At 40.7% G+C, this 57,671-nt stretch carries 41 protein-coding genes and 1 riboswitch; of the genes, 5 read left to right on the forward strand and 36 right to left on the reverse strand.

The window, feature by feature from the left end:
- The 6 genes from N8L33_RS02855 to N8L33_RS02880 all read right to left on the reverse strand — a co-directional run.
- Window positions 1-8,027, reverse strand: an 8,027-nt coding sequence (locus N8L33_RS02855; RefSeq protein WP_261058338.1) for a DUF1542 domain-containing protein, incomplete at its 3' end; no start/stop codon positions are given.
- Window positions 8,028-8,447: 420 nt separating this feature from the next.
- Complete coding sequence (locus tag N8L33_RS02860; RefSeq protein ID WP_261058339.1) at window positions 8,448-9,395, reverse strand: Rpn family recombination-promoting nuclease/putative transposase; 948 nt, start codon at window positions 9,393-9,395, stop codon at window positions 8,448-8,450.
- A 100-nt stretch (window positions 9,396-9,495) separates the two neighbouring features.
- Entirely contained in the window at window positions 9,496-11,184 is a 1,689-nt protein-coding gene (locus N8L33_RS02865) for an alpha-L-fucosidase (protein ID WP_261058340.1), read from the reverse strand.
- Window position 11,185: 1 nt separating this feature from the next.
- Complete coding sequence (locus tag N8L33_RS02870) at window positions 11,186-14,974, reverse strand: DUF4982 domain-containing protein (protein ID WP_261058341.1); 3,789 nt, start codon at window positions 14,972-14,974, stop codon at window positions 11,186-11,188.
- Window positions 14,975-15,210: 236 nt separating this feature from the next.
- Window positions 15,211-19,881, reverse strand: a complete 4,671-nt coding sequence (locus tag N8L33_RS02875; RefSeq protein ID WP_261058343.1) for a ZmpA/ZmpB/ZmpC family metallo-endopeptidase — start codon at window positions 19,879-19,881, stop codon at window positions 15,211-15,213.
- A gap of 308 nt (window positions 19,882-20,189) precedes the next feature.
- Entirely contained in the window at window positions 20,190-21,074 is an 885-nt protein-coding gene (locus N8L33_RS02880; RefSeq protein WP_004235732.1) for an SPFH domain-containing protein, read from the reverse strand.
- A gap of 258 nt (window positions 21,075-21,332) precedes the next feature.
- On the opposite strand from N8L33_RS02880, the gene N8L33_RS02885 reads away from it, so the two are divergent.
- Window positions 21,333-22,190, forward strand: a complete 858-nt coding sequence (locus tag N8L33_RS02885; protein ID WP_261058346.1) for a 5'-nucleotidase, lipoprotein e(P4) family — start codon at window positions 21,333-21,335, stop codon at window positions 22,188-22,190.
- A 428-nt stretch (window positions 22,191-22,618) separates the two neighbouring features.
- Here N8L33_RS02885 and adcA read toward each other — a convergent pair whose 3' ends face one another.
- The 15 genes from adcA to N8L33_RS02960 form a co-directional block, all read right to left on the reverse strand.
- Window positions 22,619-24,124 (reverse strand): zinc ABC transporter substrate-binding lipoprotein AdcA, encoded by a 1,506-nt coding sequence (gene adcA, locus N8L33_RS02890; RefSeq protein ID WP_261058351.1) that lies wholly within the window; start codon window positions 24,122-24,124, stop codon window positions 22,619-22,621.
- 9 nt (window positions 24,125-24,133) lie between these two features.
- A complete protein-coding gene (locus N8L33_RS02895) occupies window positions 24,134-24,940 on the reverse strand; it encodes a metal ABC transporter permease (RefSeq protein ID WP_261058352.1) in 807 nt (268 codons plus the stop codon).
- Window positions 24,933-25,637 (reverse strand): metal ABC transporter ATP-binding protein, encoded by a 705-nt coding sequence (locus N8L33_RS02900; protein ID WP_001269496.1) that lies wholly within the window; start codon window positions 25,635-25,637, stop codon window positions 24,933-24,935. Before N8L33_RS02900 ends, N8L33_RS02895 begins: the two co-directional genes overlap by 8 nt.
- A complete protein-coding gene (gene adcR / locus N8L33_RS02905) occupies window positions 25,637-26,077 on the reverse strand; it encodes a zinc-dependent transcriptional regulator AdcR (protein WP_001249312.1) in 441 nt (146 codons plus the stop codon). Before adcR ends, N8L33_RS02900 begins: the two co-directional genes overlap by 1 nt.
- Before the next feature lie 160 nt (window positions 26,078-26,237).
- On the reverse strand, window positions 26,238-27,506 hold the full coding sequence (gene dltD / locus N8L33_RS02910; RefSeq protein WP_261058358.1) for a D-alanyl-lipoteichoic acid biosynthesis protein DltD: 1,269 nt from the start codon (window positions 27,504-27,506) through the stop codon (window positions 26,238-26,240).
- Window positions 27,499-27,738 (reverse strand): D-alanine--poly(phosphoribitol) ligase subunit DltC, encoded by a 240-nt coding sequence (gene dltC, locus N8L33_RS02915; RefSeq protein WP_000351967.1) that lies wholly within the window; start codon window positions 27,736-27,738, stop codon window positions 27,499-27,501. The genes dltD (N8L33_RS02910) and dltC overlap by 8 nt, the downstream gene beginning before the upstream one ends.
- Window positions 27,739-27,751: 13 nt before the next feature.
- Window positions 27,752-28,996 (reverse strand): D-alanyl-lipoteichoic acid biosynthesis protein DltB, encoded by a 1,245-nt coding sequence (dltB, locus tag N8L33_RS02920; RefSeq protein WP_261058359.1) that lies wholly within the window; start codon window positions 28,994-28,996, stop codon window positions 27,752-27,754.
- Window positions 28,993-30,543 carry a D-alanine--poly(phosphoribitol) ligase subunit DltA gene (gene dltA, locus N8L33_RS02925; RefSeq protein WP_261058361.1) on the reverse strand — a complete coding sequence of 517 codons (1,551 nt, stop codon included), beginning with the start codon at window positions 30,541-30,543 and terminating at the stop codon, window positions 28,993-28,995. The genes dltB (N8L33_RS02920) and dltA overlap by 4 nt, the downstream gene beginning before the upstream one ends.
- A gap of 20 nt (window positions 30,544-30,563) precedes the next feature.
- Window positions 30,564-30,695: a teichoic acid D-Ala incorporation-associated protein DltX gene (locus N8L33_RS02930; protein WP_000813664.1), complete on the reverse strand. Its 132-nt coding sequence runs from the start codon at window positions 30,693-30,695 to the stop codon at window positions 30,564-30,566.
- Window positions 30,696-31,144: 449 nt separating this feature from the next.
- Window positions 31,145-32,317: a D-alanyl-lipoteichoic acid biosynthesis protein DltD gene (dltD, locus tag N8L33_RS02935; protein ID WP_261058363.1), complete on the reverse strand. Its 1,173-nt coding sequence runs from the start codon at window positions 32,315-32,317 to the stop codon at window positions 31,145-31,147.
- Between the two features lie 47 nt (window positions 32,318-32,364).
- Window positions 32,365-33,519 carry a D-alanyl-lipoteichoic acid biosynthesis protein DltB gene (gene dltB, locus N8L33_RS02940; RefSeq protein ID WP_050090174.1) on the reverse strand — a complete coding sequence of 385 codons (1,155 nt, stop codon included), beginning with the start codon at window positions 33,517-33,519 and terminating at the stop codon, window positions 32,365-32,367.
- 402 nt (window positions 33,520-33,921) lie between these two features.
- Window positions 33,922-34,626 (reverse strand): MIP/aquaporin family protein, encoded by a 705-nt coding sequence (locus tag N8L33_RS02945; protein WP_000980822.1) that lies wholly within the window; start codon window positions 34,624-34,626, stop codon window positions 33,922-33,924.
- A 69-nt stretch (window positions 34,627-34,695) separates the two neighbouring features.
- Window positions 34,696-36,522: a type 1 glycerol-3-phosphate oxidase gene (gene glpO / locus N8L33_RS02950; RefSeq protein WP_261058365.1), complete on the reverse strand. Its 1,827-nt coding sequence runs from the start codon at window positions 36,520-36,522 to the stop codon at window positions 34,696-34,698.
- A 41-nt stretch (window positions 36,523-36,563) separates the two neighbouring features.
- Window positions 36,564-38,072 carry a glycerol kinase GlpK gene (gene glpK / locus N8L33_RS02955; protein WP_000076785.1) on the reverse strand — a complete coding sequence of 503 codons (1,509 nt, stop codon included), beginning with the start codon at window positions 38,070-38,072 and terminating at the stop codon, window positions 36,564-36,566.
- 158 nt (window positions 38,073-38,230) lie between these two features.
- Window positions 38,231-39,658, reverse strand: coding sequence for a helix-turn-helix domain-containing protein (locus N8L33_RS02960; RefSeq protein ID WP_261058366.1), 1,428 nt, complete (start codon window positions 39,656-39,658; stop codon window positions 38,231-38,233).
- A gap of 164 nt (window positions 39,659-39,822) precedes the next feature.
- Here N8L33_RS02960 and hslO point away from each other — a divergent pair, with 164 nt between their 5' ends.
- Genes hslO through N8L33_RS02975 form a run of 3 tightly spaced genes read left to right on the forward strand, consistent with a single transcriptional unit; the run spans window position 39,823 to window position 42,215 of the window.
- Window positions 39,823-40,695: an Hsp33 family molecular chaperone HslO gene (hslO, locus tag N8L33_RS02965; RefSeq protein ID WP_000357854.1), complete on the forward strand. Its 873-nt coding sequence runs from the start codon at window positions 39,823-39,825 to the stop codon at window positions 40,693-40,695.
- Window positions 40,682-41,662 carry a tRNA dihydrouridine synthase DusB gene (dusB, locus tag N8L33_RS02970; RefSeq protein ID WP_000183308.1) on the forward strand — a complete coding sequence of 327 codons (981 nt, stop codon included), beginning with the start codon at window positions 40,682-40,684 and terminating at the stop codon, window positions 41,660-41,662. Before hslO ends, dusB begins: the two co-directional genes overlap by 14 nt.
- Window position 41,663: 1 nt before the next feature.
- Window positions 41,664-42,215, forward strand: a complete 552-nt coding sequence (locus N8L33_RS02975) for a cysteine hydrolase family protein (protein WP_261058368.1) — start codon at window positions 41,664-41,666, stop codon at window positions 42,213-42,215.
- A 69-nt stretch (window positions 42,216-42,284) separates the two neighbouring features.
- Here the strand turns inward: N8L33_RS02975 and N8L33_RS02980 are convergent, their stop codons facing one another.
- Window positions 42,285-42,983, reverse strand: coding sequence for a hypothetical protein (locus tag N8L33_RS02980; RefSeq protein ID WP_261058370.1), 699 nt, complete (start codon window positions 42,981-42,983; stop codon window positions 42,285-42,287).
- A gap of 278 nt (window positions 42,984-43,261) precedes the next feature.
- Here N8L33_RS02980 and N8L33_RS02985 point away from each other — a divergent pair, with 278 nt between their 5' ends.
- On the forward strand, window positions 43,262-43,492 hold the full coding sequence (locus tag N8L33_RS02985) for a hypothetical protein (RefSeq protein ID WP_153193814.1): 231 nt from the start codon (window positions 43,262-43,264) through the stop codon (window positions 43,490-43,492).
- Between the two features lie 53 nt (window positions 43,493-43,545).
- Here the strand turns inward: N8L33_RS02985 and N8L33_RS02990 are convergent, their stop codons facing one another.
- The 14 genes from N8L33_RS02990 to N8L33_RS03055 form a co-directional block, all read right to left on the reverse strand.
- Window positions 43,546-44,319: an NUDIX domain-containing protein gene (locus N8L33_RS02990; protein ID WP_153193813.1), complete on the reverse strand. Its 774-nt coding sequence runs from the start codon at window positions 44,317-44,319 to the stop codon at window positions 43,546-43,548.
- A gap of 1 nt (window position 44,320) precedes the next feature.
- Entirely contained in the window at window positions 44,321-45,100 is a 780-nt protein-coding gene (gene pnuC / locus N8L33_RS02995; protein WP_203175226.1) for a nicotinamide riboside transporter PnuC, read from the reverse strand.
- 9 nt (window positions 45,101-45,109) lie between these two features.
- The gene (locus tag N8L33_RS03000) at window positions 45,110-46,168 is read right to left on the reverse strand and encodes an AAA family ATPase (protein WP_153193811.1); all 1,059 of its coding nucleotides are present in this window, start codon (window positions 46,166-46,168) and stop codon (window positions 45,110-45,112) included.
- Between the two features lie 147 nt (window positions 46,169-46,315).
- Entirely contained in the window at window positions 46,316-48,748 is a 2,433-nt protein-coding gene (locus N8L33_RS03005; protein ID WP_261058372.1) for an ATP-dependent Clp protease ATP-binding subunit, read from the reverse strand.
- Window position 48,749: 1 nt separating this feature from the next.
- A complete protein-coding gene (locus tag N8L33_RS03010) occupies window positions 48,750-49,208 on the reverse strand; it encodes a CtsR family transcriptional regulator (protein WP_001211277.1) in 459 nt (152 codons plus the stop codon).
- 117 nt (window positions 49,209-49,325) lie between these two features.
- Window positions 49,326-50,054, reverse strand: coding sequence for an ABC transporter ATP-binding protein (locus N8L33_RS03015; RefSeq protein ID WP_261058373.1), 729 nt, complete (start codon window positions 50,052-50,054; stop codon window positions 49,326-49,328).
- Window positions 50,054-51,061, reverse strand: coding sequence for an ABC transporter substrate-binding protein (locus N8L33_RS03020; protein ID WP_000754559.1), 1,008 nt, complete (start codon window positions 51,059-51,061; stop codon window positions 50,054-50,056). Before N8L33_RS03020 ends, N8L33_RS03015 begins: the two co-directional genes overlap by 1 nt.
- Window positions 51,062-51,099: 38 nt before the next feature.
- Entirely contained in the window at window positions 51,100-51,858 is a 759-nt protein-coding gene (locus tag N8L33_RS03025) for an ABC transporter permease (protein ID WP_192851475.1), read from the reverse strand.
- Complete coding sequence (locus N8L33_RS03030; RefSeq protein WP_000647659.1) at window positions 51,821-52,111, reverse strand: thiamine-binding protein; 291 nt, start codon at window positions 52,109-52,111, stop codon at window positions 51,821-51,823. Before N8L33_RS03030 ends, N8L33_RS03025 begins: the two co-directional genes overlap by 38 nt.
- A gap of 68 nt (window positions 52,112-52,179) precedes the next feature.
- Window positions 52,180-52,282, reverse strand: a riboswitch (TPP riboswitch).
- Between the two features lie 81 nt (window positions 52,283-52,363).
- Window positions 52,364-53,476, reverse strand: coding sequence for a choline binding-anchored murein hydrolase CbpD (gene cbpD, locus N8L33_RS03035; RefSeq protein WP_261058374.1), 1,113 nt, complete (start codon window positions 53,474-53,476; stop codon window positions 52,364-52,366).
- Window positions 53,477-53,564: 88 nt separating this feature from the next.
- Window positions 53,565-53,831 (reverse strand): Veg family protein, encoded by a 267-nt coding sequence (locus N8L33_RS03040; protein ID WP_000128619.1) that lies wholly within the window; start codon window positions 53,829-53,831, stop codon window positions 53,565-53,567.
- On the reverse strand, window positions 53,828-55,186 hold the full coding sequence (dnaB, locus tag N8L33_RS03045) for a replicative DNA helicase (protein WP_173228946.1): 1,359 nt from the start codon (window positions 55,184-55,186) through the stop codon (window positions 53,828-53,830). The genes N8L33_RS03040 and dnaB overlap by 4 nt, the downstream gene beginning before the upstream one ends.
- 43 nt (window positions 55,187-55,229) lie before the next feature.
- Entirely contained in the window at window positions 55,230-55,682 is a 453-nt protein-coding gene (gene rplI, locus N8L33_RS03050) for a 50S ribosomal protein L9 (protein ID WP_000864214.1), read from the reverse strand.
- Window positions 55,679-57,652: a DHH family phosphoesterase gene (locus tag N8L33_RS03055; protein WP_261058375.1), complete on the reverse strand. Its 1,974-nt coding sequence runs from the start codon at window positions 57,650-57,652 to the stop codon at window positions 55,679-55,681. Before N8L33_RS03055 ends, rplI begins: the two co-directional genes overlap by 4 nt.
- Between the last annotated feature and the right edge of the window lie 19 nt (window positions 57,653-57,671).

Here is a 57,671-nt window from a genome sequence, read left to right on the forward strand (position 1 = left end):
TCGATCGCTTTCTTCTCAGCATCTGTAAGTTTTTCTGGATTTGCTACTACAGTCTTATCTGCTGGTTTAACGATGTCGTTACCTGCATTTGGTTTAGTTGCAGCTTCTGGATCTTTTGTCAAGTCTGCTGCTGGAATTACAGCTGTCTTACCTTCTGGGGTTGTGACTGTTGCGTTTCCTTTATCATCTACAACTACTGTTGCATCTGGGTTTACAGCTTTAACTTTATCTTCGATCGCTTTCTTCTCAGCATCTGTAAGTTTTTCTGGATTTGCTACTACAGTCTTATCTGCTGGTTTAACGATGTCATTACCTGCATTTGGTTTAGCTGCTTCTTCTGGTGATTTAGTTAAGTCTGTTGCTGGAATTACAGCTGTCTTACCTTCTGGGGTTGTGACTGTTGCATTTCCTTTGTCATCTACAACTACTGTTGCATCTGGATTTACAGCTTTAACTTTATCTTCGATTGCTTTCTTCTCAGCATCTGTAAGTTTTTCTGGATTTGCTACTACAGTCTTATCTGCTGGTTTAACGATGTCGTTTCCTGCGTTTGGTTTAGTTGCAGCTTCTGGATCTTTCGTCAAGTCTGCTGCTGGAATTACGGCTGTCTTACCTGCTGGGGTTGTAACTGTCGCATTTCCTTTATCATCTACAACTACTGTTGCATCTGGATTTACAGCTTTAACTTTATCTTCGATTGCTTTCTTCTCAGCGTCTGTAAGTTTTTCTGGATTTGCTACCACAGTCTTATCTGCTGGTTTAACGATGTCGTTACCTGCATTTGGTTTAGTTGCAGCTTCTGGATCTTTCGTCAAGTCTGCTGCTGGAATTACAGCTGTCTTACCTTCTGGTGTTGTGACTGTCGCATTTCCTTTATCATCTACAACTACTGTTGCATCTGGATTTACAGCTTTAACTTTATCTTCGATCGCTTTCTTCTCAGCGTCTGTAAGTTTTTCTGGATTTGCTACCACAGTCTTATCTGCTGGTTTAACGATGTCGTTACCTGCATTTGGTTTAGTTGCAGCTTCTGGATCTTTCGTCAAGTCTGCTGCTGGAATTACAGCTGTCTTACCTTCTGGTGTTGTGACTGTCGCATTTCCTTTATCATCTACAACTACTGTTGCATCTGGATTTACAGCTTTAACTTTATCTTCGATCGCTTTCTTCTCAGCGTCTGTAAGTTTTTCTGGATTTGCTACTACTGTCTTATCTGCTGGTTTAACGATGTCGTTTCCTGCATTTGGTTTAGTTACATCTACTTCTGATTTGAATAAATCTTCTGATGGGATTGTCGCAGTAGTTCCATCTTTCAGTGTAACTGTCGCATTACCATCTTCATCAAATTTAACAGATTTAGTTTCTGGGTTTAATTCTCTTAATTTTTCTTCTACTTTAGCTTGATCATCCGGATCATTTGCTTCACCGGCTACTTTGTCTGCTGGTTTAACAATTTTACTATTTCCTGCATCTGGGTTAGAAGTATCTTCTTTAGTTCTTACTAATTCTGCTGCTGGAATTGCTGCAGTTTTACCTTCTGGAGTAGAAACAGAAACAGTTCCATCTTCATCGATTGTTACGATAGCATCTGGATTTACCTCTTCAACTTTAGCAACAATCTTAGCTTTCTCTTCGTCAGTTAAGTTCGATGGATCTTTTACGATAACTTTATCAAGTGGTTTGTTAATATCATTTCCACCTTTACCGTTATCTAACTGGTCCTCAGTTTTCACTAATTTTGTCGGATTGATAATTCCTTTATCGCCAGCTTCTGTTGTTACTTCGATGTTTCCATTTTCATCATATTTAACTTCTTTAGCTGTTGGGTTAACTTTCTTAACTTCTTCTAAGATTTTAGCTTTTTCTTCATCTGTTAATGCACTTGGATCTTTTACTAATACTTTATCAATTGGTCTGTTTACTTCTCCAATTGCTTTAATAGCCGCCTTATCAGCTTCTTCTATTGTATTAACATCGTCTACACTACTTACTGCATCAATTGCTGCTTTAGATTTTTCCGCAAGTTTATCTACTTTAGCTTTTAATTTAGCTTTAGCTTCAGGAGTTAGATCGTTACGCGCATCGATTTCTGCTTTCTTAGCTGTTGCTTCTTCATCAATTGCTTTACGAGCATTTGGTTTATCTTCTACAACTGGTACAGATTTTTCAATTTCACCTTCAGCTTTTTCTTGAAGTTGCTTAACTTCTGCATCTGTTCCAGCTTTATCGATTTCTTCCTTAGCTTCTTCTGCTAGAGCTTTAGCTGCATCTGCTGCAACTTTCTTCTCTTCATCAGTAGCATCTGGAGTGTTAGCAATGTCTTCCAATTGTTTTGCTAATTTATCTTCGATTGCTTTCTTGGCTGCTGGTTTAGTTACTGCTTCTGGATTTACAGCTTTAACATCTGCTACACCTTTATCTTTTGCACCATCTACTGCTTTTTGAGCTTCTGCGGCTTTTTCTGGTGTCTCTGCATTAGCTGGTTGAGCATCGATCGCATCTGTTGCTTCTTTCGCTTTAGCTTGAGCTTCTTCCTTAGCTGCTGCTTTTTCTTCGTCAGTTAAGTCTTTACGCTCGTCGATTGCTTCTTCTTTCTTAGCTAACTCTTTTGCAATTTCTTCTTTAGCTTTTTCTTTCGCTACTGGATTTACTTTCGCAACTTCTCCAGTACCAGCATTTTTCGCTGCATCTACTGCTACATCTGTTGTTGCTGCATCGATTGCTTTCTTAGCATCATCTGCTGCTTTCTCTGCTGCTTTCTTAGCTTCATCTTTTTCTGCTGGAGTTAAGTCTTCACGTGCGTTAATTGCGTCTACTTTAGCTTTAAGTGCATCGTCAATGGCTTTCTTAGCTGCTGGTTTCTTAACTGCTTCTGGATTTACAGCTTTAACATCTGCTACACCTTTATCTTTTGCACCATCTACTGCTTTTTTAGCTTCTGCTGCTTTTTCTGGTGTTTCTGCGATAGATGGTTGAGCGTCGATTGCATCTGTTGCTGCTTTAGCTTTTGCTTGCGCATCTTTCTTAGCTGCTGCTTTTTCTTCGTCAGTTAAGTCAGGACGTGCATCGATTGCTGCTTCTTTCTTAGCTAACTCTTTTGCGATTTCTTCTTTAGCTTTTTCTTTCGCTACTGGATTTACAGCTTTAACATCTGCTACACCTTTATCTTTTGCACCATCTACTGCTGTTTGTGCTTCTGCTGCTTTTTCTGGTGTTTCTGCGTTATCTGGCTGTGCGTTAATAGCATCTGTCGCTTTTTTAGCTTTTGCTTGAGCATCTTTCTTAGCTGCATCTTTTTCTTTGTCAGTTAAGTCAGGACGTGCATCGATTTCTCCAACTTTCTTAGCCAATTCATCTGCGATTGCTTGCTTAGCTGCTTCTTTCGCTACTGGGTTTACAGCTTTAACATCTGCTACACCTTTAGCTTTAGCTGCATCTACTGCATCTTGTGCTGTTTTAGCTGCTGTTGGTGTAGTTGCTACATCTGGTTGCTTGTTAATAGCGTCTGTTGCTTCTTTTGCTTTCGCTTGTGCTTCTTCCTTAGCTTTTGCTTTCTCTGCATCTGTTAAGTCTTTACGTGCATCGATTGCTTTTTCTTTTTCTGCTAATTCATCTGCGATTGCTTTTTTAGCCGCTTCTTTAACTACTGGAGTTACATTTGCAACTGCTGTAGTTCCATCTGCTTTAGCTTTATCAACTGCTGCATTTGTAGTTGCTGCATCAACAGCACCTTTAGCTACGTCTGCTTGCGCTTTTGCTACTTCTTTAGCTTTAGTTTTCTCTTCTGGAGTTAAATCTGTGCGAGCATCGATTTCTTGGTTTTTAGCTTCTAACGCTTCATCGATTGCTTTCTTAGCTTCTGGTTTAGCTTTAGCTACTGGATTTACAGCTTTAACATCTGCTACACCTTTATCTTTTGCACCATCTACTGCTGTTTGTGCCGTTTGTGCTGCTTCTGGCGTAGCTGCTGCATCAGGTTGTTCATTAATTTTCGCTAATTGTGCATCAGCTTTATCTTTTGCTTCTTTCTTAGCTGCTGTTTTTTCTTCATCAGTTAAGTCTGTACGCTTATCAATTTCGCTATTTTTATCTTCTAATGCTTTTGCAATTGCTTTCTTAGCTTCCGCTTTGGCTACTGGAGTTACATCTGCAACTGCTGTAGTTCCATCTGCTTTAGCTTTATCAACTGCTGCATTTGTAGTTGCATTATCAACTGCAGCTTTTGCTGCATCTGCTTGCGCTTTTGCTACTTCTTTCGCTTTAGTTTTCTCTTCTGGAGTTAAATCTGGACTAGCATCGATTTCTTTGTTTTTAGCTGTCAATGCATCGTCGATTGCTTTCTTAGCTTCATCTTTTTTAGCTACTACTGGGTTATCTTTTGCGATTGCATCAGTTCCTGCTGTTTGAGCTTTATCAAGAGCATCTTTTGTTGTAACTTCAGGTTTTGCTATTTCAGCAAGAGCATTGTCTTTATCAGCATTTACTTTTGCAATTGCTGCTGCTTTTTCTTCATCAGTAGCATTTGGAGTTTTATTAATAGCCTCAATTTGCTTCTCAGCTGCTTTATTAACCTCATCGATAGCTGGTTGTTTGTCTAAGGTTACAAACTCTGATAATGGTCTTGGATCTTTTGAACCATCTGCGTATGTTACTACAAGATTTCCTTGGTCATCTTTTGTTACTGACTTGATTTTAGCATCTTTATCTGTAACTGGAGCATCTTTTGAGATGTTTGCATCATCATTATTCTTATTGTGCTCAAGTTGTAATTTTTCTTTGATTTTAGCTAATTCTGCTTCTGTAACGTTAGCTGGATCTGTTACAGCTACTTTTTCAGTTGGCGCCTTGATATCGTACTTGTCTGTTTGAGATTTAACGATGAACTGAACATATCCTGGTTTTTGTTGACGTACTGCATCATCAGTTGAAGCATCATAAGTTTGATCTGCTGGGAATGACTTTGCATTATCGTTGTCATTGGCAACAACAAAACTTGTCCATTGGTTTGGAGCTGTAAGTGTTGTAACACCAGTCATCTTGATAGTTGCTGTTCTCTTATCGTCAGATACTGTTCCTTCGCCATTTGTAACTACATCGTTATCAATCTTACCTGTTGTAAATCCATAATTTGCAGTGTTATCAGTTCCAACACCACCTGGTCCACGTAGGTACAAATCTTTAACTTCTGCATCATCTGAAGCTTTGAATGTTAAGTCAGTATTCTCACCAGTGTAAACATAGATTTGACGTTTGTCAGCATTTGAGTATGGAAGTTCAACTGTTGGTGCTGGGTTTGTACGTGCAAAGTCAGTTAATGGTTTTTTATCGATAGAACCATCTTTATAAGTTACTACAACATTGTTTCCATCTTTAGTGATGCTTTCAATACGATCATCTTGATTATCTACCTCTTTACCTTTTTTGTCGGCTAGATTTTTATCTGGGTTTTCAGTAGAGTATTGAATTTTAATATTTTTCTTAATCTCATTAAACTCAGCTTCTGTGACATTATTAGCATCCACTACAGGAACTTTTGTCTCTGGAACTTTAATGTCATATTTTGCTGTTTGAGCTTTTAGTTTAATAGTAAATGAACCTGGGTCAGTTGCATATGACTTAGAAGTTGCATTATTATCGATATATGCACCATCAGTATCTGTAGCTGTTGCATAACGAGTTACAATTGTAAGTTCTTGAGCTGGTTCTTTAGGGAATTTACTCTCAGGAATTCCAGAGTTATCTTTTGAAATGTTACCTTTAATTTTTACAATAGCTGGATTTTCTGCTGTCGCTACTGTTTCAGTAGAAATTTTTTCAACTGTTGTATTGTACTCATTATCTAAAACATCAGGATTAGATTCATCTTTAGCTGGTGAATCCTGATTCCCACCACGTTTAATTGTAGCAGATGCTACTTTTCCTGAATCATCTGTAAATTTAACAGGAATTTCAAAATCTTCGTTCGCATACACGTAAACGTCTTTTTTACCATCTACTGAGTACGGAATTTCTACTGTTGGAGCTGGGTTTGTACGCGCAAAGTCAGTTAATGGTAATGTATCTGTAGATCCATCTTTATACGTTACCACCATATTGTTATCTACTTTTGTAACAGATTTAATCTTGGCTTCTTTATCGTCAACATTTTGACCTTGTTTCGCAACTAAGTTAGCGTCTGCATTCTTTTTAGAATAGTGAAGTTTGATATTGGCATTGTTTTCACCAACTAGTTTCTTAAACTCTGCATCTGTTACGTGATTAGCGTCAACTACTGGTACTTTAGCAGCTTCGTTTTCAGGTTTTGTAACATCATATTTTTGAGTTTGAGGTTTAAGTACAACAACGAAGGAACCTGGATCATCTGCACCTGTTGCTCTCCCTGTAATTTCTCCTCCATCAGCGTCTGTAACTCGTAAGAAACGCCATCCTAAAACTACACCTGGAGGAGTTTCTCCTCTAGTCGCTGCATCTAGTTTGTCTTGTGTAAAATTCCCTTCTGGTGCTGGTGTACCTGAGTAAGTAATAACTGCTGGTGATGCTTCTGTTGCTGGTGTCTCAGCAGTAATAGTATTCGCTGTATATCCATATTGAGTACTAATTTTATTTGTTGCACCTGGAACTTCAGCAAAAGCTCTGTTACCACCTTGGTTTAAAGTAGCACTTACAATTTTCTTACTATCATCTTTGATTTTAATATCAAATGAGTTTTCTTCTGCACCGTAAACATAAATTTCTTTAGCTGCTGCATTAGAGAAAGGAAATTCTGCTGTTGGTGCTGTGTTTACACGTGCAAAATCAGTTACTGGTCGTTCAGCTGTTGTTCCATCGTTATAAGTAATAACAACTTTATCACCTTTTTGAGTAACTGTATCAATCTTACTGTTAAGGTTGTTTCCGTCACCTTCCTGTAATTTAGCTTTGATTTTATCTAATTCTGCTTGTTGAAGTTGTGCTGGATCAGCTACCGCAACTTTATCAAAGTTTGCAGCTTTATTCGCTAAATCTTCTGTGTATTTTACGTTTTGTGAACGAACTTTGAAGAATACTTGATAATCTGGATCAGATGCACCTTCGTTGTCGATTTCATTGTTACTTGCATCTTTAGCACGAACTTTACGTGATACTATTGTTGACCCATTAGGCCATGGTTTCCCATTAGGGTGAAGTTTTTGTAATGTTCCTGTAACAGAAAGTGTTGCTGGTTGGTCAGCTGTTGCTGTTGTTTCACCATCAATATTAGAGTTGTTTAATCCATACCCTATATTAGTATCGGTTCCACCACCCATTTTTTGCATCCAACCTTTAACAATCTTACCACTGTTATCTGTAATCTTGATACGTCCAGTGATATTTGTTTCTTCTGTTGGAGTTATCCAGAATGTTTTAGATGCTGGATCATCATAATCGATTGATACTTTTGGTTTTTCTGTATCAGTTTCCGCACGGAAAGCATTGTTTTTGTCTAATGCTTGGCCATTACGAGCATCATTAGATCCTGTGTTTTCGATTGAGTTAGATTCTGATTTTTTCTCAGTGTTTTCTGCTTTTTTACCTACAGTTTCTTTGCCTTCAGTTGTATCTACTGCTGGAGTTTCTTTTTTCTCTACAGGTTTGTTTTTTAATTTAGAGTTAACTGTAGTGACAAGTTTGCTGTAAGCTGTTTTTAGTTCAGCTTGAGTAGTTGCGTTCGCTAATGTAGTTTTTGCAGATTCTAGTTCAGCTTTTAATACTGCAACACTTTCTTCTGTTTTGTTATCGTAAGAACCGTTAGAAAGTTTTGTTTCAATTTCTGAAATGTAGCTTTCAAGTTGGGTCTTATCCAAAGTTGGAGTTGCTGGCTGAGCAGCAGCTGTATCTCCAGGTTGGATTTGATCCGCTTGAACAGATACAGCTCCATTACCTAAGAACATGAAAAGAGCAGCGACCGCTACACTAGCCGCCCCAAAACTATATTTACGGATCGAGTAACGAGTGACCTTCTCACGGTGCAGACGTTCAACACGACTCATAGATGGTTTGTTTTCCATTATTTTCTTTTCTCCTTTTGTAAGGTTAATTAATTTGATTTCCACATGACACCTGTATGTAGAGATCTACAATTTACATTTTATCTTATTTTCAATATATATGCAAATGATTTGATTTAAAATTTTCCAAAAAAATTTTAAAAAGTTTTTGCAAAATTAGGGAATTCTCAGATAAATTAATCCGGTATGTTTTTTCGTTTTTTATAAATAAATAATTCACATATTTTTATAACAAATTTATTTTTATTTTAATTCCATTCATAAAGATAGCGCATTCATATAGGATTAGTGTAAAAGTAAATAAGTTTGAAGGGTGAAATAAACTATTCTTACACTGCATAAGAAAAAATTATCCGTAAAACACATGAACCAAAAATAAAACATGCTACCTCATTTCGGTAACATGTCATCGTTTTCTACTTACAACAAGGCCTCAAACTCAGCGACGGTCATACCTAATTGCTCACTCGCAAATTCGGAAGTTAAAGCATGTTGGCGAACCATGTCTAAGAAGGCAAAGAGTTTCCCCTCTTCCCTTCCTTCAACTTTCCCGCGCTCTAAACCTTGTTCAATACCTTCTGCACGACCACGTTCAAGACCACGTTCTAAGCCTTTTTCTTCAGCTTGTTCCAAGGCATAGTCATGCGCTAATAAGGCTTGTTCTTCGCGCATACGTAGTTGACTAAACATTTTCCTGTCCTCCTCGGACCAGCTCTTGTAGTCCAGCAGTTGATCTGCCTGGCTGATGGCTCGCTCGGGTTGCTGGGTAAAAGGTTTGTTCCCGAAAAACTCCAACCACGGCTTGCGAACCTCATCTTTGCTGGTTTCTCTGTATTTTTTTAATTCCAAGAATGCCATCTTAACCAGATGGTTTTCTTGTCCATTGTTTGTGATGGTTAAGACCTCACCTGTCGTATCCTCTCGCATACTAAAACTGTGAAAGGCTAAATCATCTTGAAAGTAGTTGCTATCCACGATTGCGATAGCGTATACTGGTGCGATATGTTTATAACTCTGGTGAGTATTGCCTTCTTGTTGGCGAACTTTTTCAAGGTTTTGATTGACCTGACTGCAAAGGTAAGCCCACAGGCGATTGATGAAAAAATTCTGATGATGCACCTGAATCTCAATAATTACTTGTGTCCCATTGTCCAACTCCGCCAAAACATCTATACTGGTATAGAAATCCTGCGCCGAGTAAGGTATGGAAGGTAAGACATGAATATTGCTTCCCTCCAAAATGGTCACATTTTTGGCTGGTAATTCCAGCATATCGCGGATAAATTGACAAGTGATTTCTGGATTGCTAAAGATTTTCTTAGCTACCAAGTCATTGGTTGGGCTGATGCCCGGATGTCTTAAAGTCATCCATTTCCTCCTCTTATTATACCACAGTTTTAAATCTAATTTTACTAGATTCGATGGTTCTATCTATTTATTCGAAAAGGAAATGAATTGTGAAGATATTTTATCTCGTTTCAACTAAAATATGAGCTTGATCAATCAGTTGTCCATCAACAGTCAGATTCAGATAGAAATCCAAGGTCTTATCAGCAGCAAAATACAGGGTTGGTAGATGTAAATCTTTTTTGCATTCCCCAGCTTGGAATTGAAGGACTTGAATTTCGTCCTGATAGGCGACACCATGGACACCTGTCCCCGGTTGAATCGAAATCTTAGCCTCTAAAGGAGTATTACTTTCGCTACGTTCAATCCTAAAATGAAGAGTCTCTCCCTTTGTCACAGCTAGACTTTTTTCTGCAAATGCTAGCCCCTGAACAACTTCTGTTTTTGATAAGCTAGGAGTTTTATAGAGTGAAATCTTGGTCAGTACAGGTAAATCCTGTGCCTCTGTAATCATTACGCGCACCTTCTGTGCCTCTACTAGCGAACCTCGCAAGAGACGCTTATGACCAACTGTGAAGCCCGTACCAAATTCTTGCCAGACGCCGTCCACCTCTACTTGCACATGAAAAGCAGCGATTCGTTGCCCCAGCTTCAAATCTTCTCTTAACTCAAGAACATCGAAAGTTTTAGGCGCCCCTAAGTCTAGTTCTAGTTGGATGGGCAAGTCTGCATCGCTTGCCCATGAACTAGTCTCAAGACCGTCTGTCAAATGGCGACAATCAAAGTCTGCGGAAAGTGCTGGACCAGATACCTTAGCTCCCAGAGTCAAATCTTCTTTATAGAGCTCATTGCGATAGGCCGCAAATTCATAGAGGCGTTCAATATCCTTTGCATCAAAGAGCCCATCTTTATTCGGCGGAATATTGAGTAAGAGAGGTGTGCCTCTCCCCACTGAGTGAAAATAGATTTCGACCAACTCCTCAAGTGACTTAGGATCCTGCTCTTCATGGTAGAACCAGCCCGGCCGAATGGAAACATCTGCCTCACCGATTGAGAAAATCGTGCCTGAAGGATCCCCATGCTGAAGATAGCCCAACTCTGCTTCTGTCCCTAATTTTTCAGGATTCACCTTTTGCCACAGGGGATTACCTGCGTACCCTCGTTCATTGCCAATCCAACGGATACTAGTGCCTTCTGTTGAAAAAATCAAGCAATCGCCCTGAAGCTCACGAATGGTTTCAAACCATTTTTCAAATTCATAATTAACCTTTTGAGCGCCCTCTCCTCTGGCACCATCCATCCAGATCTCAGCAAATTTCCCTCCATTGCCATAGGCAGGATTTGATAAGATTTCCTTCAGCTGAGCCAGATAATAGGCATTATAGTCCGCTTCTCGGTCCACATGATAGAGGGGACTATGGGCATCCCACGGTGATAGGTAGACCCCCATATCCATATCAAACTCTGTGGCAGCTTGGGACACCTCAAGGAGCAAGTCTCCCTCTCCATTCCTCCAAGGACTGGCCTTGACCGAATAATCTGTGTGAGCTGTCGGATAGAGGACAAAGCCGTCGTGGTGCTTGATCACCAAAATCAACTTTTTAAAGCCCGTTTCCTTGAGCACGCGAACCCACTCACGCGCATCTAACCTGGTCGGATTAAAGCGTTCAGGTTCCTCCTGACCTGTCCCCCATTCCTGATCATAAAAGGTATTTGGCCCAAAATGGATAAATGCTGCTAGTTCATCCTCTAAATAAGCTAGCTGGGCCTGACTAGGCAAGGGCCCATGCGGTTTTATTTCTCTTACCATACTACTTCCTATCTACACTTTTCTTTACTTTTTTGGCATATACTTGCAATTCGGTTAAGGCTAGGGGACTAGTCAAACTTTCAAATCGAAGACGAAGGGCGTAAGTCTTCACCTTATCAAATTCAAAACGAAGCTCTTCATCCTTGTCACTTGACACTTTTCGGATGCCTGATACAGGGCGCCAATTCTCCTCTTGTTTGAGTAGAGAATCCTTGTCCAAATGGTTGGGAGTCCGAGGCAAGGCAGGCTCATTCCCTACATAATAATCGATAAAGGTCGGCTCAACGGCCACATATTCTTGATTTTCAACATAATACAAGGTCAGGTTATCCACAAATCGCGGTTTTAAAATCCCTGCATCTCCAAACAGAATACCCACGCTGGCTTGCTCTGACTTGGCAATCCAAGTATTGGCTGTCGATTTCTTCCGAGCAATAACCTTGTCATTGAGATATGAGGCTGGGTGATTCGGCTCTGAATGGGAAGCAAAGACCAGAGGCAGGTTGGATCCTGTCCACTGATCGGAAATAACTTCCCCATCTACACTGACATCTGTCACATGAATGGTGACTGTTGCTGGCAACTCACAGCCCGCTACTTGTCCTGTGAGCACACTTTCTCCTACCTGAGCATAGACTTGAGGTTCGAGTTCATCCCAAGTCACCTTGGCCGTATCTCTTCTGCCATCTGATAAGACTAGCTTGACTCGATCTGGTAAATGTGGGACTTCCTTGACAAGCGTCCAAACCTTTTCAGGCTCAATAGCGCAAATCCCTTGGACACAAACCTGAGCAGAAGCCTTTATATCCAGCCCCTCAAGATGACCAGATACCGTAAATTTATGAAAGCTTGCTATATCTTCTTCGGAGATTGCCTCCCAAACAACCTTGACTCGTTTTGCACCACCGAACTCATAGTCCACCAAAACTGAAGATGGCAGCTGTGGATAAGTTCCCTTAGCTGTATACAAGCGAAGTGATCGTACAGAAACTGCCTGCCCTAGTGAGGTATTTTCTGCCACCTGAAAATGAGTTTGATAGGCCTTCCCTTGATAAAAGGCGCGAATAGCCAAGTCCCCTGCAGACAAGCAATAAAGCACTCCCTGCTTGATAATGGCGTGGGCACTACCACTCGTCTCCCAAATCACTTCACTATTCCCCACCTTGTTCACAGGGTTATCCACAGTTTGTGGATAAAATCCAATAGCTGGGGAATCTCCTTCTTGTAATCCGGCCTGCTTGTCCACTCGAATCTCAAATAAGCGCTTATTTCTCACTGGTTGGGTAGCCAAAGCCTCTCCCACTAAGATATCAAAACTTGCTGGCTCTAGCCCTCTGGCACTGGCTTTTACTCTTACGTGACCTGCCTGATCTAAACTCTGAATCAAAAGGACACCTCTGCCATGAAAGGCTTGCCGCTTAAACCGACCATTTTTCTGAGCCTGGTAACGTTCACGACTAGCCTGCCTACCATTATCCACACCTACAATACGAGCAGGGCCTTCAATTTTAAAATGAAGCTGATTGGAAGCACTCGGTACCCAATTTCCATCCTTGTCCAATACATCAAAATAGAGATAAAGGAGGTCTTGCCCATCTGGCTCCAGTTTTGTTTTCTCGGCATGTAACCCGATTTTGGCTGGCTTACCTGCAGTCACCACCCTATCTTCTGCCACAATCTGACCTTGATAATCATAGGCTACAGCATGCAATTCTCCTGGTTGATAAGCCAAACGCCATTCGAGATAAAGTTGTTCAGAACTTGCTCCCTCTTGGTATTTTCTACCATCTGAAGTCCATTTTTCCTGAAAATTCTTTCTGCCTTGGGATTTTCCATTGAGAAATAGCTCTACTGAACCAGCATTTGAATACACTCGAACAGGGATATCCCCACACTTATCCACAACTTGTTGATAACTCTTGTGGATTTCCCAATTCCAGTGGGGTAAGATATGAACCATGGGATGCTGATCTAGGTCCAACCACTGACTTTGATAGAGATAATAGTCATTTTTAGGAATCCCTGCCGTATCCACGATCCCAAAATAGGAACTCTTTACAGGCGTATCATTTTGATTGTGCCAAGGAGTCGGCTCACCGATATAGTCCACTCCTGTCCAGATAAACTGACCTGCATAGTCCAGCCGATTCCTATCTGCTATCCAAGAAGTTGTCGCTGTCTTCCCCCAAGGAACCCGATCATTGCCATAGTCCGACTGTTCAAAATTCCGCACTCGACGATTATCCCCAACCCATTCCTTATCTGGGCGAAAATAGCTGTCACGCGTCCGTGTAGCCGATGAGGTTTCAGACCCATAAAGACGCCACTTGGGATGTCTTTTGCGAATCCCGTCAATATTGTCTTCTGAGTAATTCAAACCCACCACATCCAGCAAATCAGCAATCTTTTCATGACCTCCAGAACCATTGCCAAAGCGGAATTGATCCATTCCCATAGTCACAAAACGACTATCATCCACCTCCTTTACCCTTCCTAGCAAGCGTTTGATAGTCTTCAATGAATGAGCATCGCCATTTGCTTCGCTGACTTCATTTCCCAAGGACCACATAAAAATCGCTGGATTGTTGTTGCCACGCTCAATCATAGTGCGCAAATCGTAATCTGACCAGAAATCGCCTGCTTTCGCTTCTGGGTGAGTCGCTTCTTCCTCAAAAAAGCGACCATAATCATATTCTTTCTTGCCTCCATACCAGGTATCAAAGGCTTCTTCTTGGATAAGTAAGCCCATTTTGGCAGCCACATCCAGCAAGATACTACTGGCTGGATTATGCGTGATTCGAATCGCATTGACCCCCATTTCTTTCATCTGGCGCAAGCGTCTCTCAGCAGCTGACCTGTTTTCCACAGCTCCCAGCGCTCCATAGTCATGGTGCAGACAAACTCCATAAATCTTCAAACAGCGACCATTGAGAAAGAAGCCCTTATCCGCTTGCCAATCCATATAGCGGTAACCAAAGGTCTCCTCTTCTTCATCAACCAAAATGCCATTTTTATAAAGGCGAGTCTTCAATTGGTAAAGGTAGGGATGGTCAATATACCAAAGCAAGGGTTGAAAAATTGATATGGCTTGTTGGAAAGAATATTTGTCCTCAGACTCAATCATTACAGAATCAGTCGCCTGCCAGTCTGACAGCTGTTGGCCATCATACCAGATACTCTGCTCCAAATACACCGACACGGACTGAGGCCCATCATTTGAAACCTTGCTTGTAAGCTGGGTTTCCACCCAAGATTGCCTTTGTTCCTTTAGCTTGGGACTTTCTATCTTAATTCCATATAAATCCAGATGCACCGAATCTGTAATCAATAATTTTACTTCTCGGTAAATACCGCTACCAGAGTACCAACGACTGCTAGGTTGCTTATTTTCCACAAAAACCGCAAGCTGGTTGGCCGTCCCATCATTTCTTAGATAAGGCGTGATATCATAAGAAAAAGGTGTGTAGCCATTGGGATAATAGCCCAGTACTTGCCCGTTAATATAGACTTGGGCATTCATGTAAACTCCATCAAACAACAAACGCACCGATACAAGACTGGCATCTTCTTCCAAGTAAAACTGCGTACGGTACCAGGCTTGACCCCCGTTTAACTGCCCACCCTCATTTTGCGCTGGCGAATACTGGTCAAAATCATTGTAAATACTCCAGTCGTGTGGCACTTGAATAGCCTGCCAATTTCCCCTCTGAAAATCCGACGCCAAGGCCTCTTCCTTCCCCACCTCTTGGCTAAAAAACCAGTGATTTCGTAAAACTTCTTCTCTTCTCATACAAGCATTCCTCTTTAAACGAATCGATATACTTGACTATAGCACAAAACAAAAGCGCTTTCAAGACTTCCTCCATCACTCCCTAAATACTCAGAAAAGATTCTATAATTTGTGGAAAAGTCTGAAAATCACTCCATGTTCATACAAACTATCATTTGCAATAAACAATACAAACCTCAAAAAAGACCAAAAAACACCCCTCTGAATGTTCATTCCAGAGAGATGTTCCTTTTGTCTTAGCTATTGTAAATCGATTGTCTAAAGTCATCTGAATCTTTGAGATAAGCTTTATAAATCGCTTTTTTCAGTTTTTGCACTGGTGTTTCTATAAACTCAAACTTTTTAGCCGTGGTATTTCCTGCTTTTATCTGGGCTAGTTCAGCTAAAACAGCTTCGTTCATTAGTGATTGTAGTTTTTCTTTACTTGCAATTACTTCTGATTTTCCGTTGTAATTTATCGTAATAGATTTCAGGCTATCTAATTTTGCAACACGTTCATTAATTTGATCTTTTTTGAACTCCGCATATGTTTTTCCTAGAATTTTTTCAAAAATATACTTATCAGATAATGGTTTTCCTGCCGCTTCAGCTTGGTTTTTATATTGATTTGACGCATAAGGTACAAATCCTTCATAATAGCCCAAAGCTCCCATAAGTTCAAAGGCTTGTTTTCTAAAGGTGATGTCCCCACTCATACCAGAGTCATTTTGACTAACACCATAAATAGTATCAAACATATCAACGGTGTAATAACCATTTGCTGCAATTTTACCTTTATCTGAAAAACCAGCAATGATATAACGATTGACCAGGATATGATTGTCAATCAAACTATCAATATCTGTCAATTTTTTGGCATCTTCTAAGGTCAGAGCTTGAATCTCCTCACTCTTATGAGTCGGTTTAACTGCTGTATTACGGTAATCTACCCAAGTTCTAGGACCTGTTGAAGGAATCGGCATTATTTTTTTGAAATAACTCATCTTGTCTTCTGCAGATAAGCCTTTACTTACCTCTGCTTCTAGATAATCTAGAGTATAAAGGACATCAAAACTTCCCTTCATATAAGATTTCAAATCTTCTGCTGTTTTAAATCGATCAGGTGTTTTGTTGTAAAATCCATTCTTATCACTCTCATCATATACAAAGTTGAGATTGAAATAAGTATCCTTTTCTGGATTATAGGAGTTTTCAAAAATACCACGCGCATAAAACTCTGCTCCTGTACCATCTCGACGACCGTGATTATTAAACAAGACCGTTCTATCTAGTAAGTGCGTCATTTCATGAGAATAAGTCGCTGAACCTCTATCATCCAGAACTCTATCTATAAAGTAACGGACACCTAATCCATTTGCCTCAGCTCCCACCTTACTTACTGGAGAATAGTAATTCATAGGAGTCATAAATTGGTCGACTCCCTTATCAGCTCCATTACCAGTAGCTGGTGACCAAGTGCTATCAATCTGGGCATTCGGATTACTTGTATATTTCTTCATCGTATCAATAATCAAGCGATTTGTCAGTAACTTATCACGATTTTCTGGTTTTGTTATACGATAAAGAGTATCAACATAGTTGGCTTGTTGTACAGCCGCCTTTTCAATTAAAGACTTGACTCTAGCAAGCTCAGCCTGATACTTAGTTGGATTAGACTGAGTAAGAGAAGTATCTATATAGGAACCAATATTACCATAAGTAATTGTCGCCATATTACTAATCACGTAAACATTTGGTTCTTTCACATTCAAAAGTCCCAAAATAGCAGCCATATTAGCCTCTTGTTTACGAGGATCCTTTTCCCCAGCTGTCAACTTGCTATACAACCCGACATGCGCTGAAGGATTTTCCTTAGATGGTTTTTCAACAATCATAGCTTGGCTAGATTTTTTAAGCCAGGTATCCGCATCATCTGACGTAAAGAGTTGGCGATTGCTGTCTAAAAATTCCTTCAAACTAGCCTTACCTGTAATAGTAGATAAATACTTTGTAAATGTTTGAGGACTATTGGTCAATTTCATCTCTTCATAAGACATGGATCCTAATTTTTTCAAACTATCCAAGGCGGTCATTGTCTTATTGCCAAATGAGCTTGGATTAAAGGCCAGAATATCACGAATATTCGTGTCCCCAAATTGAATATTATAAAAACGATTGATATAAGACAGTCCCAACAAAATCTGCTCTTTGTATTGCTCAAGCTCTTGTTTGACCTTGCTGCGATTTTCAGGGGTATCTCCTATAATTCCCAATGTATGCGAGGCTATCTTTTTGAAACTTGACTCAGCTTGCGTCTTCGTCTGATCAAAGCTTTCTTGAATTGATAGTTTTTGAAGATACTCTGTGCGCAACATATCTTTGACTTCTTGGTCAGTGATATTTGGGTGTGTTTTTCTGAGCGCAATTCTCTTTGTTATAATATCTCGAGGATCATAGACAGGCTCCAACTGTTCTTTTAGTTTACTGTCATTTAAGAAATCTACTGATCTCACGCTTGTAGTAAGAGCAGACACATCTACAGCATCTTCTCTCTCACTATTAGCTGGAAGTAAGTGTGGTTTATCCTCCTGACTACCAACTAAAACAACTCTCGGTTTCATTGGTTTTGTTATTTGACTCTCTTCTTGAGGATTAACCAATTCACCAGTTTGTTCATTGATAGCGTATGTTCTGGTAAGTGTATTCTCACCAACTTCTCCTTCAGATGCTACCTTTTCTATATTTTTAGCAAGTGAAGAATCCTCTCTTCGCTCCTCAGTAACAGCAATCGGTTGTATTATTTTTTCCACATTACCAACTTGAATCACTTTATCAACTGCTGGATTTACTTGTCTAGTAGTGTCAGATACCGTCACCTGACCTGTTGCCTTATCTAATTGATAACTCGTCCTAGTTTCCACCGAACCATCATGCCCTGCAACCGCTACTTCCTGTCGTCTGAACTCCAAAGCAGGATTCACTTGGTAAATCGTTTTATGAGATAGGACAGTAGTTTCAACACTCGGTTTAGTTCCAACTTCTACAACTTGATCAACTTTGTTAGCTACTATTTTGACAGTTTTATTCTCAGAAATATTTCCACTTGCTTGATCTTTAGTATAGGTAGTAGTAACTTGTTCTTGTCCCTCAACACCCGGAATTTTTACTCTTGTAACGCCGTGGTCTAGTTCCTCATTCTTTTCATAAACGGTTTCATAAGGAACAGCTTTGGTCTCCACTTTAGTCTGAGGAAGTTGAGTGTCTTCTTTATACTCTGGGAGAGCCTCCTGTATCTCAGGCTCACCGGAAACACCACCTTCATAAGAAGGAAGGGACGGTTCCACCAAGGATTCACCAGAAACACCGCCTTCATAAGACGGAAGAGATGGCTCTACCGAAGGATCGCCGGAAACACTACCATCATAAGAAGGAAGGGACGGTTCCACCAAGGACTCACCGGAAACACCGCTTTCATAAGAGGGAAGAGACGGCTCTACTGAAGACTCACCGGAAACACCACCTTCATAAGAGGGAAGGGACGGTTCCACCAAGGATGCACCGGAAACACCGCCCTCATAAGATGGAAGAGGTGGTTCTACCGAAGAATCGCCGGAAACACCACCTTCATAAGATGGAAGGGACGGCTCCACCAAGGATTCACCGGAAACACCGCCCTCATAAGATGGAAGAGACGGCTCTACCGAAGGCTCACCGGAAACACCGTCTTCATAAGATGGAAGCGCTGGTTCTACCAAGGACTCACCGGAAATACCGCCTTCATAAGATGGAAGGGACGGCTCCACCAAGGATTCACCGGAAACACCGCCCTCATAAGACGGAAGAGGTGGTTGGACTTCCGGGGCTAGGCTTATACCATTTTCTTGAAGTTCCTTCTCTTTTGCCCCGACCAAAATCACCTGAGCAACTGGTTCACGAAGCACTTCTCTCCCTACTTCATTTCGCGTAACAATACCATCGACAACCCTTACTTCTGTTAAGATTCGTTCTTGTCCCTTGGCACCTTCTATAGAAATTCTTTTTTCTCCCTTAGCCATAGTTGGGTCAGACTGAAATTGAGTTTCAAATTCTATCTCCCCTATCCTCACTTCCAGTTCTGGCTTGTCTTCAATAACAGTTTTCATTCCTTCATCTGGTACTTTTTTAGACTCAATACTCATACTTTTTTCAGAAGTTGGATTTAAAACAGACTCAACTGCGTAAGATGGTTGAGGAGATTGCACAAGATCTTTAGTCGAGCTAAAATGAGATGCAGTCTGTGGTACAATCTTCTTAGATTGAGGTTCTAAACTTTCCTCCTTTTGAGATAATGCTGGCGACTCTACCTTATCAACAGAAAGTTCCTTGCTAACACTATCTCTTACCAAATAATATCCCGTAAATTCATATCCTTGGACTGTTTCAGGACTTGGTAAAAACTGACCTTCTACTCTCTTAACAAGGGCTGGTTGCAATTCTACCAGATTTTCTAAAGCAGAGATGGATGCTACCCAACCACCAACAGCAAAGACGCTCACAAGGAAGTAAGACGCTCCCCTTTTTCTCTTGATTAAAGTGAAGGAAAGCAATAATAATCCTGCTCCCAAGATAAACATCCCATCATTAGAAAACAGACCTGTTTCTGGTAATCTTGTAGCCAATTTTCGATAGACAAAATAGTATTCTTTTCCCTCTTTTACCTCAATCTTATTTTCTTCAAACCATTGCAACTCAGATTTCAGCTTTTCAGGTAAATCCTGCTCATCCAAATAATGACTTGAAATTAATGTTGAAGTCGTTTCTGTAGCCTGTACGGGTTGAGCCCCCATACCAGCAAAAAATAAACTCGTTCCTAGCAAGACCGAACAAGCTCCTATTGTATATTTTCTCAAAGAAAAACGCTGCTTTCTCTCAAATTGAAATTCTTTCATCCCATATCCTATCATTCATTATTACTGTATATTTAGTATATCAGAAATAGTTTGTATTCACAAATCTTTCTAGTTATTCTCTTATCACTCCAAATTAAGGGGGACAACATACAATAATTTTTATTTAATACTCTTCAAAAATCAAATTCAAACCACGTCAGCTTCGCCTTACCGTACTCAAGTACAGCCTGCGGCTAGCTTCCTAGTTTGCTCTTTGATTTTCATTGAGTATAAATGTATATCAATGTTCTTTGCTTTTCTTAACAAATGCAATGCAAAAAGAGCCTGTTGCCAAGCTCTTTAGTCTATTATTTCTTCTCAGCACGGAGGGCTGACAAGATTTGTGTACGGATATCATCAACACCATTTGGCGTATTTGGTAAAAAGATAGTCTGGTTTCCTTTAGAGGCAAAGGTATTCAAGGTATCCAAATACTGGTTGGTCAAAAGAATGGACATGATTTGCTCTTCTGTCATGCCAACATTGGCTTCCTTGAGTTCGGTGATAGACTCTGCCAATCCATCCACAATCGCCTTACGTTGTTGGGCAATCCCCACACCATGGAGGCGGTCTTTTTCTGCTTCGGCTTCAGCTGCAGTGACAATTTTAATCTTGTCAGCTTCCGCCAATTCTTGCGCTGCGACCCGCTTACGTTGCGCCGCATTGATTTCATTCATGGATTGCTTAACTTCTGCATCTGGTTCGACCTTAGTAATCAAGGTTTTCACGATAATATAACCGTAAGTAGTCATTTCTTCTGCTACTTGGTGTTGAACTTCAAGTGCAATCTCATCTTTTTTCTCAAACAATTCATCCAAGGTTAATTTTGGAACAGAAGAGCGAAGGGCATCTTCGATATAAGATTTAATCTGAGATTCTGGACGCATGAGTTTATAGTAGGCATCTGTCACGCTCTGCTCGTTGACACGGTACTGAGTCGCCACATTCATCATAACAAACACATTGTCCTTGGTCTTAGTCTCAACCACAATATCACTTTGCAGCAAGCGCAACTGAATCCGAGCTGCAATCGAGTCAATCCCAAAAGGCAATCGAATATGAATACCGCTATTGGCAACCTTTTGGTATTTCCCAAAGCGTTCAATAATCGCCACCGACTGCTGACGAACCACATAAACTGTACTCAGTGTGACTATCACCAATAGGAGCACACAAACCACCACAAAAATCATCAAAAATGTTGCCATTATCGTGACCTCCATTATTATTTTTTCCTGTATTATAGCACATTTAAAGAAGGCTGTGCTATTTTTACTGCGATTTTTCCTAAAATGTCAATAATTAGAGGTGAAACTACATTTCAAGTTAGTAATCGCTTTTTTCATTACATTAACTTCTATAGAATCTACATCAATGGTCAGGGAATAACTTGCCTTAACTTTTCTCTCGTGCTATACTATTTATTGAAATGAATAAATAGGAGATATTTCATGAAAACAGCAAAAACTACTGTTACAATCCTTTCTGCACTTGCTTCTGTCTTCTTATTGGCTAGTTGTGCAACAAAGTCCACAGAAACACAGGCAAACAATAATAGCTCATCTGATAATCAGATTACATTGACATATGACCAACTACGGTCAAGAGAAAACACTATGTCAACCCTTTGGTACCAAAAATCAGCTGAAACTAAAGCTTTATACATACAGGGTTATAACGTTGCAACAAATCACCTAAAGGAATTGCTCAAAACAGAATCAGACAAACCTTACTCTATCGTTTTAGACTTGGATGAAACTGTCCTAGATAATAGCCCTTATCAAGTACAAAATGTCAAAGATGGTACAGCATTCACACCCGAAAATTGGGATGTTTGGGTTCAAAAAGCTGCAGCAAAAGCTGTCCCAGGCGCCAAGGATTTTCTTCAGTTTGCTGATCAAAACGGTGTCCAAATCTACTACATTTCTGACCGCTCAGCTAATCAAGTAGATGCTACCATTAAAAATCTTGAAAGTGAAGGAATTCCTGTTCAAGGACGTGATCATCTCATGTTCTTAGAAAGTGGTGTAAAATCCAAAGAGGGGCGTCGCCAAAAAGTTCAAGAAAAAACAAATCTTATCTTATTGTTTGGTGATAACCTTGTAGACTTTGCAGATTTTTCTAAGACTTCTGAGTCTGACCGTGATAAACAACTTGAAGAATTGCAAAAAGAATTCGGTGAAAAATTCATCATCTTCCCAAATCCAATGTACGGATCATGGGAATCAGCTGTATACGGTGGTAATAAACTAGATGCTAAAGGTCAAGTAGAAGAACGCCAAAAAGCCTTGCAAGGTTTTGATAAATAAAACAAATAAGCTGATTCTACATAAAATTAGGCTAACTTACAATCTTCAAAAAGTGGATAGGAAGGAATTCTGATAATCAGAACACTTTCCTATCCACTTTTATAATTGATATAACATCAAGCTTTTATACATCTGATACATTTTCTGATTTTAAATATAGTAGATTGAAATATGGTAAGAAATAGACCGAATGACTAGCCTATCAACACCCGTTAAATCGCTAAGATACGTCAAAAAAGCCCTTAACTACGGCCATAGTTAGGGGCTTTGGTGTTCTAATGAACCTTATCAATTAACTACATTCTAGCATATAAACCCCGATATTTCAAGAGTTTTATTTATTGTTTAAAGTTCTGAAAGGTCTATAATGAAGTTTGCCATCTAGTATCAAAAAACCGACTAGCTCTTATGAACTAGTCGATTTCTCATTAATGCGCCAACATTTCTTGGGCGATTTCTTGTCCAGATAGGTTATCTGGGTAGTAGGTTGGCCAGTTGTCCATTTCTTCAAAGAGGGCTTCTTGGCTTGTGCCTCCAAAGAAGATATGGAAATGTTCTGCCTTAACTGGGGCAATATTGTGGTCACTAAACTGAACATATTTGAATTGTCCAGCATCCGCATCTGTGGCTTCAAAAAGGAAGCGCACGCCACGATTGCCTTTCTTGTAAGTCAAGATTTTCTTACCGACATACTTATAGGTGAATTTCTTACTTTGTCCACCTTGAACAAATTCCATAGTGTTATCAGTGATATTAATCTTAGTCACATCTGTCTGATAGCCTTTTGTATAGTAGGCCTTGTACTCAGCTTGAGTCATCTTACCAGTCAACTTAGCCTTGTAGTCAAAGACTTGGTCAAACGTACCATCTTCAAGGAAAGGATAAACTGATTGCCAGTTACCTGCATAGTCACTCAAAGTGCGGTCCTTGACGTCTGCATCCTCAAAGTAACCATTTTGAACTGTCTTGGTATCCTCTGCCTTTTCAGGTTCGATAGCTGGACCTTCTTGGTCTGTTGTTTGTTTTAGAGCCTTGAGGTTTTTCTCCATGATAGAGATGTAATTTTCTCCAGCCTTGGTGTCCTCTTCTGTCAGACTTTCTAAAGGATTAAGGACATCTGTTTTGACACCTGCCTCTTTTGAAAGTGTGTTAGCAAGGGCTTGTGAGGCATTTTCTTCAAAGTAGATATAGGCAATTTTATTTTTCTTGACGTACTCTGTCAATTCTGCCAGACGTGCAGCTGATGGCTCTGCATCTGGAGAAAGTCCTGAGATAGCGACTTGTTTGAGCCCATAGTCTAAAGCGAGATAGTTAAAGGCTGCGTGTTGCGTTACAAAGCCCTTTTGTTTGGCTTGAGACAAGCCTTCTGCATAAGCCTTATCCAAGGCTTGTAATTTTTCGATATAGGCAGCAGCATTCTTCTCAAAGGTATCTTTTTTATCCGGATAATCTGCTGATAGGCTATCACGGATGTGCTCTACAAGTTTAATAGCACGAACTGGTGATAACCAAACATGGGGATCGTACTCATGGTGATGACCTTCTTCGCCATGGTCATGGTCTCCCTCTTCTTCCTCGCCACCTGGCAAGAGCAACATATCGCCTGTCGCCTTGATGGTTTTGACCTTTTTCTTATCCAAGGTATCTAGCAATTTAGGGACCCATGTTTCCATGTTTTCATTTTCATAAACGAAGGTATCTGCATCTTGGATTTTGGCAACTGCCTTGGCAGAAGGTTCATATTCATGGGGTTCTGTACCAGCACCGATAAGGAGTTCTACATTAGCAGTATCTCCTGCGACTTGCTTAGTAAATTCATAGACAGGGTAAAAGGTTGTCACGATATTTAGTTTGCCATCTGCCTGCTTTTGATTGGAACAAGCCACTAAAAACAGGGCACATAGACTGGCTAGCAATAAGCTAATTTTTTTCACATTAGTCTCCTATTTGATAAAACATCTTACTAAACTGATCAGTAAAAAGACAGTTACAAAAATAATAGTAATACTTGCGCTTGCAGGTGTTTCTGCATAGTAGGAAATGTAGAGTCCTGCCACCATTCCCAAAAATCCAATAGCACTGGCTAGCAGCATAACCGATTTAAAGTTTTTCCCCAGACGCAGGGCAATACTAGCTGGCAAGACCATAATGGTCGACACCAGAAGAGCTCCCGCAGCAGGAATCATAAGGGCAATGGCAACCCCCGTAACCATGTTAAAAAGAATGGACATGGTACGAACTGGCAAGCCATCCACAAAGGCCGTATCCTCATCAAAGGTCAAAATGTACATCGGCCGAAGGAAGAGGAAGGTCAAAATCAAAACAACCGCCGCAATGACAAAGAGGGAAATGACCTGCTCCTCACTAATAGTCACAATCGAACCAAAAAGATACTGGTCCAAACTCATTGAGCTAGAGCTTTTACCCTTGCTCATGACAATCAGAGAAACAGCCAGACCTGTTGACATAAGGATAGCTGTCCCGATTTCCATAAAGCTCTTGTAAACCGTACGGAGATACTCCAGAAAGACCGCCGCAATCAAGACAATAGCAATAGTTGAAATAGTCGGAGAAATCCCTAGGACCAGACCAAAAGCTACACCCGAAAGCGAGACGTGGCTGAGGGTATCACTCATCAAACTCTGACGGCGCAAGATAAGGAAGGTTCCCAATACTGGCGAGAAAAGACTCATAGCAATAACCGCCAGAAAGGCACGCTGCATAAAGTCATAAGATAACAAACTAAGCATGGCCCACCTCCTGATCATTCTCATGAACGTTGAAACAACGCCATGGCGAGTCTTGGTTACGGACTAGATGAATATTGCGGTCCGCGTAGTCCTTAACTTCTTCAGGGTCATGGGTAATCATCAAAACAGCCTTGCCATGATGATGGGCACTGTGGTGCATGAGTTCGTAAAATTCATTTTTACTTCCTGCATCCATCCCCGTTGTCGGTTCATCTAGGATAAACACATCTGGGTCAGAAGCAAACATACGCGCAATCACCGCTCGCTGCTTTTGTCCCCCAGATAGAGACCCCAAGCGTTTGTCTCGGTGTTCCCACATACCAACTGAGTCCAAACTAGCCTTGATATGCTCCTCATCATGAGCATTCAAACGACGGAACCAACCCTTTCGTGGATAGCGACCCGACTTGACAAATTCATAAACCGTACTTGGAAAACCCGCATTAAAACTGGCAATCTGTTGAGGAAGATAGGCTATTCTCAATTTCTTACCCTGCGTATTTGTCTTTGAAATAGTCACCTTGCCAATGCGTGGTTGGAGGATTCCAAGACTGGCCTTGATGAGTGTCGTCTTAGCCGCTCCATTTTCCCCAGTCAAGGTAACAAATTCCCCACTATCAACACTATAATTGATATGTTCAAGAACAGGTTCCTTATCATAATAGAAGGACAAATCCTCTACCGTAATATATCTCATTATTTGATTTCTCCTACTAAAGCAGTCAAAAACCGCTGGATCACTTTTTGTTCATTTGGAGTAAACTGAGTCGCCACTTGTTCATAGGTTAAAAGTGTATGCTCATGGTGATGATGGTGCTCCTCAGCGATTGGACGAGCCAAATCAGTCAACTGATAAAAAATCACACGCGCATCCTTAGGATCTTTAGATGTTTCCAACATCCCTTCCTTGACCAAAGACTTAATGGCCTTGGTAACTGCCGCCTGACTGACATTGAGACGACGAGCCAAATCTGAATTGGTTAAAGATTCCTCCGACAAGAGCATGAGGATGTGCTCCTGAGTATTGGTCAAAGCTACCTCGCTAGTACAATGACCTATTAGGATTTCATGTTGGTTTTCCGCCTGTAAAATCACCTCATTCAAAAAGCCATCGATATCCTTCGCTAGCTGTCTCATATCTGACTCCTTTCCTTTTAGACTTCTCTTTTTTAAGAGAAAAATACTATTCTTTGAAATTTTGTTTACCAGTTAATTATATCACAAGCAAAAAAAGAGTCAAGAAAAAACGTGAAAATAGGCTTCATTCTTGAACTCTTCTATATTATGATATTATGATCTATTGAAAGTCCTTGATATCTCCATCGTATGTCGCCCAATCTTTGCTGAAAAAGCGCTCATTCAGATGGTAAGTCGGAGCTGGTGTGGGATTGGATAGGAAAGGATCAACTGCCTTGTCAAAAGCCAACCAACCCAACCAACCAAGATGAATGGTGTCCTTCATAAAGAAAGGCTCCCCGCCGTCCTTAGAAAAATCTGCTATATTGGTAAACCCTTGACTTTCTAACTGGTAGCGAATCTTCTGCACCGTTTGTTGGTACATATCCTCTCGTAAACCAGCGTAGTCCATCCATTTTTTATTAACAGGTGGAATGATAAAAATCGGGTTGACCTTAGATTTAGAAAACTGTGTTAAAACCAACTGCAAGTCATTATATTCTGGCGACTTGAGATAGGTAAAGCTTTTCTGAGAGTCCTTTAATTTCTTCAAATCCTTCTTAATCTGCGTATTATAGAAATAATTTTCCATTCCCAGATCATTATTGGAAGTATTCTTTTCAGCATCTGCTTTAACGACATCTTCTATAGCTTGATAAGAAAACTGGTCTGGCAAGGTCTTTAAATACTTAACTACATGCTTATCGTAGTTGACATAGCCTCTAACTGAAAACTGACCAAAAAAGGAGGCTTGGCGTTCATTAAACCGAGCCAATAATTCAATCATTTCATTGTCTGCTGTCGACAATTCTTCTTTACTTGCCAACTTCTGAACCAAATCCTTCATAGCTACGTTGGGAAACTGCTGTAGTAAGCGAGTCGCCGCATATTGGCTAGCCTGATCTCCAGATTGATGTTCCAGAAAACTTGTCAACTGGTCTCCATTAAAATACTGCTGGAAGGCTGCTGGCTCATAGCCATTTTTACTGAACCACTGAGGTGAGATAACATACACAACTTGTTTATTCTCCAGTTGTGGCAACATCTGTTGCATTCCAAAATACTGGTTAAGCGATGCAGCTCCCCTCTGTCCTAAAAGATAAGGACGGTAGGAGCGATTGTATTTCTCAGCTAATACCGCAGGATGAGCACCATCAAAACGAAGCCATTCACTAGAGCCAAAGAAGGGAACAAAACGCATATTTGGATCAGATAGTGCTCTGACTTTTTGACTTCGCTCCTTAAAACTATCGATAGTAGTAGCCACCGCTGAACGCTTTTCAGCTCCTAGATTATGACGCATCTCAGTAGGATAAAAGAAAATGAGCAGAAAAACCAACAAACCAGCTATCAAAACCGGTCCGAAGATCATCCATAAGCGTTTAAGCATTTTGCAGCTCCACAATACCAGCTATGATTTTATTAGCTGTATTCCAGTCATCGCGACCAAACTCTGTTACAGGGACACGAATGTCAAAACGGTTCTCAATCTCCACAATTAATTCAACCGTTCCCATACTATCCAAGACACCTGCATCAAAAAGATCTTCATCCATCATGTCAGAAACATCTTCCATAAACAACTCATCAATAATTTCGATAACTTCTGATTTGATATCCATATTTTATTTCCTTTTATTTTTTAAACCATAAATCATTCAAAAATCCAGAAAAGATTAAGAATGACAGCATGACAACATGGAAGGTGACAACCATGCCAAGCAACTGAATCCAGCGATTCTCAGGTAGGGAAGCCTTCCCTGCTTTTTTCCGTTCCTTATTGAGCGTTTTTTTCTTGCGAATCCAGGCATCATTGATCACCAAGCCCAGTCCATGAAAGAGTCCATAGGCGATGTAGTACCAAGTCACTCCATGCCAAAATCCCATGATTAGCATATTGACAACGTAGGCCACACTTGAGGTTACATTGCGATTTTTAAAGACCTTCTTTCTGGTCAATACCATGACCATTCGCATAAAGACAAAGTCACGGAACCATAAAGAGAGACTCATATGCCAACGATTCCAAAATTCCTTTAAATCCCTTGATAAAAAAGGTTTGTTAAAGTTGATAGGGCTACGAATTCCCATCAAATTTGAAACGGCTAAGGCAAACATAGAGTAACCTGCAAAGTCAAAGAAGAGCTCCAGACCAAAGGTATACATGACTGCCAAGGCATAGAGATTAAAGAAGCCACCTGACTGCAAGGCTAGATTCTTCAGAGGAGGCAACAAGGTCTCTCCTAAAACATGAGCTAGGATAAACTTATACAAAAAGCCCCACATGATATAGCGAACAGATTCATCCAGCATATCCATCAACTCATCTCGCTCAGGAATGGTCTGGTAATTTTCATTAAATCGCTTAAAGCGATCGATTGGACCACTTGAAAAAGTCGGCATGAAGAGAAGGAAACGAAGGAATTCCCAGAGGGTAAAATCCTTAATCACTCCATCTCTCAGCTCGATGATAATCCCAACCGAACGAAAAGTCAGGTAAGAAATTCCTAAAAATCCAAGCAAAGACTGCGTTCCATTGATAGCTGGTTGCACCTTGACAAAGATAATCGGAAGGAGGGACAGAAAACTAACTAGGTAGAAGACCCACTTGCCATCCTTACTTTTTCTATAATGCTTGTAGAAAAGCAGGAGCAATATTTCCCAGCAAAGGTAAATACCCAAAGCAATCAATTGATTGGTCTTCCCACCTACCAACATGGTGACGATAAAGAAGAGACTAACCAGCACTTCATACCAGGCAAAACGTTTCTTGAAAAAGAGACCGATAAAGATGGGCAAGGTCGCAGCAATCACATAGACAAAATACTGAGGATTACCGTATGGCTCTATATGAGGAAGCTGTTGAAAGAACTCCATCATCTCTTATTCACCTCGTTAATCAATCCTTTGATGTCAATTTTCCCATTTGGAGTCAGTGGCAAACTGTCTCGATAAAGGAATTTAGACGGCATCATGTAGGACATCATGATATCTGTCAAGTCTTCCTTAATAGCCTTGGTAATATCGATATCACGCTCAAACTGCTCACGAACACCATCTTTTAAGATGACATAGGCCAGTAGATTTTGTACCTTGTGATCTTTGTTATAGCGCGGAACAGCGACAGCTGACTCGATATATCGAGATTTGTTGAGATTTTGAGAGACATCTTCTAGCTCAATGCGGTAACCATTAAACTTAATCTGGAAGTCCATGCGTCCGCCGTAGAGAAGTAAGCCTGCATCCGTCATGGTCCCCACATCGCCTGTGTGATAAGCTGGCAGACCTTCAAACTCAAAGAAGGCTTCCGCCGTTTTTTCAGGATTGTTCATATAGCCTTTTGAAACAGCTGGCCCAGAAACAATGATTTCTCCCTGTTCACCATTTGGCAGTTTATTTCCTTCCTCGTCAATGATAAAGGTTGGAGAATCAGCCTTGGTATAGCCGATTGGTAGGCGTTTGAGAGTCTCTAACATCTCGTCTGTCACGGCCACAGCTGATAGGGCTACTGTCGCTTCTGTTGGACCGTAAGCATTGATAATATGGGCATTTGGGAAACGCTCACGTAGTTTTTGAGCTGTTTTGACCGTCAATTCTTCGCCATCAAAGTAGAAATGCGTGATTCCAGGCATTTTCTCACTGTTGAAGTCTTCTGACAACATGGCCATATCTGCAAAAGACGGTGTTGAAGTCCAGATAGCGATTGGCAATGAAAAGATGGTCGCAAAGAGTTGCTTAAAGTCCTGTGTAATGGCAGATGGAAGAGCAAAAAGTGTACCACCAAGTGCCAAGGTCGGTGCCCAGTACATGACAGACAAGTCAAAAGAATAAGGTGGCTGAGCCAGCATTTGCGGACGACTTGGTGTCGCAAATTCCTTATCCGTAATCATCCAGTTGGTAAAGCTAAGGAGATTATCACGGGAAATCTGCACTCCCTTTGGCTTACCTGTCGTACCAGAAGTAAAGATAATGTAGTAATTATCATCACCCTTGACTGGATGCGTGATTTCATAGTTATTCCCTTGGGCAAAGACTTCTTGAACCTGAGCTAGATTCATCATCGGTGTCGAAACCTGCTCCAATGGAAAGTCTGAAATGGCAATAATCAAACTTGGCTCCGCTACTTCTAAAATAGCCGAAACTCGCTCCAAGGCCGAATGGCTATCAATTGGAATGTAGGCGTGACCTGACTTAGTCAAGGCTACAAAAGTTGCCAACATTTCATATTCTTGGCCACCAAAAACGACCACAGGAGACTTCTCAGGCAAGCCTAGTTGGTCAATGGCTGCAGCCAAACTATCCGAATCAGCCTTCAAATCGCCATAAGTGTGTTCCTGACCCAAAACATTATAGACAGGATAGCTAGGCTGTGTCTGAGCAAAATGCTCAATGGTTTCAATCATATCTACTATTGGTTTATTTGACATAATAAGGATTCTCCTTCAAGTTAAAATTCATTATAGATAAAGCTTCCTTGACCCTGACCAAGATAGCTAAAAAAGTAAAGTAGCCCTAGAAAGATAATAAAATACAAGGCTGTCCGACCAAGAAAGAGGTACAATTCTTTTCTCTGTTTCATCAAGAAAAACCATTCATTTCTGTAATTTTCGCTAAAATAAAATCAATTTCTTACTAATTTATTTTTCTGCTATTATACCACTTTATAGACTAGTTTTTCAATTGTTTACCCGTCTATTTTCACTACGTTTCAGTAACATTAATTTGTTCCACATGATTCTTTCTAATGATAGCTTGAGTGCTTTTCAGTATAGATTATATGGGGGCTACAACAAAGTAGGCTCCATACTACCTATAGAGGATTTCTCCACTATAAATATTATAGAGCCCTATCTTATGTCTCACTTTATCGGTGCAGTTCCCTTTATCTAGAGATTTTATAGTATGTAATCCTAGAATTCACTATAGATAAATTCTTGAATGTTCGAAAAATCGGTCACAAAACAATAAATCACGATGCTTAAGATAACCGTATAGAAAAATAGCGTCCACAAGATTAAACGGTGTGTGTTAGTTATCTTGGTTTGCAAATTTGTAAAGTTCTTTTTCAACTTCCATCCATCCTTTCACTCCAACGTGCATCACGTCAAATAAAAAGTAATTATCATACTCTCTGTTTCCATAATTTAATACCTTTGCACCATGACTTTTTGCGACATCTTCTATTTTTTTATAAGTTTTCTCTCGCATCTCTCTTGAGACACCTGTGTAGTCATTCCATTTCCCATTTACTGGAAAAATAATGACTTCAACTTCAATTCCCAATTCCTTGGCAACTGTCAAGAAAAGTTCCATATCTGAATACTCTGGTGACTCCAGATAGCTCAAATCTTTATTAGAATCTTTCAAAGATACATAGCGATCTTTTAAGTAGGTATTGTAGTAATTATTATCAACAGCATAGTCATTGTTATCTGTTTTCTTTTTTACCTCTTCTACAAACTGATCCGTCAGTTTCTCCCAATCATAGTCTGGAATTTTATCTCCTGATAAGGGATAATCTGATTTCTCATGATTTTCATAAAATTTTCGTTTGAGCTTAAAAGAATATATCACGTTATCTAACTCTAATAGTTTTTTATCAACAATGGTTCCTTTCCCATCTATGAAATAACTTTTGTATTTTTTGTAGATGTCATTTTGTTGCTTGTTCCCCTTGGTAATCTCAATAATGCGATTGATTAGTTTTTCTTTTGTTTCCTTACTAATCTTGTCATTATCTAGCATGTGGAAAATATGTTCTTGAGAAGCCTTGTTCAAAAATGCATCTTGATGGGTTCCATCTTTTTCAAACCACTGAACAGACTCTACTATAGCCACTCTTCTCTTACTCATAGATCCATCAATAGAGCCTAAGGTTGTTGCCTGAATGATATTTTGGGAATAACTAGTCCCAATCTGCATTATATTAAAATCGTTATAGTTAAAAATTCTATTAGGATGATAATCTTCATCCTTTGTCGCAACCAACTCAGATGATCCCAATAAAACCAGTGTATTGGGAGTAATATTACTTGTCAGAATATCTCTACTTTTATATTTTTCATACGAAGTGCTATAGCGAATACTGTTATCCTTAACTGTATAATAATCATCAATCTTCTTGATATATGTCACATTTAAAAGGGCAAGCGTCACAATTACGAGCACAAGCGATAACAAAAATGCTTTTAATTTAATCATCTCGTTTCATCCTATCTCTTCGATCCATCCGATTTCTTTTCTATCTCTTATCTCTTTAAAATCGTCAGTAAGATTTTATAGGGTTCACCTGAAAAGATAAAGAAACCAATCATAACCAAGTTCATAGTCACAAACCAACTTAGTAGCTTATACCAATTTTTGTTTTTATTTTTCTTATAAAAATTGCTTTTCTTTTGATACACTTCAAATCCAGCCATCAAGACACCATGATAAAAACCATAAACAATGTAGCTCACACTGAGACCATGCCAAAAACCCATGACCAACATATTGACCATATAAGCATAGGTTGCATTATGTAGTCTATTTTTAAACCATTTTTTCCTGATAACCTGCATCAATACCCTTGAAAACACAAAATCTCTCAACCAGGTCGACAAGGTGATATGCCATCTGGTCCAGAAATCCTTGATATCGACACTCAAGAAAGGTTTATTAAAGTTCATCGGTGTCTGAATACCTAGAATATTACTACTTCCAACGGCCATTAGACTATAGCCCGCAAAGTCGAAGAACAGATACAAGGTATAGAGGTACATATATTTAATTGAGTAGATGACTGTACCCGTATTGCTTAGAGCGAGCAAAATCTGATAAACATAGGTTGATAAAACAACCTTGTAAAGTAGACCTAAAACGATACGATAAACACCGTCCCCTGCCAACTCTAGATACTCTTTTCGAGGTATGACATCGTTTATCTCGTTTAAAAATCTCCTGCTCCGATCAATCGGACCAGCACTAACTGTTGGGAAAAATAGCAGAAACTGTAGGTAATCTTTTATACTAATTTTTTCTTTAATCAAGCCATCCGATATTTCTAGCATGATCTGAATGGTCTTAAAGGACATGTAAGAAATTCCAATAAAGGCCAACAAATGCAGAGAAGTCAGGGCAAAGACTTTATTGATTACCAAAGGAAGAATAGAAAGGAAAACCAGTGGTTTCAGCCTCTTTGCTTCTATCCTCTGTGCTAGAAAAACCAGAAAATATTGATAAACGACAAAGGCAAGCAAATAGACCATCATCGCTCGACTCTTACCATAGATAGCTGCTGCGAATAAGAGGGAGAGCGTCAAAATATAGTAGTCCTTACGTTTTTCAAAAAAGTTTACTACAAAACCAATCAATAAAACTACAAACAAAAGAAGGAAAAACTCATTCCCCTCGAAATAATTCATACCCGTCAAACTCCTTTTTTCTTTTTCTCATATCATGATTTATCTTTTTAGGATTAGTTCCTATCATATTACCAAGAATAGTTAACTTTATTCATTATATCATAATTTAAAAACTATAAATACTTCTATTATCTAATTTCTTAAAATAAAAAATCTAACTGACTCTTAGTACTGAATCCCAATAATGAGGCAAAATTGTTCACACAATAAATAAAATTCAAGAACAAAAAATTGAGGAAGGAACCAGTGAAAGATTCTGCCTTTTTACTGAAATAGTAATCAACACCAGTATATAAACTTAAAAAATCAAAACGACCAAAATGAAGTGAGAAAGTACTCCTTATTTTGGTCGTTTTTTGTAAGTTATGTTTATTGAGGTATGAATAATTGAGTTTTAATATCTTAGAAAAGTGAGAATACAAGAACGGCCAAGGCTGCACCGATAACAGGTCCCACAACTGGAATCCAAGCATAAGACCAGTCTCCGTCTCCTTTGTTTGGAATTGGCAAGATACTGTGCATGATACGAGGTCCAAGGTCACGTGCAGGGTTCAAGGCATAGCCTGTTGTCCCACCAAGTGATAGACCGATACCGACAATCAAAGTTCCCACTGCAAAGGTTCCGATACCTGCCTGAAAATCGTAAAGACCCAAAGCAAAGATTGTTAATACCAATACAAAAGTTCCAAGGATTTCACTAATCAAGTTTGATACAGTATCTTTGATGGCTGGTCCTGTGCTGAAAGTAGCCAAAATATTTCCTGCATTTTCTTCTGCCTCATAATGCGGTTTGAATTGCAACCAAACCAAAATCTGACCGAGCATAGCCCCTGCGAACTGGGCTAAGATATAAGGGAAAACGGAAGCCCAAGGCAAACCACCTTTCAAGGCCACACCAATGGTCACAGCTGGGTTTAAATGAGCTGGACTGAGCTTGCCAGATACAAATACTGCAACCGCAACTGCAATCCCCCAACCCATAGTAATCACAATCCAACCTGAGCTGTTGCTCTTTGTTTTAGGAAGAACCACACCTGCAACAACACCATTTCCTAGAAGAATCAGGATTAATGTCCCTAAAAATTCTCCAAATAATTCATTCATCATCTTTCTGTCTCCATTAAAAAGAAGGGGCGGGTGGCAAGGAATGCTGCCCTCCACCTCTTTTATTTTTTCTTAATTTTTTAATTCTGCTAAATCATTTTGAGCGAGAGCCGCTTCGACATCTGCTCTGTAGCCTGCTTTTTCTTCTTCTGACCAATCATAGAATCGTCCCATTTCATTCAAAACTGGTTCAACGATGCTATCCAAACTATCACGCATAAAGAGCATGTGGTTGGTACGACGAAGAAGGAAGTCAACTGGGCTCAGAGCCAACTCATTGCGCATTGCATAGTGAAGGGACAAGGTGTCTGCCAAGCTGAGTCCTGGAGCTTGTTCCAAACTATGAGCAAGGGCAAAGACCTTCGGTGCATTTGAACCGTAAAGATTTGCTAGGTAATGAGCTTCCTTGCTATCCAAGCCACGTGATACTCCAAGTTGCGCAAAGGCTTCGATTTCTGAGTCCACATTTGCTGGGTTCAATTCTCCACCTGAAACAGGGTAAGTCTTAGAATTGATGAGTTTAAAGCTACGGTCAAATTCTCCTTTGAGGATGTCAACCACGCGCTCCATAGCTCCTTCAGCCATCTTACGGTAGTCTGTGATTTTACCACCAGCAAGTGTCAAGAGGCCATTGTCATCTCGGTCCAAGCTCGAACCACGTGAAACTGCAGATGGATCCAAATGTTTCTCAGAGGTACTGCTTTCAAGCTTGCTGACAGCAGACTCAACATCTTCACGCGTTTTTTCTTTAGAGAGATAAGATTCAACAGTCGCAATCAAGTTGTTAAAGCTTTCATCACTGATGGTTCCGTTATTTCCTCCATTGTAGTCAGAAGCGCTATTGCCTGCGATCAATGGACGAAGACCTGCCCAGCTGCTTTCAATATCTTGAACAGTAATATTTGCTTCTGGGAAGCGGTTGTTTACAATGCCAAGTAGATAATCCACATCTTCTTGAGTTACTTTTGGATGTTCTAAATCGCCTGTGTAGTCTGTATCAGTTGTACCAAAGTAAGTCTTGTTTTCACGTGGAAGAACAAAGACCATACGACCGTCACCCAAACCAGTGTCAAAGTAAACTGGCTGTGAAACCTTGATCTTGCTTGAATCCACTACTAAGTGAACTCCCTTAGTTGGACGCATTTGTGAGAATTGGGTTCCCTTATTAGACAAATTGCGTACTTTGTCGCTCCAAGGACCTGTTGTGTTGATAACCAGACGGGCCTTGATTTCAAAGACTTGGTCTGTCAACAAATCACGGGCTACAACGCCTGTAATCTTGCCACTTTCGTCAAAGAGGAAGCCTTCTGCCTTCACGTGGTTGGCAATGAGGGCACCGTCTTGGTTGGCACGTTTGATGTTTTCAATCACGAGACGTGCATCGTTGTTACGGAAGTCAAGGTAAACCCCACCTCCTACCAAACCTTCTTTCTTCAAGTTTGGCTGGCGTTCCAAGACTTCTTCCTTACTTAAGACCTTGTTGGCAGCTGGTGTGTTGTTAACACCTGCCAAAAGATCGTACAAGTCCATAGCTACTTTGAGACGGAAGAGACTAAAGGTCGCTCCATCCTCATCATATACTGGTAAGAGCATTGGGTCTGGTTTTGGAATGTGTGGAGCGATTTGTTGAACCACTGCACGTTCAGATACCGTATCTGATACCACTTCTACGTCGAATTGTTTGAGGTAACGAAGACCTCCGTGAACCAATTTTGTTGAACGGCTAGATGTTCCTTCTGCGAAGTCCTGCATTTCAATCAAACCAGTCTCAAGACCACTAGCTGCCGCCTGCAAGGCTACACCAGCCCCTGTAATTCCCCCACCGATAATCAAGAGGTCCAGGGTGCGTTCTTGCATTTTTTTAATTGATAATTCACGTGTTTTCTTTGAAAATTCCATATTTACACACTTTCTAACTAAGTCGCTTTATTCTTCCAGTATTAGTCGTCGATTTCCGCAAAGACTTGCGTTGCTTTCACAGCTTTCTTCCAGCCCTTGTAAAGTTGTTCCTTGCGCGATTCGTTCATCGATGGCTCAAAGAGTTCTCCTGTCTCGTTCAAGAGTTTCAACTCATCTAAGTCTTTCCAGTAGCCTACTGACAAACCTGCTAGGAAGGCTGCTCCTAGGGCAGTTGTTTCCAAGTTTTTAGCGCGTGCAATGTCAATTCCTAAAATATCAGCTTGGAACTGCATGAGGAAGTTATTCATGGCTGCACCACCGTCTACTTTCAAGACTTGGATAGCTGTCTGCGCATCTACTTGCATGGTGTCGATGATGTCACGCACTTGATAAGCGATAGATTGCAAAGTCGCCTTGATAAAGTCTTCTTTAGTTGTTCCACGAGTTAAGCCAAAGACAGAACCACGAGCGTTTTGGTTCCAGTATGGAGCACCTAGACCTGTAAAGGCTGGAACGACATAAACTTCATCATTGTTGTGAGAATCACGAGCGTATTTTTCAGATTCTGGTGAATTTTCAACCATGCGAAGACCGTCACGAAGCCATTGAATGGCACTTCCTGCTATGAAGATAGATCCTTCCAAGGCATAGTAAACCTTGCCGTTGATTCCGTAGCCAATCGTTGTCAAGAGGTTATTTTCAGACAACTGCATCTCTTCCCCAGTATTCATGATGATGAAAGAGCCTGTTCCATAAGTATTCTTGACCATACCTGGTTCAAAGGCCAACTGTCCAAAGAGGGCTGCCTGTTGGTCACCAGCCATACCTGAGATTGGCACTTCTCCACCGTAGAAATGGAATGGAGCTGTCTTGCCGTAGATTTCAGAGTTAGAACGAACTTCTGGAAGCATGGCCTTCGGAATGTTGAGAATTTCCAAAATCTCGTCATCCCATTTGAGTTCCTTAATGTTATAAAGCATGGTACGAGCTGCATTTGAGTAATCCGTCACGTGAGCTGCACCGTCAGTCAATTTCCAAACCAACCAAGTATCAATGGTACCAAAGAGCAATTCTCCTTTTTCTGCTCGCTCTTGAGCGCCTTCCACATGGTCCAAAATCCAACGAACCTTGGTCGCAGAAAAGTAAGCATCGATGATCAAACCAGTCTTTTCATGGAATTTTTCCACATAACCTTGGCTTTTTAGTTGCTCAGCCAAGGGTGCTGTTTGGCGAGACTGCCAAACAATCGCGTTGTAGATAGGAAGTCCTGTTTTCTTATCCCAGACGACTGTTGTTTCACGCTGGTTGGTAATCCCGATTGCTTCGATTTGGTTTGGCTTGACACCACTTTCGATGAAAGCACCCGCGATAACTGACTGAACAGAGTTCCAAATTTCATTAGCATTGTGCTCAACCCAACCTGCTTGAGGAAAAATCTGAGTAAACTCTTTTTGACTCGAGCTGACCTTCTCTCCTTTTTTGTTAAAAATAATGGCACGAGAACTTGTAGTTCCCTGGTCAATGGCCATGATGTATTTTTCTTGTGACATGTGCTGTCCTCCTGATAAAGATCTTGAGGATGTATCCTCTTTACACTAACTAGTATACAAAATAAAGCGCTTTCTTGTTCATCAACTTTTTTTAATTTTAAAAAAATGTGAGGAGATTGTGTGAATTTCACAAAAAAGACCTGGAAGCACCAAGTCTTTTAAGTGAATAACAACTGACGAATCCCTGCCAAATCTTCCATATCTAAGTCGTTTTTTAAATAATAAACTGGGGTCTGTTCCTTCTTATGAATCGGGTTATTTGTAACCAGCAAATCATAATGCCGACTAGGATCATAGGCTTCAATGGTAATGAAACGATTGTATTCCAAATATCGTTTCAAAATGGCTGCCATCCTTGAAAAGACAAGAAAACCAGATGTCAAATCCAGACCAATTCGCATATGCTGGCCACCGTTTTCAGCCATATATTCGATTAACTGGAGCCATTCCCAGAGAATCTTCTTATCCAAATCCGTCCCCTGCTGAAAGGCAGATAGAGCATGAAAAATCTCCTCTGCCGTTCCCCTAAAATCATGTTCCATCAGCAAATAAGGATGACGATTCTCCAACTGGTACTTGTAGCGGTCCTGTAAAATATAGCCCTTATAGAGATAGACTTGAGCACAAAGCTGACTGAGTTCATAAGTAACGTGATCCTCTGTATAATCACCCAGTAACTCCTCCTTCTTCATTTCTTGAATCAATTGCGTCAGCAAATCGGCCAACTGCCCTCCAAAACCAAGAATATACTCCATTGTATGAAGAGGAAGGATGCGATGAGATAGGAGGAAAGAGAAGAATATCATCATCTCCCCATCCTCAGTTCCTAGAGGAAGGTGTTGCCCGGCAAAAAAGGAAGGAGCCTTTCGATGCAAACGAAGGTAGAAAATATTGTCAAAATACCCTCGCATTTTTTCTTCTATGACTTGAAACTGACAGGCATTGACCCGAAGACGCTGTTGACTGATGTGAGACCAGAGAACCAAATCCAATTTCTGCCCCGAAGACAAACTTGCACCGCAGATTTCTTCTAGTGTAGCAATCTCCTGTTTTCTCTCTGGTTTCTGCATATGGCCTTCCCATTCCTGACTCGACCAGACCTTGCGGAAAAGACAGAAATAGAAATAGCGAATCTGATGCTCTGGACCTCGCCAACGTCCATTTTGGATGGATAAATCAAATTCTGACAAAATCTGATTTAAGCTAGCTAAGTGACGGCCAAGCGTTGCCTCACTAATCATCAATTCTTGAGCCAATTGATGGGCTAAAAACTGTTGGTGGTAGAGAAGGTAGATCAAAATCTGGTATTTAACAGCATTCTCCAAAAACAAGCTCCGAATATCTCTCCCCTTGGTAGCTGCACCGATTGACAGACGCAGATTTTCATCTTCTAAGGAGATAGTCAGCTCTAAGCCACTGTCCAAAGCCTTGTCATTGAGCAGGGTGACATATTTGGTTAGAGTTGCTTTTGAAAATCCTGTTTCCTCCATTACAGCCTTGACGGTCGTCTGAGACTCTTGTAATAGAAAGGAAAGGATTGAAAATTGGCCAGATTCGGCCTTTTCCATCAAATCTCCTAAATACATTTGTTACCCCTTTCATTTTCTACCTTAAGCATAGCATAAATCTTACAAATGCTGAAATAATCTGTTTCTCTTTTTATTTTCATGCTGATTTCCTGGTCCATTATCCTGAAAATCAGCAAACACACGGCTCCCCCTTTGGGCATTTTTATGCTAAAATAGTAGCTATGGATAAAATTATTAAAACTATATCAGAAAGTGGCGCCTTTCGTGCTTTTGTCCTTGACAGCACGGAAACCGTCCGCACTGCTCAAGAAAAACACCAAACCCAAGCTAGCTCAACTGTAGCGCTTGGTCGAACTCTTATCGCTAGCCAGATTCTCGCAGCCAATGAAAAAGGAAATACTAAACTAACAGTTAAGGTGTTGGGATCTAGCTCTCTAGGTGCTATCATCACCGTCGCTGATACCAAGGGGAACGTCAAAGGCTACGTTCAAAATCCTGGTGTTGACATCAAAAAGACTGCAACTGGTGAAGTTCTAGTCGGACCTTTTGTTGGAAACGGTCAATTCCTCGTTATCACAGACTACGGTACTGGAAATCCTTACAACTCTATGACTCCCCTTATCTCTGGAGAAATTGGTGAAGACCTTGCCTTTTACCTGACTGAAAGCCAACAAACACCTTCAGCAGTCGGCCTCAATGTCCTTTTGGACGAGGAAGACAAGGTCAAGGTTGCAGGTGGTTTCCTAGTTCAAGTCTTGCCAGGAGCCAAGGAAGAAGAGATTGCTCGCTTTGAAAAACGCATCCAAGAAATGCCAGCTATCTCAACGCTTCTCGAAAGTGAAGACCATATCGAAGCCCTCCTCAAAGCAATCTACGGTGACGAGGCCTACAAGCGTCTTTCTGAAGAAGAAATCCGTTTCCAATGTGACTGTAGCCATGAACGCTTTATGAACGCTCTTGCTAGCCTTCCAAGCTCAGACCTACAGGAAATGAAAGAGGAAGACCACGGGGCAGAAATCACTTGTCAATTCTGCCAAACTACTTACAACTTTGATGAAAACGACCTGGAGGAACTCATTCGTGACAAATCTTAATACACCTTTTATGATTGGCAATGTTGAGATTCCCAATCGTACCGTTTTAGCACCTATGGCTGGCGTGACAAACTCAGCCTTTCGTACTATCGCAAAAGAGCTCGGAGCTGGACTCGTTGTCATGGAAATGGTCTCTGACAAGGGAATCCAATACAACAACGAAAAAACCCTGCACATGCTTCATATCGATGAAGGCGAAAACCCTGTCTCTATCCAACTTTTTGGTAGCGATGAAGACAGCCTAGCACGCGCAGCAGAATTCATCCAAGAAAACACTAAAACCGATATCGTGGATATCAACATGGGCTGCCCAGTTAACAAAATCGTGAAGAACGAAGCTGGCGCTATGTGGCTCAAGGACCCAGACAAGATCTACTCTATTATCAACAAGGTTCAATCTGTCCTTGATATTCCACTTACTGTCAAAATGCGTACCGGCTGGGCCGATCCATCTCTGGCAGTTGAAAATGCCCTCGCTGCTGAAGCAGCAGGTGTTTCTGCCCTCGCCATGCATGGCCGTACCCGTGAACAAATGTATACAGGTCACGCAGACCTTGAGACCCTTCACAAGGTCGCTCAAGCTTTGACCAAGATTCCATTTATCGCCAACGGTGACATTCGTACGGTCCAAGAAGCCAAACAACGCATCGAAGAAGTTGGTGCTGATGCAGTCATGATTGGCCGCGCTGCCATGGGAAATCCTTACCTCTTCAACCAAATCAACCATTACTTTGAAACAGGAGAAATCCTACCTGATTTGACCTTTGAGGACAAGATGAAAATCGCCTACGAACATTTGAAACGCTTGATTAACCTCAAAGGAGAAAACGTAGCAGTTCGTGAATTCCGTGGTCTCGCTCCTCACTACCTCCGTGGAACATCTGGCGCAGCCAAACTCCGTGGAGCTATTTCACAAGCTAGCACTCTGGCAGAGATTGAGGCTCTCTTGCAGTTGGATAAGGCTTAAAATGGTTCATACTGCTCTACTGATTATCGATATGCAAAAAGCATTTGATAACCCTATCTGGGGAGAACGGAACAACCCTCAAGCTGAACAACAAGCATTGAGGGTACTGGCATACTTTCGTAAACACGCTCTTCCAGTCTTACATGTTCAACACATATCTGACAATCCCCAGTCGCAATTTCATAACAAACAAAATCAGGTGTTTAAAAGTGGATTTGAGCCAGTTACTGCAGAACCTGTCTTTCAAAAAACGGTTAATAGCGCCTTTATTGAAACAAATCTTGAAACATATTTACGAAAAAATCAGATTTGTCATTTAGTCGTTGTTGGTTTGACCCTGCCTCATTGTGTATCTACTACAACACGAATGGCAGCAAATCTTGGTTTTAGAGTCACTTTACTAGCAGATGCTACTGCCAGTTTTACCCTGTCTAACAAAAACGGTCAGTCCATCTCTCCTGAGACTATCCATGAGATTAATCTCCTTTCTCTACAAGATGAATTCGCTCAAATTCTTACTACAGAAGAATTTTTAACCCAAGTACAAGTATAAAATAATCCGTCAACTCTTATTGAGCTGACGGATTTTCATTGATTGTAAATATTCAAATACTGAGGGTTGTTATTGATTCAAAGCAACACTGGAAACCTTACCATCTGCTCCTGTTGTAATTTGGATGACTCTCCCTCCACCGATTTTGGCATTATACTTGCCACCATCAAGAGTATAAGAGTAGCCTCTGATAGAGTAATTTTCTTTCTTTCCATCAGCAGATTCTACTGTAAATTGACCACCTGATGAAACTGTGATAGTTTCGCCATTTGCTCCCTTCCAATTTCCCGCTGCAGCTGAGAAATCACCATCTACCATGGTTAAAACACCCTTGTAGCGTTTATTTTGCTCTGCTTGTTTGTCTTGAAGTTTGCGGTCAGTTGTAGGATCATAGCTTGATTGGTTAGACTGGGTTTGAGGAGCCTGTTGAGTTGAAGGAGTCTGAGCAGGAGTTTGTTGACTAGCCGCCTGTTGATTAGACACCTCTTGACCTTGTCTTTGCTCTGGTGCAGGTGTTGCTGGTGATGATGTTGTAGTTGCTGCAGACTGGTCAGTAGACGCCTTGGCCTTTTCAGATGAAACTGAACTTGAGGACTTCTGAGTCTTGCTTTCTTTGCTAGCAGAAGCTGCTTTAGAACTTGATGATTGGCTTGTCTTAGCAGAACTGCTTGCTTGAGTTGTTTCTTTTTTATTTCCACAAGCTCCCAATAGCAAGGTAGAAGCCAATACAGTTGCTGCCATCAATTTGATATAGGTTTTCTTTTTCATTTTTCTACTCCTTTGTAATGTTTTAGAAATATAAAGAAATCTTTTTGTAATATAATTGTAACATTGCATTTTAAACATGTCAACAATTTATCTAAACTATTTTAAAAATCTCACATAATTTAGATACATTTACTCCTCCTACTCTTCTATTCGTAATAAAACAGAAAAACAGGAGATTTTCCTATTAAAAATTTGAATTTGTTTTTGTGTAATCGCTTTCATCTTTAAGTACAAAGGAATATAATAACGTTGAAATAGAATATAGGAGGTGCATTCTTATGCTAAATAAGTATTACAAGTATCTTCCTTGGTTGATTGTGGCAGCTATTGGCTCTTATCAATCAGCCACTTACTATGCGCGAACTGCATTTGATGTGTTTTATCTGACTACAGTTTTTATGATTTTCTATATATCTTTGTTATTTTTACATGAGAACTATCTCAAGTATCGATACAAAGACTTCTTTACTCACATGTTGAGTAATTCTAAGAAAGATAGCCATCCCTAAAACAGTCGCAACAGCAAATAAAGAAGTCGGGAGCTTTTTCCCGACCTCGTTTTTTATTTCAATCGATAGGTTTTTCTTGGTTTCTTTTTAGGTACTCGTTTGAGTCCGACTTCTTCTACATATTCTCCGTATTTTACGAGAAAGTTATTGCTGACGATTGGACGACCGGGGTTGATAAGATTGACCAGTTCAGTTCCTTCGTAGACAGTGAACTCCTCCTCCAGCAGATAAAGGAAGGTCGGATTCCAGTCGAGACGGCCTTGGATTCGTTTGATGGATTCTTGGATAATGGCATAATGGTCAAAAGCGAAAGCTTGCTCCTCCAACTCTACTCCCTCTAAGAAGCACTTACCCGTCTGAAAATCGACATCTACAAAAACCACATCCTTGGCATCGTCTCCTGCTTGAACAAGTTCTAATGCACGACTAGGCAAATAAACCAAGTGGGCAATGGTCACTGTCCAGCCCCGTGGGTCACGGCCGGGAGTCGATACGGTCATCAATTGCTCGATTTTTTCCAAAGGAAGATCGAGATTGACTTCTTCTCTCACCTCACGCTGACAGGCATGCGCAGCATCTTCGCCCTTGTCCATAAATCCTCCAACAAGAGCCAAACAATTTTGATAAGGGTGAGCCTTGCGACGAATTAATAAGAGCTTGATCTTTCCTTCGACAAAGCAGTAGGCTACCATATCCACCGTCACACTTGGTTTTTCGTATTGAGGGAGTTCCTGCTTGTAGTACCAGTCTAAAAACTCCTCCTGACTGGCATGAATTTCAAAATATTCTTTTTCCGTCATCCCTTCTGGAATCTTTATGTCTGCCATTTTATGCCTCCTTACGAACTGCCTTGGTCCATTGGTACCAACCTACTAGACTATTGAGTGTGTAAACCCAGTACATCCCTTGGATATGGATATTTTCACCCCACCAGAGGTAGATACTAAAAAGATTGGTTGCAATCCAGAAAATCCATTGTTCACGGTAGAGACGTGTCATCAAGAGCTGACCGACACCATTGGTCGCATCGGTAACACTATCACGGAAAGGGCGAACACTATGGATACTTTGGTATGCCAAGCCCATACCAATCCAAATGATAGCAGTCAAGGCCAAGTACTTGAGCCAGTCAAGCACAGATAATTTCTTAGCTTCAAAGTGAGATTCTTCTACTTTTCCTTGGTCATTGATACGATTGGACAGCCAAGCATAGAGACCAATCGGCTGCATGACAAAGAAGTAAACAGTCGTCAAAACTTCACCATAAAAAGTCGCATTCATAGCCAAAACCAAATAGATAGCAGAGTTAATGGCCCCAAAGAGATAATTGCTTGCACGCCCTTCTGCTACCAAGATAACACAGACAATCCCAGTCCAAGATGCAAACAAGCTCATCCAGTCATGACTTTCTGTATTTTGCGTAAATTCCAAGATCAAGGGAACACTTGACAGGACGATGAGATACAACCACTGGAAGAGGCTACGACCGACAAAAAGATCTTTCCAGAGCAGGTTCATGATTCCTGCAAAACCAATCTTGCGGGCTTCCGCATGGACATTTTTAAAGTTTTCGATAAATTGTGTGATTTTTTCAGTTAGTTTTTTCATATTTTTATCCTAATCTGCTTGGTAAATGGCATCAATAGCCACTTTTGCTGCTTCATAATTTCCTAGATAATCCTCAGCTAGATAAACTAGTGGAATTGTTGTTAAATATCGCTCTCTCATCTGATCCAAATGCTGGGAAAAACTGTGACGAATATGGTCTTCTGCCATAGTCATATCTCTAAATCCGTCATTGACATAGGAGCCGACAGGCTGCACAAAGAGAATCAAGTCCCATTTTTCCTTAGCCAAGATCGAAACAAAGAGATTATCAAAGGTTTCTCCTGATAAGTCCTCTTGATCCTCAGTCTCCATATAATAATCATAGTATCCCTTGGTTACTAAGGAGTTGGTATCTGCTATCACCAGTCCCCTATTGGCATTGCTGTCAATTAACTTAGAGGTCTGGTCATACTGGCCCAACAGGAGATAATAGTAATCTTTTGGAGTCAATTCATCGTCGCGGACATTGTTTTTGATCTGGTATTCACGCGCGTATTCCAGACTGACGGGTGCATCGTAATACCTTGCCAAATCCTTGGTCAGAGTGGTCTTCCCATTGCTGGCACTTCCCATAATCAACACTTTCTTTGTAAACTGACGACGGAAGGGTTGAGCGATATATTTCCAATATTTGCTTGGGTTTTCTCGAATCATAGTTGCTGAGATACCAAACTTTCTTTCTTGCAAAACAGTCTCAAAACCACGATTTGATAATTCTTGCTGGTAGTCTGCTTCTCCCACAAAGAAAATTAGTTCTTGCTGGATTTCATCATAGGAAAGCTCCTCTAACATTTGGTCCAACCACTCCTGCCAGCCCATAGGGTAACGAGGAAGATTGGTCTCATCTAACTTACAAACCGAGGTCAACTCGTCATCACCAAAGGCCTCTCGGATATAGCGGAATCTTTTTTGAAGCGTTAAGCCTACCTGTTCCCCTCTGTCTCCCTCATAGCCTGAAACGACAATCCAGACCTGGTCACATAGCCGCTTCGCTCGCTGAATCAGATCGATATGTCCTTGATGAAGCGGAGCAAAGGTCCCAAATACCACTGCTGTTTTCTTTTTCATAAACGCATTACCTTTTTATATTTTTTGATATTTTCATTATCTATGTTTTTATTATAAACTATATTTTTGTTTTGTCAATAGTTTTTTATTGTTTTTTATAAAAAAGTAGCAAAAAAGAAAATCAAGATTGCTCCTGATTCTCCATTTTTATGCAATATCAAATTTTAACTGGCCTGCTTTAACACCAATCTTAAGTGTGTTGCCTGCCACCAAATCTCCCTTAAGAAGAAGTTCTGCCAACTTGTCCTCCACTTCTGTTTGCAGGGTTCTGCGAAGTGGACGAGCTCCCATCTCTGGGTCATATCCTTGATTTGCTAACAATTTCAGTGCGGAAGCTTGTAATTTCAAGTCAATGCCTTTTTCAGCCAAACTTGCCACTAAAGGTTTGACCATAATCTTCACCACTTTCTGCATATGGTCGCTAGAAAGGCTATGGAAGACCACCTTTTCATCAATACGGTTGATAAACTCCGGTCTATAAGCCTTTTTCAGCTCTTCAAACATGCGTTTTTCCATATTTTCCTGGTCAAAACGAATATCCTTAGCCCCAAAACCGACGGTCTTGTCATCCCGAAGGGCTGTCGCACCAAGATTTGACGTCATGATGATAATGGTATTTGAAAAGTCAACCTTGCGGCCCTTGCTATCGGTCAAGACACCGTCATCCAAGACCTGCAAGAGAACATTAAAGATATCTGGGTGGGCCTTCTCTACCTCGTCAAAGAGAAGCACTGAGTATGGTTTATTGCGGACCTTCTCGGTCAACTCCCCACCTTCTTCGTAGCCTACATAGCCCGGAGGAGCTCCATTGAGACGGCTGGCTGCGAATTTCTCCATATACTCACTCATATCAAAGCGGATAAGGGCTGATTCGTCATCAAAAAGAACTTCTGCCAAAGCCTTAGCCAATTCGGTCTTTCCGACACCCGTCGGTCCTAGGAACATAAAGGAGCCAATCGGACGTTTGTGACTGCGAATACCTGACTGGTTGCGGCGAATAGCACGGCTAATACTTGAAACAGCTTGATCTTGGCCAATGACACGTTTGTGCAACTCCGCTTCCAAGTTCAGGTATTTCTTAGCATCTGTTTGCGTCAGCTTTTGGACTGGGATCCCTGACAAGCGGCTCAAGGTGGTTAAAATTTCAGATTCTGTCACCAAGTCTTTATAGACAGGCAATTCTTGTTCTTTTGCGATTAGCTGGCCTGCTTGTTTCCACTTGCCATCCATCAGGGCCTTGTCAGCTGGAGTCAAGTCGGATTCGTCTGCTTTCACATGCTTGGATTTGTTTTGCACTGTTGCTGCCGCCTCATCCAAGAGATCGATAGCAGAGTCTGGCAAGTGACGACTAGTCAAGTAACGATGCGCCATCTTAACAGCTGTTTCGACAGCTGCATCTGTGATTTGCACACGATGGTGTTTCTCATAGGTAGTCTTCAAACCTCGCAAAATGGTCATGCTGTCTGCAACACTTGGCTCTTCAATCGTCACTTTGGCAAAACGACGAGAAAGGGCAGCATCTTTTTCGATGTGTTTTTGATATTCTTCCTGAGTGGTTGCCCCAACCGTTCTCAAAGTTCCACGAGCCAAGGCTGGTTTCAAGATATTGGCCGCATCCAGAGTCGAGTCAATCCCGCTCCCAGAACCCATGATAGTATGGAGTTCATCGATAAAGAGGATGACTTGGCCATCTTCTTCAATATCCTTGATGATATTGTTCATGCGTTCTTCAAAGTCACCACGGAAGCGTGTCCCTGCAACGACATTCATCAAATCAAGCTCTAACACGCGCATCTTAGCCATTTCCGCAGGTACATCACCACTAGCAATACGCTGGGCAAGACCAAGCGCCAGAGCAGTTTTCCCGACACCAGCATCTCCAACCAAGACAGGATTGTTCTTGGTCTTACGGCTCAAGATTTGAATCATACGCGAGATTTCCTTATCTCGACCGATGACTGGTTCTAACTTGCCAGAACGCGCTTGCTCTGTTAAATCATGCGTATAGTCCTCGAGACCACCGCTTGGAGTCTGGGGCATGCCCATCATATTGGCCATAGAATTTTGCTTGTCAGCTACTGTACGATGGCGTTGGCGTAAAGCCTTGAGATCTTCACGAGTCCAGCCTGCTCGTTCTTCTAAATTTCGACGTAGAGCAGCAATCTTGACCTGATCTTTCTTGTCTTCATAAGAAAAACCAGCCCTCTCCAAGATACGAGTCGCCAAGGCATTTCCATCATGCAAAATCGCATAGAGGACGTGCTCCGTCCCTAGCACCTTAGCATGGACCACTGACGCTACATACTCTGCTTCGTCAAAAAGAACCTGCAAACGATGGGAGAACGGCAATTCCGTAAAGGTTTCATCCTGGCTATAGTCCGTTTCAGTCAGTTCCAAAGCGACTTCTTCTAAACGGTCCATCTCATATGGATAATCATTTAAAGTTGCCCCTGCCACACTATAACTGTGATTGGACATGGCAATCAACAAGTGCCAAGACTCTAGATAACGAGCTCCAAAATGGCCAGCAACCATGTAGGCACTTTCGATACATTCATTCAATGCTTTTGAATAGTTCATCTTACTTCCCTTTTCTATCTACCTCTTGTATGACCTGTCGTAGCATATTAGCACGAAGGACTGGAGCTTCTTCTCCTAGGACGCGATCCAAAGCTACTGATACCAGCAAATTCATCTCCTGCTTGGTCATCAATTCCTGCTCAACCAAAAGCTGTAGAATATCCTCATAAATTTCTTGACTGACCCGCTCGCCAATCGAGTAAAGCAGCTCTCGGAGCATTTCATGATGACTAGAAAACTCAATCCGTCCTATACGAATATAGCCTCCGCCACCACGCTTACTTTCAACCAAGTAGCCTCTACTTTCCGTAAAGCGTGTCTTGATCACATAGTTAATCTGACTAGGAACAACCTGAAAAGTATCTGCCAACTGACTTCGTTGCAACTCCACGATACCAGATTGATCTAAAATCGCCTTGATGTAGGCCTCAATATGATCCGATGTATTTTTAAATCTCATTACAAACCCACCTCTCTCTTTAAACCTTGACTATCTTTGACTATTATACCGAAATTTTCTCATTTTTAAAAGAAAAAGGGCGCTGGTAAAGGATAATCTTCACCAACTCCCTATTTTCTACTTATCTAAGCCTAATTCTGCCAAAATTTGACGTTTGTAGGCAATCTTTTGAGCTTCCTTGTCCTCATCTTCAGACCAATCTAGTTTAATTTCTAAAACAATCTGCCCAGGGCGATTTTTCAAGATATAGATGCGGTCGCTGAGATTGAGGGCCTCCTCGATACTATGCGTGATGATCAGGGTCGTCAATTGCAACTGCTTATGAATCTCCAGATACCAAGCATGAAGTTCCATCTTGGTCATTTCATCCAAGGCGCTAAAGGCTTCATCTAAGAGAAAGAGCTTGTGACCGAAAAGATAGGTACGAAGCAAGGCCACACGCTGGCGCATCCCACCACTGAGTTCATGAGGGTATTTATCTCTTACAGCTGTCAACTGGAAGGCCGCAAGAATTTCATCCGCCCGAGCAATGGCTTCCGCCTTATCCACCTTTTGAATCAAGAGGGGCAGAATGATATTACCAAGCACCGTCTTGTGTTCCAAGAGGAGATCCTTTTGCAACATATAACTCACGCGCCCCTTGGGGTTTTCTTCACCATCAAGGACAATTCTCCCTGACTGAACTTCTAAAATCCCAGCGATTAGATTAAAGAGGGTGGTCTTTCCAACACCACTTGGACCTAGAATAGAAACCACTTCACCTGAAGTCACCTGTAGGTTGATATCCTCTAAAATCCTCTCTTGACCATAGGCATAACTGACGTGTTCTAGTCTAATTTCTGTCATTATTTCACAAATTCATTAGTGAAGCCTTTGTCTGTCAAGTCTTCTTTAAGGATACCATTTTCTTTATCCCATTTGTAGAAGGCATTCCAGCGAGCTGCATCAAATTGCCCCCATTTTTCCTTGTCGCTTGCGTATTCTTTTGACAAGTATTTTTGAGATTCGATGACAAAGTCACGTTTTTCTTTTAGCTCAGGTGCATTCTTAATCAAGATATCTGCAGCTTCTTCTGGGTGTTCCATAGCGTATTGGTAACCTTTTTTGATAGCTTGGATAACTTTACGTGCTTCTTCTTTGTTATCTTTCAAATAGTCGTTGTTGGCGATGATAACTGGTGAGTAGTAGTCAAATTCTTTAACGTAGTCTTTCAAGTACATGAAGTTAGCATCTACACCTTGAGATTTAGCAAGGATACCATCCCAACCGTAGTAAATCCAAGCAGTATCAAAGACGCCATTAGCAATCGGTGTGATAGAGTTTGAGTCGTTATTTGGTACTTTTTCGACTTTATCAAAGTCCCCACCTTGTGACTCTACCAAGGTTTTCAACATAGCAAGTTCAGTTGGGTCATTCCAAGTTCCGTATTTCTTACCAACCAAGTCCTTTGGACTAGCTACATTGTCAGATTTACGAGAGATGATTCCTGATGTATTGTGTTCTACGATAGCTGCAACGGCAGTAATTCCTGCCCCTTTTTCCAATTTCTTAGCCATATAGTCTTGGAAATAGACTGCAAATGGTGCCTTACCGTTAATAACCAAGTCAGAAGAACTTTCTTCTGGTGGCAATTTCAAATCAACATCCACTCCAGCTTCTTTGAAATAACCTTTTTCCTTAGCAACATAAAGCCCTGTGTGGTTGGTATTTGGCGTCCAGTCTAGGATAAAGTCGATTTTCTTAAGTTCTGCTTCCTTATTATCCTTAGAAGCAGTTCCTTGACCACAGGCCACAAGCACAACAGCTACAAGAGCTGTTAAAACAGTTAAAAACACTTTCCATGTTTTCTTCATTTCAATTTCCTCTTTTCTTTTTCAGAAACATTCTTATTCTACGAACGTTTCCATTTAATAACATATTTTTCACTGACATCAACCAGCTTCATACCGAGAAGACTGATAATCGATACCAGAATAATAATAGCAAACATAGTATCATACTGAAACAGTTTCTTGGACTGAATCATGTAGACACCTAGTCCTTCAAAGCCTCCCAACCACTCAGATACCACTGTTGTGATAAAGGCGTAGGAGACACTGACCCTCAGACCTGCATAAAAGTAAGGCAGGCTGACTGGGATTTTAAAATGCCACAGAATTTGCCAAGGATTTGCCCGCATCAGACTAAACAAGGTCAGCATATCCTTGTCACAATGCCTAAAACCGTCCAAAATGCTGACGATGATGGGAAAGGTTGTCGTCAAGATAATCAAGACAATCTTGGGCAAAATCCCATAACCTAGCCACAAGACCAGAATAGGAGCTATGGCAATGGTCGGAATGGTCTGGACGACCACCATCATTGGGTAAATCAGGTCATTAAGCCAAGTCAAACTGTCCATAAGTACAGCCATGAGACAGGCAATCAAGACTCCCAAAACCAACCCCAGTAAAGCCACTCTCAAGGTGGCCCAGCTATGGTGCCAGAGAAATTCTCTATCACGAACAAAGGACAGAAGAATTTCAAGAGGTGTCGGCAGGATAAACTTGGGGAGAAGTTTAAGAAAACCTGCTAACTGCCAGATTGACAAGACCCCCATAAAGCCCAATAGACTAATGTGTCGTCTCAGTATACTTTTCAAGTTTCTCATCAATACTTAAAATCTCTCCTACATTTATTTTGACATTGGCAAAGACATTATCTGCCTCCTGCCCTGCCACCTCCAGCGCTTCTTTGAGAATGCGCATAAGCTCATCAAACTCCCCTTCCAAGACCGTTTCAAATGGTGTCACCACCATGGTCACTTCTTGAGCTTGTAGATAAGCAATGACCTGATCAATAACAGCAATCCGATCAATCCCCTGTGCTAGGGGTAAAACTTGCAAGGCAATGCTTGCTTTCATAAAAACCTCCTCTTCTCGTTTTCCTTTGATAAAAAGAAAAACCTTTACCATATATGGAAAAGGTCAAGAATAGACTAAGTATCGTTCCCTACGCTGGCATTACCCAGATCAGGTGCGGTCGAAGCTTAACGCTTCCTCTCAGACTGTACACAGACTCCCATATATTATATGGACATATGATAGCGCAAAATAAAAAAAATGTCAAGGAAACTGCTTACAGAAAAGAGCAGGAAAATTTCCTACTCCCATTTTCTATACTCGTTCTCCATCACTGTTTACTCTGTAGCCATCCACCATCGTATTAACAGCTAAGGCACCTGAAGAGTAAGAATAATACCACTTACCAGAAACTTGATACCATCCTGTTTTCATTGCCCCTGAACTATCTAGATAATACCACGAGCCATTCTCCTTTAACCATCCTGTCTGCATTTCACCAGATGATTTCAAATAATACCAGCTAGAACCGTCTTTCAACCATCCTGTTGATTTAGAACCATTTGATTTGAAATGATACCAACTACCATTTATTTTCTTCCAACCAACAGTCAGAACATCATTGGAACTACCTTCTGTTTGATTCTGCGATGACGCAACCTCCTCTAACTGAATATAACGACGACTTCCACTATAAGATATATAACTCAACCACTTGTACCCATCTTTTTCAAGTACCTGATCATAATGAACACTCTCACCTGGAGAATAATATGCAATTGAAGTTGCACTAACTAAAGGTTGATTTTTTATAGCTGCCTTATTCTTAAAATAATGAGTTCCTCCTGTCGAAGAAGGTTGACTATTGAATACTTTGCCACTACTTACTACATTACCCCCATCCAAATCTTTAAAATGAATAAATCCTGTCATCGTATTTGCTTTTATAATTCGTTTATTATAGGATCCTGTATAACCATAGTTGTATTCCTCAATTTCTATATTATCCCCCATTACATTTGAAACCCAGGCAACATGACCATATCCTCCTGCAGTAGACCAAGCAATAGATCCAATCGTTGGTACACTATCTACACGATAGCCTTCACGACGAGCACGATAGCCCCATTCATTCGCATTTCCATAAGCTGCCGGAATCTCAAAACCATTGACATTACTCAAGCGAAAGGCTGCAAATGAAGTACACTGACGAGAGTACATGCGCCACTTATCAATTGCCTGACTCCCATTTTTATAGTAAGCAGGATAATCATCCCCACGCGCAATCGATCCATTTCCTCCAGAATAGGCATATACACTATTACCCGCTGCTAACATCAATCCTACTACTAAAAAGGGAACAACCTTTTTAGCTGATTTTCTCAAAGAAAATCCTGTCTCTGTTACTTTGAATGGTAAAACTTTCATTCTTCCTCCTTGAAAAATAATATAAATTGAAGATTACCTTCACTTAAACTATTCGGAGAAAAAAGAAAAAGTGAGAAAATTTCTCACTTTAGTCCAGATAATGAATCAAATTCTTTTCTGTAAGGATATCTGAGTAAGTAAAGGATTCAACATAAACATTAGCTTGTTTATCTCCTTCAACGTTTCCAAATTCCACGATAAATAGGGATGGATAAACCTCAATTAGCTTACCCAATCTATTTTTTTGGCGCTTACGTCCATTTTCCAAAGTCATTTCAATTACATGACCCTCATGTGCCTTGATTTCTTCTTTGATTTTTTTCATCTTAGCTACATCTGTAAATGCATCTGTCATCTTATTTCCTCCCTTTTTGAAATACTTGAAAATTTATTGTATTCTTTTTGAAAAATTAATTCCACTGTTCCACGAGCTCCACTACGGTTTTTCTCAATAATAACTTCTACCTTATTATTTGGGATACCGTCCTCTTCTTCACCACCACGCTCATAGTAATCGTCACGATAGAGAAAAGCTACGATATCAGCATCCTGCTCGATAGATCCCGATTCACGAATATCAGATAGGACCGGTCTCTTATCCTGACGTTGTTCTACACCACGAGACAACTGACTCAGAGCAATTACGGGAACCTTCAGTTCTTTTGCTAGGATTTTCAACTGACGTGAAATTTCTGAAACCTCTTGTTGACGGTTTTCTCGACCAGTTCCCGTGATAAGCTGCAAGTAATCTATCAAAATCAAACCAAGATTTCCAGTTTCTTGAGCCAGTTTACGAGAACGAGAACGAATCTCTGTAATCCGAATACCTGGCGTATCATCGATATAGATACTCGCGTTGGCTAGATTCCCTTGAGCAATGGTGTACTTTTGCCATTCCTCATCGGTCAATTGACCCGTACGGATAGAATGCGATTCCACCAAACCTTCTGCCGCTAACATACGGTCCACTAGACTTTCCGCACCCATTTCCAGTGAAAAAATAGCAACAGTTTTGTCCAACTTAGTCCCAATGTTCTGAGCGATATTCAAGGCAAAGGCTGTCTTACCAACCGCCGGACGGGCTGCTAGGATAATCAACTCCTCCTCATGAAGTCCTGTCGTCATATGATCCAAGTCACGATAGCCTGTCGCAATACCTGTAATATCGGTCGTTTGTTGCGAGCGAGCTTCCAGATTCCCAAAGTTGACATTCAACACATCTCGAATATTCTTAAATCCACTTCGATTTGCATTTTCACTGACATCAATCAAGCCTTTTTCTGCCTGAGCAATGATTTCATCAGCCGGTTGCGAAGCCTCGTAAGCTTGATTGACAGACTCTGTCAACTTGGCGATTAATCGCCGTAACATGGCCTTCTCTGCAACGATTTTAGCATAGTACTCCGCATTAGCAGAAGTTGGCACAGAATTGACAATCTCAACCAGGTAAGACAAGCCACCAATATTCTGTAAATCACCTTGATTATCAAGAATAGTACGAACCGTTGTTGCATCTATGGCATCGCCACGATCGGATAAATCGACCATGGCTTGAAAAATCAAACGATGGGCATACTTAAAAAAGTCCCGAGACTCAATGTATTCTCGCACAAAAACAAGCTTACTCTCATCAATAAAGATAGCCCCTAAAACGGATTGCTCAGCTAAGATATCTTGAGGTTGTACTCGTAACTCTTCTACTTCTGCCATCAGACTTCCCTTCCTTTTACAATCTTGTCAAGAAGGTGTAAACTTATCCTTCTTTCACACGAAGATTGATTACACTTGTGATATCTTGATAGATTTTCACTGGCACATCGATCAAACCAACTGCTCGAATCGGAGCTTGTACTTGAATATGACGTTTATCAATCTTAATTCCAAATTGCTTTTGCAATTCTTCTGCAATTTTCTTATTGGTAATAGAACCAAAAGTACGGCCATCTGGACCAACCTTTTCAACAAATTCTACAACAGTTTCTTCTGCTTCTAATTGGGCTTTAATTGCTTTTGCTTCTGCAATCATCTCAGCGTGAGCTTTTTCTTCAGATTTTTGTTTACCACGAAGCTCACCTACCGCTTGAGCAGTCGCTTCTTTGGCTAGGTTCTTTTTGATAAGAAAGTTTTGTGCATACCCTGTTGGTACTTCCTTAATTTCGCCTTTTTTACCTTTTCCTTTAACATCTGCTAAAAAGATTACTTTCATTCCTCTTTCTCCTTTTCCTTTATTTCATTTAATACAATTTCTGTCAGTTTTTCACCTGCTTCTGACAAGGTTAAATCTTTAATTTGAGCTGCTGCCAAATTAAAGTGACCTCCACCTCCCAGCTCTTCCATAATCCGTTGTACATTCAGTTTACTACGACTTCGAGCTGAGATAGAGATAAATCCTTGTGTATTCTTCGCAAGAACAAAACTCGCTTCAATACCTGACATAGCTAACATGGCATCTGCTGCCTTACTAATAACAACTGTATCATAGCATTTCGAGTCCGTAGCCTCTGCTATCAATACATCTGAACCTAATTTACGCCCCTTTAAAATCAGTTCATTAACCTCACGATATTCTTCAAAATCTGTTGCAGCGATTTCTTGGATAGCAATACTATCACTTCCTCTCGTTCTGAGATAGCTAGCAACATCAAATGTCCGACTAGTCACTCGTGAGGTGAAATTTTTAGTATCCAACATCATACCAGCCATCAAAACACTGGCCTGCATACGACTCAAACGATTTTTCTTAGAATTCTGGAACTGAATCAATTCCGTTACCAACTCACTGGCACTACTTGCACCACTTTCGATATAAGTAATAACCGCATTATCTGGAAAATCCTGATCCCTTCGATGGTGGTCGATAACGATGGTTTGGGTAAATAAATCATAAAAATCTTTTGATAAAGTTAGAGCTGTCTTTGAATGGTCTACAAGAATCAACAAAGAACGATTGGTCACCATCCCCATTGCATCCTTAACAGACAACAACTTTGTAACTCCTTCTTTTTCTAAGAATGAAACAGCGCGTTCAATATCCGGCGACATTTGTTCTTCATCGTAAAGAGCATAGCTATTTTGAGTCACATTGCTGGCAAACAACTGCATACCTACAGCAGAACCCAAAGCATCCATATCAAGGTTTTTGTGACCAACTACAAAAACCTGATCCACACTACGAATCTTATCTGAAATAGCCGTCATCATAGCACGCGTACGAGTCCGTGTACGTTTGATTGAGGCAGCAGATCCACCACCAAAATAAACTGGATTTTTCGTTTCGTCGTTTTCCTTGACAACCACTTGGTCGCCACCACGCACTTCAGCCAAGTTCAAATTGAGCAAAGCAACTTTCCCTATTTCATCATGATTTCCATCACCATAAGAAAATCCCATACTTAAGGTCAAGGGCAACTGTCTCTGTTTCGACTCTTCTCTGAAAGAATCAATAACAGAAAATTTATCGTTCATCAATCCCTCAAGCACCGTGTAGTCCGTAAATAGATAAAAGCGATCCATACTCACTCGACGGGAGAACATGGCATGCTTCCCAGCAAATTCTGAAACAAAATTGGCTACAAAACTATTGATATGACTGATATCAGACTCCGATGTTTCATCTTCTAAATCATCATAGTTGTCAACGGAAACGATCCCAATCACAGGTCGACTCGTTACTAACTCAACAGTCGCTTCATATTCTCCAGACACATCAAAGAAGTAAAGAACTCCAGACACCTTGTCCATATGAACCGAATAGCGGGTCTCACCCAAGGTAGCATAAGAACCTGGATTTCCTACCGATGCCTTGATAATTGTTTGAATTAATGCCACATCAATCTCGCCCACTTCATTAGTTAAAATCAATTCAGCGTAAGGATTGAACCATTCAACTTCACCTGACGATAAGTCTAATTTAATAACTCCGACAGGCATCTGTTCTAACAAGGTTGTCAAACTTTCTTCAGCTTGGTGGTTTACATACTGGATTTGTTCTACTTCACTCCTTGAGTAGTAGTCTCTCTGATGGATGAATAGTAAAATATATGAACCCAAAATAAGTAGCAAGAGAAATAGCGTTACCAGTGTATTCGTTACAAAAACAAGTTGCACAGATAGCACTCCGAACGCCACTATTCCTAATATTAAGGGGAAAATAGGACTTACATAAAATTTTTTCATTCCAAACCTCTTGGCACCC

Origin of the sequence: Streptococcus mitis (assembly GCF_946188695.1) — a bacterium.
GTDB classification, from domain to species: domain Bacteria; phylum Bacillota; class Bacilli; order Lactobacillales; family Streptococcaceae; genus Streptococcus; species Streptococcus mitis_DF.

What these genes read in the sequence shown, in the direction of transcription:
- dltC (WP_000351967.1), bottom strand. Translation starts at nt 27,738, where the DNA reads ATGGATATCAAATCAGAAGTTATCGAAATTATTGATGAGTTGTTTATG.
- hslO (WP_000357854.1), top strand. Translation starts at nt 39,823, where the DNA reads ATGGATAAAATTATTAAAACTATATCAGAAAGTGGCGCCTTTCGTGCT.
- N8L33_RS02985 (WP_153193814.1), top strand. Translation starts at nt 43,262, where the DNA reads ATGCTAAATAAGTATTACAAGTATCTTCCTTGGTTGATTGTGGCAGCT.
- N8L33_RS02875 (WP_261058343.1), bottom strand. Translation starts at nt 19,881, where the DNA reads ATGAAAGAATTTCAATTTGAGAGAAAGCAGCGTTTTTCTTTGAGAAAA.
- N8L33_RS02980 (WP_261058370.1), bottom strand. Translation starts at nt 42,983, where the DNA reads ATGAAAAAGAAAACCTATATCAAATTGATGGCAGCAACTGTATTGGCT.
- N8L33_RS02930 (WP_000813664.1), bottom strand. Translation starts at nt 30,695, where the DNA reads ATGAAACAGAGAAAAGAATTGTACCTCTTTCTTGGTCGGACAGCCTTG.
- N8L33_RS03040 (WP_000128619.1), bottom strand. Translation starts at nt 53,831, where the DNA reads ATGACAGATGCATTTACAGATGTAGCTAAGATGAAAAAAATCAAAGAA.
- N8L33_RS03000 (WP_153193811.1), bottom strand. Translation starts at nt 46,168, where the DNA reads ATGAAAAAGAAAACAGCAGTGGTATTTGGGACCTTTGCTCCGCTTCAT.
- glpO (WP_261058365.1), bottom strand. Translation starts at nt 36,522, where the DNA reads ATGGAATTTTCAAAGAAAACACGTGAATTATCAATTAAAAAAATGCAA.
- N8L33_RS03020 (WP_000754559.1), bottom strand. Translation starts at nt 51,061, where the DNA reads ATGAAGAAAACATGGAAAGTGTTTTTAACTGTTTTAACAGCTCTTGTA.
- N8L33_RS02975 (WP_261058368.1), top strand. Translation starts at nt 41,664, where the DNA reads ATGGTTCATACTGCTCTACTGATTATCGATATGCAAAAAGCATTTGAT.
- N8L33_RS02990 (WP_153193813.1), bottom strand. Translation starts at nt 44,319, where the DNA reads ATGGCAGACATAAAGATTCCAGAAGGGATGACGGAAAAAGAATATTTT.
- dltB (WP_050090174.1), bottom strand. Translation starts at nt 33,519, where the DNA reads ATGAATTATTTCGAGGGGAATGAGTTTTTCCTTCTTTTGTTTGTAGTT.
- dnaB (WP_173228946.1), bottom strand. Translation starts at nt 55,186, where the DNA reads ATGGCAGAAGTAGAAGAGTTACGAGTACAACCTCAAGATATCTTAGCT.
- N8L33_RS03010 (WP_001211277.1), bottom strand. Translation starts at nt 49,208, where the DNA reads ATGAGATTTAAAAATACATCGGATCATATTGAGGCCTACATCAAGGCG.
- dltB (WP_261058359.1), bottom strand. Translation starts at nt 28,996, where the DNA reads ATGATGGAGTTCTTTCAACAGCTTCCTCATATAGAGCCATACGGTAAT.
- N8L33_RS02870 (WP_261058341.1), bottom strand. Translation starts at nt 14,974, where the DNA reads ATGAGAAGAGAAGAAGTTTTACGAAATCACTGGTTTTTTAGCCAAGAG.
- rplI (WP_000864214.1), bottom strand. Translation starts at nt 55,682, where the DNA reads ATGAAAGTAATCTTTTTAGCAGATGTTAAAGGAAAAGGTAAAAAAGGC.
- pnuC (WP_203175226.1), bottom strand. Translation starts at nt 45,100, where the DNA reads ATGAAAAAACTAACTGAAAAAATCACACAATTTATCGAAAACTTTAAA.
- N8L33_RS03030 (WP_000647659.1), bottom strand. Translation starts at nt 52,111, where the DNA reads ATGAAAGCAAGCATTGCCTTGCAAGTTTTACCCCTAGCACAGGGGATT.
- N8L33_RS02960 (WP_261058366.1), bottom strand. Translation starts at nt 39,658, where the DNA reads ATGTATTTAGGAGATTTGATGGAAAAGGCCGAATCTGGCCAATTTTCA.
- N8L33_RS03055 (WP_261058375.1), bottom strand. Translation starts at nt 57,652, where the DNA reads ATGAAAAAATTTTATGTAAGTCCTATTTTCCCCTTAATATTAGGAATA.
- N8L33_RS02880 (WP_004235732.1), bottom strand. Translation starts at nt 21,074, where the DNA reads ATGATTTTTGTGGTGGTTTGTGTGCTCCTATTGGTGATAGTCACACTG.
- N8L33_RS02900 (WP_001269496.1), bottom strand. Translation starts at nt 25,637, where the DNA reads ATGAGATATATTACGGTAGAGGATTTGTCCTTCTATTATGATAAGGAA.
- N8L33_RS02945 (WP_000980822.1), bottom strand. Translation starts at nt 34,626, where the DNA reads ATGATGAATGAATTATTTGGAGAATTTTTAGGGACATTAATCCTGATT.
- N8L33_RS02865 (WP_261058340.1), bottom strand. Translation starts at nt 11,184, where the DNA reads ATGGTAAGAGAAATAAAACCGCATGGGCCCTTGCCTAGTCAGGCCCAG.
- dltD (WP_261058358.1), bottom strand. Translation starts at nt 27,506, where the DNA reads ATGCTTAAACGCTTATGGATGATCTTCGGACCGGTTTTGATAGCTGGT.
- N8L33_RS03015 (WP_261058373.1), bottom strand. Translation starts at nt 50,054, where the DNA reads ATGACAGAAATTAGACTAGAACACGTCAGTTATGCCTATGGTCAAGAG.
- N8L33_RS02885 (WP_261058346.1), top strand. Translation starts at nt 21,333, where the DNA reads ATGAAAACAGCAAAAACTACTGTTACAATCCTTTCTGCACTTGCTTCT.
- N8L33_RS03005 (WP_261058372.1), bottom strand. Translation starts at nt 48,748, where the DNA reads ATGAACTATTCAAAAGCATTGAATGAATGTATCGAAAGTGCCTACATG.
- glpK (WP_000076785.1), bottom strand. Translation starts at nt 38,072, where the DNA reads ATGTCACAAGAAAAATACATCATGGCCATTGACCAGGGAACTACAAGT.
- adcR (WP_001249312.1), bottom strand. Translation starts at nt 26,077, where the DNA reads ATGAGACAGCTAGCGAAGGATATCGATGGCTTTTTGAATGAGGTGATT.
- dltD (WP_261058363.1), bottom strand. Translation starts at nt 32,317, where the DNA reads ATGATTAAATTAAAAGCATTTTTGTTATCGCTTGTGCTCGTAATTGTG.
- N8L33_RS02860 (WP_261058339.1), bottom strand. Translation starts at nt 9,395, where the DNA reads ATGACTTTAAGACATCCGGGCATCAGCCCAACCAATGACTTGGTAGCT.
- dltA (WP_261058361.1), bottom strand. Translation starts at nt 30,543, where the DNA reads ATGTCAAATAAACCAATAGTAGATATGATTGAAACCATTGAGCATTTT.
- N8L33_RS02895 (WP_261058352.1), bottom strand. Translation starts at nt 24,940, where the DNA reads ATGCTTAGTTTGTTATCTTATGACTTTATGCAGCGTGCCTTTCTGGCG.
- cbpD (WP_261058374.1), bottom strand. Translation starts at nt 53,476, where the DNA reads ATGAAAGTTTTACCATTCAAAGTAACAGAGACAGGATTTTCTTTGAGA.
- N8L33_RS03025 (WP_192851475.1), bottom strand. Translation starts at nt 51,858, where the DNA reads ATGAGAAACTTGAAAAGTATACTGAGACGACACATTAGTCTATTGGGC.